The following is a 55,199-nucleotide window of genomic DNA, read 5'->3' on the forward strand; positions in this document are numbered from 1 at the left end:
TACGGAGCCAGGAACTGCAGTGCAGCCGATTCCGAAGCGCCAGCGGCGACGATGATGGTGTTGGCCAGGGCGCCGTTCTCTTCCAGCTTGCGTACGACGTTGGCGATGGTCGACTGCTTCTGGCCGACGGCCACGTAGACGCAGAAGATGCCGCTGTCTTTCTGGTTGATGATGGCATCGACCGCCATGGCGGTCTTACCGATCTGACGGTCACCGATGATCAGCTCACGCTGGCCACGGCCGACTGGAATCATGGCGTCGACGGACTTGTAGCCAGTCTGTACAGGCTGGTCTACCGACTTACGCCAGATCACGCCCGGAGCAACTTTCTCGACCGCGTCGGTCTCGGTGTTGTTCAGGGGGCCTTTGCCATCGATCGGATTACCCAGTGCGTCGACTACGCGCCCCAGCAGTTCCTTACCAACCGGAACTTCCAGGATGCGGCCGGTGCACTTGGCGCTCATGCCTTCGGCCAGGGTGGTGTACGCACCCAGTACAACGGCACCTACGGAGTCTTGCTCCAGGTTCAGTGCCATGCCGTAGACGCCGCCAGGGAACTCGATCATTTCGCCGTACATGACGTCGGCCAGACCGTGGATCCGCACGATACCGTCGGACACGCTGACTACGGTGCCTTCGTTACGGGCTTGCGAGGCCACATCGAGTTTCTCGATGCGACCCTTGATGATTTCGCTAATTTCGGAAGGATTGAGTTGCTGCATTGCTCTGCTGCCCCTTCAAACTCAAGATTTCAATGCTTCGGCCAGTTTCGCGATCTTGCCGCGAACCGAGCCATCGATTACCAGGTCGCCGGCGCGGATCACGACGCCACCAATCAGGCTGGCGTCCTCCGCAGCGTGCATTCGCACTTCCCGGCCGAGCCGAGCACTGAGAACCGTGGCGAGTTTGTCTTGCTGTTCTTGGTTCAATGCAAAGGCACTGGTCACTTCGACGTCTACCGATTTTTCCTGCTCGGCCTTGTACAGCTCGAACAGGGCGGCAATCTCCGGCAGAAGCTGGAGACGGCCGTTCTCGGCGATGACGTTGATGAAGTTCTGTGCCTTCTCATCAACCTTGTCGCCGCACACTTCGATGAAAGTGGCGGCCTTTTGTGCGCTCGTCAGTCGCGGGGCCTTGAGCAGGCGCTGCATGGTGTCATCTTGTGACACCGCAGCAGCCAGGCCGAGCATGGCTGACCAATTGGCCAGTTGCTGGTGGGCCTGAGCGTGCTCGAAGGCCGCCTTTGCGTAAGGTCGGGCCAACGTGGTCAGTTCTGCCATGATCGCCCTCGCTTAAATTTCAGCAGCCAGTTTATTGACCAGCTCTGCGTGCGCGTTTTGATCGATTGTGGAGCCCAGGATCTTCTCGGCGCCATTGACCGCCAGGCTGCCCACTTGGGCGCGCAGGGCGTCTTTGACACTGTTCAGTTCTTGCTCGATCTCGGCCTGAGCCTGAGCCTTCACGCGGTCAGCTTCGACGCGAGCCTGTTCACGGGCTTCGTCGACGATCTGATTGCCGCGCTTCTTGGCCTGCTCAATGATTTCAGCTGCCTGAGCCTTGGCTTCGCGCAGTTGATGACCCGCTTTTTCTTGGGCCAGCTCCAGGTCGCGAGCAGCTCGAGAGGCAGCATCCAATCCATCCGCGATCTTCTTCTGACGCTCGTGCAGAGCAGTGATGACCGGAGGCCATACATACTTCATGCAGAACAGTACGAAGATCGCGAACGCAATGCTCTGGCCAATCAAGGTTGCATTAATGTTCACGCCAACACCTCGCTGTTACGTTGTCCATCCCACCCATCAACTCGAAAAGTCGAGTGATCAGCCAGCGAGTTGACCAACGAAGGGGTTCGCGAAGGTGAAGAACAGAGCGATACCAACACCGATCATGGTTACGGCGTCGAGCAGACCGGCAACGATGAACATCTTGACTTGCAGCATTGGAACCATTTCTGGCTGGCGAGCAGCGCCTTCCAGGAATTTACCGCCCAGCAGGCCGAAGCCAATTGCAGTACCCAGAGCGCCCAGGCCGATCAGCAGAGCAACAGCGATAGCGGTAAGACCAACTACAGTTTCCATCTTTCCTCCCGACTTTTACGTCGTATTGGTTAGTTTTTAGATTGAAGCGTTGAAACGGAATCGTTTGTTACATCAGCCCTTGCGGGCACCCTCGCGCACGATGGCACGAGGGTCATCAGACGCGCCGCAAGGCGATCTTAATGGTTATCTTCGTGAGCCATCGACAGGTAGACGATGGTCAGCATCATGAAGATGAACGCTTGCAGGGTGATGATCAGGATGTGGAACACCGCCCATGCCCATTGCAGGACGACGCCCAGGCCGCTCAGCCACAGCAGGCCGGCGCCGAACATCACGGCAATCAGGATGAAGACCAGCTCGCCGGCGTACATGTTGCCGAACAGACGCAGTGCCAGGGAGATTGGCTTGGCGATCAGGGTCACGAACTCAAGCAGGAAGTTGACCGGGATCAGCAGGGCCTGAACGACGACGTTCTTGCTGCTGAACGGGTGCAGGGTCAGTTCGCCGATGAAGCCGCCCAGGCCCTTGATCTTGATGCTGTAGAACACGATCAGGGCAAACACCGACAGGGCCATGCCCAGGGTCGCGTTCGGGTCGGTGGTCGGTACGGCGCGGAAGAACAGATGCTCGTTGCCGGAGATCTTCGCTGCCAGGACCGGAATCCAGTCCACCGGTACCAGGTCGATGGCGTTCATCAGGAACACCCAGGCGAAGATGGTCAGGGCCAGGGGAGCGATCACGGCGCTACGGCCGTGGAAGCTGTCCTTCACGCTGCCATCGACGAACTCGACCAGGACTTCGACGAAGTTCTGCAGGGCACCTGGCTGGCCGGAAGTGGCCTTCTTGGCTGCCATACGGAAGATAAGCACGAAAATGATGCCCAGTGCGACCGACCAGCCGAGGGTATCGACGTGGAAAGCCCAAAAGCCCATTTCCTTTGCTTCTGCTGCGGTGTGGGCAAAGCCCCAGCTGCCATCAGCGAGCCGACCGAAGGTCAGGTTCTGCAGGTGGTGCTGGATATAGCCCGAAGCGGTTTCTGCTGCCATGGTTGCCTCAAACGCCCTAAGGTCTGGAAAGTCTTGTTCTCATCAGCAGGGGAGCGAACCAGTTGATCATCTGGACCAACATGAACACGCCGAATACAGCCAGCGGCGCCAAAGGCTTCACACCTGCGAACGTCAGCGCGAACAGCACTGCCGTCAAAATCAGTTTGCCCGCCTCGCCGGCATAGAAAGACCGGACGATGGCTTTGGCGGCTCGGGCCCCGGAAAACCGGAACGCCTTGTGAGCGAAATACAAATTGGGCAGCCAAGCTATCAGGCCCCCACACAGCCCCGAATATCCGGCTACGACTCCATTCCACTGCCACAGCGCCAAGGCAGCCACAGCAACGACAATCATTTGCGCCATCAAAACCGGGAATACCGCGAGGCGGTGGAACGGCAGGCGGTCTGGCTTGCGGGATTCCATCGCAACAGCTCCTCGGTCGGCGGTCGCCATCATCGTTAACTTGGCATAATTTGTGCCGACAAAATGCGCGCAGAGTATAGGGGCGCTTCAGCCCCTGTTCAACTCCGAGGAAGTGATTTCCGACTACACGCTAGCGGCCAATTGTTTCAACGAATGTGGGCAAGGACCCCTTGCAACTCGTCCAGCGAGTTGTAGCGGATCACCAGTTGACCCTTGCCTTTCTGGCCGTGACGGATCTGCACCGACGAGCCCAGACGCTCTGCGAGACGCTGTTCCAGTCGGCTGATATCGGGATCGACGCGCGGCGTTTCGGCCGCTGCCGGTTTGTCGGTCAGCCACTGGCGTACCAGGGCTTCGGTCTGGCGTACGGTGAGGCCTCGTGCGACAACGTGTCGCGCCCCTTCGACCTGACGATCTTCGGGCAGGCCGAGCAGCGCACGGGCATGACCCATTTCCAGATCGCCATGCGAAAGCATGGTCTTGATGGCTTCCGGCAGAGTGATCAGGCGCAGCAGGTTGGCCACGCTGACCCGCGACTTGCCGACCGCATCGGCGACCTCCTGCTGGGTGAGCTGGAATTCCTGCTGCAGGCGCTGCAGAGCCATCGCCTCTTCGACCGGATTGAGGTTCTCGCGCTGGATGTTCTCGATCAGCGCCATGGCGATGGCCGCTTCGTCAGGAACGTCGCGCACCATTGCCGGAATGGTTTCCACACCAGCCTGCTGGCTGGCTCGCCAACGCCGCTCACCGGCGATGATTTCGTAGCGACCATTGTCGATCGGACGGATCACGATCGGCTGCATGACGCCCTGCTTACGAATCGACAGCGCCAGCTCTTCCAGCGCCTGCGGATCCATGTCGCGCCGCGGCTGGTACTTGCCGCGCTGGATCTTGTCCAGCGGCACATGCTGCAGCTCGCGCTGGTCCAGCGTGCTGGCCTGCTCTTCCAGGGATGTGACGGTTGGCACGCTCGAACTGCTCAGCAGTGCGTCCAACCCGCGTCCGAGACCTCTTTTCTTGACGGCCATGGTTTCCTCAGGCTGGTTTGGCAGCTTGTGCACTGCGACGTTGACGACGGACCAGTTCACTGGCCAGGGCCAGGTAGGCCATCGCACCGCGTGAAGACTTGTCGTAGGTGAGCACCGGCATGCCGAAACTCGGCGCTTCGGCCAGGCGGATGTTGCGCGGAATCACCGTGTCGTAAAGCTGCTCGCCAAAATGTTCCTTGAGCTGCGCCGAGACGTCGTTGCTCAGGCTCAGCCGTGGGTCGTACATGGTGCGCAGCAGCCCCTCGATCTTCAACTGAGGGTTGAGCAGCTCACCGATGCGCTTGATGTTATCCACAAGGTCGCTCAGCCCTTCCAGAGCAAAGTATTCACACTGCATCGGAATGATCACCCCGTCGGCGGCGACCAGGGCATTGAGCGTGAGCATCGACAGCGACGGCGGGCAGTCGATGAGGATGAAGTCGTAGTTTTCACGGATCGGCGCCAAGGCGTTACGCAGACGGCTCTCTTTCATCTGCATTTCCAGCAGCACCACTTCCCCCGCCGTGAGGTCACGGTTGGCTGGCAGTAGCTGGTAGCCGCCGTGTTCGGAGAACTGCATGGCCTGTGGAAGATCACACTCGCCGATCAACAGGTCGTAGACCGAGTTGTCCAGGTTGTGTTTATCCACACCGCTACCCATGGTGGCGTTGCCCTGTGGATCGAGGTCGATCAGCAGCACGCGTCGCTTGGTGGCGACCAGCGATGCCGCGAGGTTGATGCAGGTGGTGGTCTTGCCCACACCGCCTTTCTGGTTCGCTATCGCGAATACCTTAGCCATTCTTGCTCGTGTTCCCAGTCATGCCGTGCGGCGCAGTATCAGCAGATGGCGTTGGCCTTGGCAACCCGGAACGGCCAGGGCCTGTGCGCTATCGAGACGAAAATCCGCTGGCAATGCTACCAGCTCATCGGCGGGATGCAGCCCTTTCATTGCCAGCCAGCGTGTATCGGTGTCACCCATGTGACGGGTCCAGCCGGTGAAGTCTTCCAGGCTGCTGAACGCACGGGAAATGATCCCGGTAAAGGGTTCGGCAGGTCGGTAGCTTTCCGCCCGGCTGTGGATAACTTCGAGGTTATCCAGCTTCAGTTCCAGTTTTACCTGGGTCTGGAAACGGCTCTTCTTACCGTTGCTGTCCAGCAGGGCCACGCGGGCCTGTGGAAACATGATCGCCAACGGGATACCGGGCATGCCGCCCCCGCTGCCGACATCCAGCCAGCGTGGACCGTCGATGAAGGGCACCACGCTGAGGCTGTCGAGCAGGTGGCGTGAAACCATCTCGTCCGGATTGCGCACCGCCGTCAGGTTGTATGCCTTGTTCCACTTGATCAACAGGCCCAGGTAATCAAGCAACTGGCGATGTTGTGTATCGCTCAGCGTGATCCCGAGTTCCCGGGCACCTGTGGACAATTCCTCGGCGTGTTGCGGTGTCACCATGGCACTCAAGCGCTTTGCTCCAACTCACGGCCTGCGCCGCGTTTTTTCAGGTGAATCATCAACAGGGAAATCGCCGCTGGCGTGACGCCGGGGATCCGCGACGCCTGGCCCAGAGTCTCGGGACGAGTTATCCCCAGCTTGGACTGGATTTCCTTGGAAAGCCCGGAAATCGTCGAGTAATCGATATCCGCCGGCAGCTGGGTGTCTTCACTGGCGCGCAGGCGGGCGATTTCATCCTGCTGACGCTCGATGTAGCCAGCGTACTTGGTCCTGATCTCGACCTGTTCGGCGGCCTGCGGATCGCTGCAGCCTTCGCCGGTCAGCTCGACCAGGCTGGCGTAGTCGATTTCCGGGCGGCTCAGCAGGTTGAGCAGGTTGTACTCATGAGACAGCGGTGTGCCGAAACGTTCGGCAATGGCATCGCCCTGTTCAGTACCGGGACGGACCCAGGTGCTTTTCAGGCGTTGCTCTTCACGCTCGATGTTTTCGCGTTTGGCACAGAACGCTGCCCAACGAGCATCATCGATCAGGCCCAGTTCGCGACCTTTTTCGGTAAGACGCAGATCGGCGTTGTCTTCACGCAGGATCAGGCGGTATTCGGCACGGGAAGTGAACATCCGGTACGGTTCCTGGGTACCCAGGGTAATCAGGTCATCCACCAGCACACCGATATACGCCTCGTCGCGACGCGGGCACCAGCTTTCCTTGCCCTGCGCGCGCAATGCGGCGTTGGTTCCGGCCAGCAATCCCTGGGCACCGGCTTCTTCGTAGCCGGTGGTACCGTTGATCTGTCCGGCGAAGAACAGGCCACCGATCACTTTGGTTTCCAGGCTGTACTTCAGGTCGCGCGGATCGAAGTAGTCGTATTCGATGGCATAGCCGGGTCGCACGATGTGAGCGTTTTCCATACCGCGGATCGAGCGCACCACCTGCAACTGCACGTCGAAAGGCAACGAAGTGGAAATGCCATTCGGATACAGCTCGTGGGTGGTCAGGCCTTCCGGCTCGATGAACACCTGATGGCTTTCCTTGTCGGCGAAACGATGGATCTTGTCTTCGATCGATGGGCAATAACGTGGCCCTACCCCTTCGATCACGCCCGAATACATCGGCGAACGATCAAGGTTGGACGCGATGATTTCGTGAGTACGGGCATTGGTGTGAGTAATCCAGCAACTCACCTGGCGCGGATGCTGCTCCTTGTTGCCCAGGAACGACATGACCGGGATCGGTGTATCACCCGGTTGCTCGCTCATCACCGAAAAGTCCACGGAGCGACCGTCGATACGCGGCGGTGTACCGGTTTTCAGGCGGCCAACCCGCAGGGGCAGTTCGCGCATGCGGTGAGCCAGGGCAATCGAGGGCGGATCACCCGCACGACCGCCGGAATAATTCTGCAGGCCGATATGGATGAGACCGCCGAGGAAGGTCCCCGTGGTCAGCACCACCGAATCGGCCATGAAACGCAGGCCCATCTGGGTGACCACGCCGCGTACCTGGTCTTGCTCAACGATCAGGTCATCTGCCGACTGCTGAAATATCCACAGGTTGGGCTGGTTTTCCAGGATTTCCCGAATGGCGGCCTTGTAGAGGGCGCGGTCAGCCTGTGCACGTGTCGCACGAACTGCCGGTCCCTTGCGGCTGTTGAGCACACGGAACTGAATGCCGGCCAGATCGGTAGCCGTGGCCATCGCACCGCCCAGTGCATCGATTTCCTTGACCAGGTGGCTTTTACCAATGCCACCGATCGCTGGGTTGCAGCTCATATGGCCAAGCGTATCGACGTTGTGCGTCAACAGGAGAGTCTTGACGCCCATGCGTGCCGAAGCCAGTGCCGCTTCGGTACCGGCATGACCGCCACCGATGACGATCACTTCAAAACGGGAAGGGAAATCCACCACGCACCTCGTGCCTGTTGTGGGTATGAAAAAGGGAAGACGGCAAGTATAGGGAATTCGGCCCCTCTAATGAAACCCATTGACCAAAAAATGAGCAGTCGTGCGCTGGGCTGGAGATCAAGAAAAATAAAAAAGAAAGAAATTTTATAAAACCTTGTTTTTGTTTTTTCTCTTAGGGCGGGCATCTTCTGTGGATAACCATCTACACGCCTTTGTTTTCGGTATGTACAGAAAATCATAAGGCTGTGGTCAGGAGGCGTAGAGCCTGTTGGGCGACAGCGATTAGCCTGTGGATTAATGTGGTGCTTTTCCACAGGCGGGTTTTTGTTCAGGTTTTGATGGGGGTTATCAACCTGGCTGAGGGACACTTATGCACAGGGCTCATTTTGTCTTGTATAACTCGTTGTCGACCGATGGCTACCCGGTTTGCAGTGCACAGCCTGCTGCGCCGTCTGCTTTCAGCGCGCAGCGGGTTGTGGATATCGGAGCCGAGAGATGGACAGGCGTGCACGCGGGCGCGCTCCAGGGATGGCAGGAAGGTATAGAGAAAGAGGGCCTGCAGCTTGATAAGGCAGGCTGTGGACAGCCACATTGCGCAGCGAAAGCGCGGCTCTTCTACTCTTTCGCGGCCAAATGGGTTAGACCGGGTAGGAGCGGCTTCAGCCGCGAAGTGACCGCATGTTCACAACAGATGCGGTGAGTTTTCTGACGCTTTTGTGGCTAAAGCCGCTCCTACCGGGCCACATGCCGCTTAAGCGAACAGTATTGGCTTCAGCCGCGAAGCGACCGCCTGTTCACAGCCGAGGCAATGAATGTTCAGGCCGAAACCGCTCATATGAAGCCAGAAAGCGCCTAGCTGCGCTTTAGGCCCCCTCCACAGTGCCGTTAAGCGCTATTTACCGATACAGAAGCTGGAGAAGATTCGACCCAGCAGGTCGTCGGGGCTGAATGCACCGGTGATTTCCCCCAGGGCCTGTTGGGCCAGGCGCAGGTCCTCAGCCAGCAGCTCGCCGGCGCCGGCCAGGGTCAGCTGTGAGCGGCCGTGCTCGAGGAAACCACTGGCCCGGTTAAGTGCCTCGATGTGGCGGCGTCGGGCGCTGAAGCTGCTTTCCGAGGTCTGTTGATAACCCATGCAGGCCTTCAGATGATCGCGCAGCAGTTCCAGCCCCTCGCCGCCCGCCTTGGCGCTCAGGCTGATAGTCACGTGGCCGTCGGGGCTGGTCTGTATGCCGATATGCTCGCCGCTCAGATCGGCCTTGTTGCGGATCAGCGTGACCTTGGCCGGGTCGGGGCGCTGCTCGAGGAACTCCGGCCACAGCGCGAATGGATCGCAAGCCTCGGGCGCCGTGGCGTCAACCACCAACAGAACACGATCCGCTTCGCCAATGGCCTTCAGTGCGCGTTGTACGCCGATCAGCTCGACCTGATCGAGGGTGTCGCGCAGGCCGGCAGTGTCGACCACGTGCAAGGGCATGCCATCGATGTGGATATGTTCGCGCAGTACGTCTCGTGTGGTGCCGGCGATATCGGTGACGATCGCCGCTTCGCGCCCGGCCAGGGCATTGAGCAGGCTGGATTTGCCGGCGTTGGGCCGCCCGGCGATGACCACGGTCATACCGTCACGCAGCAGCGCGCCCTGCCCTGCCTCGCGCAGTACTGTGGATAACATGTCGCGAACCTGATCGAGCTTGCCCAGCACGACACCATCGGCGAGGAAGTCGATTTCCTCTTCCGGGAAGTCGATGGCGGCCTCGACATACATACGCAGGCCGATCAACAGCTCGGTGAGGTTATCCACACGCTGGGAGAACGCGCCCTGCAGCGAGCGCAGGGCATTGCGAGCCGCTTGTGCCGAGCTGGCCTCGATAAGGTCGGCGATCGCCTCGGCCTGGGCCAGGTCGAGCTTGTCATTGAGGAACGCCCGTTCACTGAATTCACCCGGCCGTGCCAGGCGGCAACCCAGTTGTACACAGCGCTGCAGCAGCATATCGAGAACCACCGGCCCGCCGTGCCCTTGCAGCTCAAGTACATCTTCACCGGTAAAGGAGTTGGGGCTGGGGAAGAACAGCGCGATACCTTCGTCGAGCACCAGGCCCTGCTCGTCTTCGAACGGGCCGTAATGGGCGTAGCGCGGCTTGAGTTCGCGGCCCGTGATGGCTTGCGCAGCCTTGGCGGCCAGCGGGCCGGAAATACGCACGATGCCGACCCCTCCGCGTCCCTGAGCGGTGGCGATGGCAGCGATGGTTTCGCGCGGGGCGTTCATGGCGACTCCTGGAAAACGGACAGATAGCAAAACGCCCCGGTAAGGGGGCGTCTTGTGAAACAGGCTCAGGTTAGATCAAGAGACTTACTTCTTGATAGCCGTAGCCGCTTCGATCTTGCGAGTGATGTAGGCCTGCTGGAGGATCGACAGGGTGTTGTTGACTACCCAGTACAGCACCAGACCTGCCGGGAACCACAGGAAGAAGAAGGTGAAAATGATCGGCATCATCTTCATGACCTTGGCCTGCATCGGATCCGGAGGTGTTGGGTTCAGACGCTGCTGGATGAACATGGTCGCGCCCATGATGATCGGCAGGATAAAGAACGGATCCTTGATCGACAGGTCGGTAATCCACAGGATCCAAGGTGCCTGGCGCATTTCCACGCTTTCCAGCAGTACCCAGTACAGGGCCAGGAACACTGGCATCTGCACCAGGATCGGCAGACAGCCACCCAGCGGGTTGATCTTCTCTTTCTTGTACAGCTCCATCATCGCCTGGGACATCTTCTGGCGATCGTCACCATACTGCTCTTTCAGCGCGGTCAGCTTCGGTGCTACGGCACGCATGCGCGCCATGGACTTGTAGCTGGCAGCCGAGAGCGGGAAGAACAGACCCTTGATGATCATGGTCAGAACGATGATCGACCAGCCCCAGTTACCCAGTACGCTGTGGATATGTTGCAGCAGCCAGAAGATCGGCTGGGCAATGAACCACAACACGCCGTAGTCGACGGTCAGTTCCAGGCCTGGGGACAACTCTTTCAGCACGGCCTGGCTTTTCGGGCCGGCGTACAGCAGCGCGCCGGTTTCACCCTGGGCGCCAGGTGCCACGTTCAGCGCCGGGCTGGTGAAGCCGATGATGTAGTTGCCCTGGCTGTCCTTGCGGGTCTGCACGGCATTGCTGACATCATGGTTCGGGATCCAGGCGGTCACGAAGTAGTGCTGCAGCCAGGCAATCCAGCCGCCTTGCACGGTTTCACGCAGTTGGCCCTTGTCCATGTCCTTCATGGAGACCTTCTTGTAAGGCTCCGAAGGTGTCCACAGGGCCGCACCCAGGTAGGTGGCGGTACCCGTGGCGGTGGTGGACGATGGGTCAGAGCTGGCGTCGCGCTTGAGCTGGCCGAACAGGTTACCCGACCAGGTCTGGCCGCTCTGGTTATCCACAACGTAGCGAACGTCCAGGTCGTACAGGCCGCGCTTGAAGGTGAAGCGCTTGGTGTAGTTGACGCCGTTGTCCGAGTACTTCAGCTCTACGACCAGTTGGTTCTGACCGTCGGCCAGTTGATAACTTTTCTGTGTCGAAGTGTAAACCGGACGACCGGTGGACCGTGCATCGGGGCCGTTGGTCCCGGTCAGGCCGCTCTGGGCCAGGAAAACGCGTTCGCTGCCGTTATCGAACAGCTGGAACGGCACATCTGGTACGTCCTGGCGACGAGGGTACAGCGGCAGACGCAGTTGAACGACGTCACCGCCCACCGGGTCGATGGCCAGTTCCAGTACGTCGGTCTTGACCTTGATCAGGTCCTTGCTGACTGCAACCGGAGTTTCCACAGGCGCCGGTGCAGTGCCGGGCGCGGCGGGTACATCCGCATTGGCGGAAGTGTTGCCGGCGGCCGGTACGTCGGTCGCGGTGGTGGTAGCAGCAGCAGTCTGTTTCGGCAGGGCAGCCTGGCCGTAGTCTTCGTTCCATTTCAGAACGCCGACGTAGGTCACGATTGCCAGGGCGCCGATCAGGATCGTGCGTTTAATATCCATGATTACTCGGCCATCGAAGAAGAGCGGGATTGGGAAACGGGTGGAACCGGGTCATAACCGCCGGGGTTCCACGGATGACAGCGACCCAGGCGTCTCAGGGTCAGCCAGCCGCCGCGCAGAAGACCATGATTATCGATGGCTTCATAGGCGTAGCAGGAGCAACTGGGGTAGAAACGGCAGTGACTGGCCATCAGTGGACTGATGGCATAGCGGTAAAACTGGATCGGAACGAGGGCCAGTTTACGCATCTGGACTGTCCACCTCTGCAGATTCGGTTTTGCCTGTGGCAACGGGCCGGCTGCGCGCCAGACGCTTCCAGAGCTTGCCGAAGTGCTGGATCAGTTCCGGATTGTCCGGATCAGCCATGCCTTTACGCGCGACGATCACGATATCCCACCCTGCCAGGCTGTCCTGGTGAAGGCGAAACGATTCGCGAATCAGGCGTTTCAAGCGATTACGTTCAACAGAGAGCTTGACGCTCTTCTTTCCGATCACGAACCCCAGGCGGGGGTGATCCAGACTGTTGTCACGCGCCAGGATCAGGAGATTCTTCCCCGGGACCTTGGCGGTAGGAGAGTCAAAGACAGCCTTGAAATGTCGGGGAGTAAGCAGACGCTTTTCCCGACCGAAGTCCCGACTCACCACCTTTGCCGAATAAATCAGATGGCCAGACGCTTACGGCCTTTGGCACGACGACGCGACAGGACCTGACGGCCGTTCTTGGTGGCCATACGGGCGCGGAAACCGTGGGTGCGGGCGCGCTTGATAGTGCTGGGTTGGAAAGTACGTTTCATGGCGTGTTACCTGGTTTGTCCACTACAGGCCGGAATGGCCCCGTTTTAAGAGACCGGCGATTCTAGAGAAAGCAAGCGTACAGGTCAATTTCCAACCAGCTTTTCCTTCTATTCATTTCCTTGGGTATCAAGAGTTGCCAGCAGGCATCCGTCATCGCTTCCTGTTGACCGCTTCGCTATAGAAACAGAAAAGGACCTATATAAAGCTTTTCTGAAAAGCTTGTTAAGACTGTGTAGCGATCCATCTGTGGATAACCTCCATTAGCCCCTCTATTCCGGGCTGTATAGAGAATCATAACTCTGTCGAGAAACGGTGCTTTGGCTGTGCCGCACCCGCGTACAAGCTGTGCATGCAATAGATCTTTATCCACAGGCAGGTTACCCACAGGCTGGCACCCCGAGTTATGCAAAGAGCTGAGAGGCAGTTATCCACAAAGCTCACGGATGCCCGTCCGTCGCTTTGTTGAGTGAAAATCAAGCGATTTCTTCCCGCTTCTGGCACGCCTACATGTGGATAAGTCACTGAGTGATCGTTACAATGGCGGATGTTTTTTGCCTCAGCGGCTCTCAACTCAGGGGATATCCGTGTCAGTGGAACTTTGGCAGCAGTGCGTGGAGCTTTTGCGCGATGAGCTGCCTGCCCAGCAATTCAACACCTGGATCCGTCCGCTACAGGTCGAAGCCGAAGGCGGCGAGCTGCGCGTCTACGCACCGAATCGTTTCGTACTCGACTGGGTCAACGAGAAGTACCTGGGCCGCCTGCTCGAGCTGCTTGGCGAGCAGGGCCAGGGCATGGCGCCGGCGCTTTCCTTATTAATAGGCAGCCGACGCAGCTCGGCTCCGCGTGCGGCGCCGAACGCGCCTTTGCCGGCAGCGGCTGCTGCCGCCGCTTCTCAGCAGGCACAGGCACCGGTCGAAGCACCCGCCGCGCCGGCGAGTCCACCCAGTGCCGAGAGCTCGGCCGTTGCGACCAGCAGCCCAACGGTCACCGAGCAGACACTGGATGAGCCGTCGCGCGACAGCTTCGACCCGATGGCCGGTGCTGCCAGCCAGCAGGCTCCAGTGCGCACTGAACAACGCACGGTCCAGGTCGAAGGTGCGTTGAAACACACCAGCTACCTGAACCGCACCTTCACCTTCGAGAATTTCGTCGAAGGTAAGTCCAACCAGCTCGCGCGCGCTGCGGCCTGGCAGGTCGCAGACAATCCCAAGCATGGTTACAACCCGCTGTTCCTTTATGGTGGCGTTGGCTTGGGTAAGACCCACTTGATGCACGCTGTGGGTAACCACCTGCTGAAGAAGAATCCCAATGCCAAGGTGGTGTACCTGCATTCGGAACGCTTCGTCGCAGACATGGTCAAGGCCCTGCAGCTCAATGCGATCAACGAGTTCAAACGCTTCTACCGTTCAGTTGATGCACTGCTGATCGACGACATTCAGTTCTTCGCCCGCAAGGAGCGTTCGCAGGAGGAGTTTTTCCACACCTTCAACGCCTTGCTCGAAGGTGGTCAGCAGGTGATCCTCACCAGCGACCGCTACCCCAAGGAAATCGAAGGCCTGGAAGAGCGCCTGAAGTCCCGCTTCGGCTGGGGCCTCACCGTGGCGGTGGAGCCGCCGGAACTGGAAACCCGTGTCGCGATTCTGATGAAGAAGGCCGACCAGGCGAAGGTTGAACTGCCGCACGACGCGGCGTTCTTCATCGCCCAGCGTATTCGCTCCAACGTTCGTGAGCTGGAAGGTGCGCTCAAGCGGGTTATCGCCCACTCGCACTTCATGGGCCGGGACATCACCATCGAGCTGATCCGTGAGTCGCTCAAGGACCTGCTGGCCCTGCAGGACAAGCTGGTGAGTGTGGATAACATCCAGCGTACCGTGGCTGAGTACTACAAGATCAAGATCTCCGATCTGTTGTCCAAACGCCGCTCCCGTTCGGTCGCCCGTCCCCGCCAGGTGGCGATGGCTCTGTCCAAGGAGCTGACCAACCACAGCCTGCCGGAAATCGGCGATGTGTTTGGCGGACGTGACCACACCACCGTGTTACACGCCTGCCGCAAGATCAATGAGCTCAAGGAATCCGATGCGGATATCCGTGAGGATTACAAGAACCTGCTGCGCACGCTGACCACATGATGACGCCAGTGCAATTTTTCGAGGCAAGGGACTAGACCATGCATTTCACCATTCAACGCGAAGCCTTGTTGAAACCCCTGCAGCTGGTTGCCGGCGTGGTCGAACGCCGCCAGACCCTGCCGGTGCTTTCCAACGTGCTCCTGGTCGTCGAAGGCCAGCAACTGTCGCTCACCGGTACCGACCTTGAAGTAGAACTGGTTGGTCGTGTTCAGCTGGAGGAGCCTGCCGAGCCTGGCGAGATCACCGTTCCGGCACGTAAGCTGATGGACATCTGCAAGAGCCTGCCCAACGACGTGCTGATCGACGTCAAGGTCGAAGACAGCAAGTTGCTGGTCAAGGCCGGCCGTAGCCGTTTCACCTTGTCCACATTGCCCGCCAATGACTTCCCGGCTGTCGAGGAAGGTCCGGGCTCGCTGACCTTCGACCTGGTGCAAAGCAAGCTGCGTCGCCTGATCGAACGCACCAGCTTCGCCATGGCCCAGCAGGACGTGCGCTACTACCTCAACGGCATGCTGCTGGAAGTCAGCACCGGTGTGCTGCGTGCCGTGGCCACCGACGGTCACCGTCTGGCCATGTGCTCCATGGCAGCGGAGATCGGCCAGGCCGAGCGCCATCAGGTCATCGTGCCACGCAAGGGCATCCTCGAAATGGCCCGCCTTCTCACTGAACAGGACGGCATCGTCAGCATCGTCCTGGGTCAGCATCACATCCGTGCCACCACCGGCGAATTCACCTTCACCTCCAAGTTGGTCGACGGCAAGTTCCCGGACTACGAGCGCGTACTGCCCAAGGGCGGTGACAAGCTGGTGCTCGGTGATCGTCAGGCGCTGCGTGAAGCGTTCAGCCGCACCGCGATCCTTTCCAACGAGAAGTACCGCGGCATCCGTCTGCAACTGGCGGCCGGTCAGCTGAAGATCCAGGCCAACAACCCAGAGCAGGAAGAAGCCGAGGAAGAAATCAGCGTCGAGTACAACGGCAGCTCCCTGGAAATCGGTTTCAACGTCAGTTATCTGCTGGACGTGCTGGGGGTGATGACTACCGAGCAGGTGCGTCTGATCCTTTCCGACTCCAACAGCAGTGCACTGCTGCAGGAGTCCGATAACGATGACTCGGCCTACGTTGTCATGCCGATGCGTCTGTAACCTGCCCATAGCACGAACTGATGTCTCTCAGTCGCGTCTCGGTCACCGGGGTGCGCAATCTGCACCCGGTGACCTTTTCCCCCTCCCCGCGTATCAACATTCTTTACGGTGCCAATGGCAGTGGCAAAACCAGCGTGCTGGAAGCCATCCATCTGCTGGGCTTGGCGCGTTCGTTCCGCAGTACACGGCTGCTGCCAGTCATCCAGTATGAAAAGCCGGACTGCACCGTATTCGGCCAGGTGGAACTGGCTGAAGGGGGGCATAGTAACCTCGGTATCTCGCGGGATCGGCAAGGGGAATTCCAGATTCGTATCGACGGTCAGAATGCTCGCAGCACGGCCCAGTTGGCCGAGACCTTGCCGTTGCAGCTGATCAATCCGGACAGTTTCCGCCTGCTTGAAGGCGCCCCCAAGATTCGTCGGCAGTTTCTCGACTGGGGTGTGTTCCACGTGGAACCTCGCTTCATGGCCACTTGGCAGCGCTTGCAGAAAGCCCTGCGGCAGCGTAACTCGTGGCTGCGGCGTGGTACACTTGACGGCGCTTCGCAAGCGGCCTGGGACCGGGAATTATGCCTGGCCAGTAACGACATCGACGAGTTCCGACGAGCCTATATCAAGCTGCTCAAGCCGGTCTTCGAGAAGACCCTGAGCGAGCTGGTCGAGCTCGAAGGCCTGACCCTCAGCTACTACCGAGGCTGGGACAAGGAGAAAGAGCTGAGCGATGTGCTCGCCACCTCCCTGCCCCGCGATCAGCAGATGGGCCATACCCAAGCCGGACCTCAACGGGCGGATCTGCGTCTCAGGTTCGCCAGCCACAATGCCGCGGATATTCTTTCCCGTGGCCAGCAGAAGCTGGTTGTCTGTGCATTGCGAATCGCCCAGGGGCATTTGGTCAGTCAAGCGCGGCGTGGCCAATGCATTTACCTGGTGGACGATTTGCCGTCCGAACTGGATGAGTTGCATCGTCGAGCGCTGTGCCGCTTGCTTGAAGACTTACGCTGCCAGGTGTTCATCACCTGTGTAGACCACGAATTATTGAGCGAAGGCTGGCAAACGGAAACGCCAGTTGCCTTGTTCCACGTGGAACAAGGCCGTATCACCCAGACCCACGACCATCGGGAGTGATTGCATGAGCGAAAACCAAACGTACGACTCCTCCAGCATCAAGGTGTTGAAAGGACTGGATGCCGTACGCAAACGTCCCGGGATGTACATCGGCGATACGGACGATGGCAGCGGTCTGCACCACATGGTGTTCGAGGTCGTGGATAACTCGATCGACGAAGCGCTGGCAGGTCACTGCGACGACATCAGCGTGATCATTCATCCGGATGAATCCATCACTGTCCGCGACAACGGCCGCGGCATTCCGGTCGATGTACATAAAGAAGAAGGCGTTTCGGCAGCCGAGGTCATCATGACCGTGCTGCACGCCGGCGGTAAGTTCGACGACAACTCGTACAAGGTGTCCGGCGGTCTGCACGGTGTGGGTGTGTCCGTAGTGAACGCGCTGTCGGAGCAGCTGCAGTTGACCGTACGCCGCAGTGGCAAGATCTGGGAACAGACCTACGTCCACGGCGTTCCCCAAGAGCCGATGAAGATCGTCGGCGACAGCGAGACCACCGGTACGCAGATTCACTTCAAGCCATCGGCTGAGACCTTCAAGAACATCCACTTCAGCTGGGACATCCTGGCCAAGCGGATTCGTGAGCTGTCCTTCCTCAACTCCGGCGTCGGCATCCTCCTCAAGGACGAGCGCACCGGTAAGGAAGAGATGTTCAAGTACGAAGGGGGTCTGCGTGCCTTTGTCGAATACCTCAACACCAACAAGAGCACGGTGAACCAGGTCTTCCATTTCAACGTCCAGCGTGACGACGGCGTGGGTGTAGAAATCGCCCTGCAGTGGAACGACAGCTTCAACGAAAACCTGTTGTGCTTCACCAACAACATTCCGCAGCGCGATGGTGGTACGCATCTGGTGGGCTTCCGCTCTGCCCTGACGCGTAACCTGAACAACTACATCGAACAGGAAGGCCTGGCGAAGAAGCACAAGGTCACTACGACGGGTGACGATGCCCGTGAAGGCCTGACCGCGATCATCTCGGTGAAAGTGCCGGATCCGAAATTCAGCTCCCAGACCAAAGACAAGCTGGTGTCTTCTGAAGTGAAGACAGCGGTGGAGCAGGAAATGGGCAAGTACTTCTCCGACTTCCTGTTGGAGAACCCCAACGAAGCCAAGGCGGTCGTGGGCAAGATGCTCGACGCGGCACGTGCCCGTGAAGCAGCGCGCAAGGCTCGTGAAATGACCCGCCGCAAAGGCGCTCTGGATATTGCCGGCCTGCCGGGCAAACTGGCGGACTGCCAAGAGAAGGACCCTGCCCTCTCCGAACTGTACCTGGTGGAGGGTGACTCTGCGGGTGGCTCGGCCAAGCAAGGCCGTAACCGCAGAACCCAGGCGATCCTTCCGCTCAAGGGCAAGATCCTTAACGTCGAGAAAGCCCGTTTCGACAAGATGATCTCGTCTCAGGAAGTCGGCACGCTGATCACCGCACTGGGCTGCGGCATCGGTCGTGAAGAGTACAACATCGACAAGCTGCGCTATCACAACATCATCATCATGACCGATGCTGACGTCGACGGTTCGCACATCCGTACCCTGCTGTTGACCTTCTTCTTCCGTCAGCTGCCTGAGTTGATCGAGCGCGGTTATGTCTACATTGCCCAGCCGCCGCTGTACAAGGTCAAGAAAGGCAAGCAGGAGCAGTACATCAAGGACGACGAGGCCATGGAAGAGTACATGACCCAGTCGGCCCTGGAAGACGCCAGCCTGCACCTGAGCGAATCCGCTCCCGGCATTTCCGGTGAGTCCCTGGAACGCCTGGTGAATGAATTCCGCACTGTGATGAAGACCCTCAAGCGTCTGTCGCGTTTGTATCCACAGGAACTCACCGAGCACTTCGTATACCTGCCGGCGGTCAGCCTCGATCAGCTTTCCGACCATGAGGCCATGCAGGCCTGGTTGGCGCAGTTCGAAGCGCGTCTGCGTTCCAGCGAGAAGTCGGGTCTTGTGTACAAGGTCAGCCTGCGTGAAGACCGCGAGCGCAACATCTGGCTGCCGGAAGTCGAGTTGGTATCGCACGGTCTGTCGAGCTACGTCACCTTCAACCGTGACTTCTTCGGTAGCAACGACTACAAGACCGTCACCGCATTGGGCGCGCAGATCAGCTCCCTGCTCGATGAAGGTGCCTATGTACAACGTGGCGAACGCAAGAAATCGGTGACCGAGTTCAAGCAGGCCCTGGACTGGCTGATGACCGAAAGCACCAAGCGTCATACCATCCAGCGCTATAAAGGTCTGGGCGAGATGAACCCGGATCAGCTGTGGGAAACCACTATGGACCCGAGCGTACGCCGGATGCTGAAAGTGACCATCGAAGACGCCATTGCCGCTGACCAGATCTTCAACACCCTGATGGGTGATGCAGTCGAGCCACGGCGTGACTTCATCGAGAGCAATGCCTTGGCGGTGTCCAACCTGGACTTCTGACGCCCTGCGGGTCTCGCCCAGAGGCCCATCGGCTGTACGGAAATGACCGTTGTACAAGCCTGAAAGGCCGACCCGTTGATGGGTCGGCCTTTTTTATTTGACGTTCGCTCCATCGACGCCGCGCTACCCTCACCTCTCTATCCGCGGCTCAGCGCCTCGGGCATCAATACAGCGCATCAACACGACGTGATGAGCAACGCCCGGTCGCACGTCGAGAACCTGGATACGCACGGTCGATCAGGCTGATGGCCAAGCCTATGCCAGTACCTCGTCGTGCTGCTCAGGGGTTCGTCAGTCACATGGGCCAAGGCACAGCAAGCTGCATGTTCCACGTGAAACAGTGAACCCTCTTCTGTCACTGGGCAGCCTATTCGGCAGCCACAGCGGCTAGATCCGTAGCTGGAGTGTCGGACTCAACCTTCAGAGCGGCTGGTCATTGAACGTACCTGTCCCATGCGTAGATCCTGCGCTGAAGGTATACGACCGGCATAAAAAAACCGGCTTCAAGGGAAGCCGGTTCTAATCATGCAAAAAACTTATTCACGTTTTGAGGGTTTTCATTGCCTGCTGAAATAAGTAATGAAATCAGCAAGATAGATGGATTAAAAACGCATTGTTCAGAATTGGTGCACAGGTTATCCACAAATCAGGCAGGCACTTTTTCCTCGCCCGTCACCGGTGCAGCGGCGGAGCCCATGGCGCGCTGGGTCGCTTCGTTCCAGGCCTGTGCTCGGTCGTTGAGTTCAGCGATGGCGCGGGGGCCTGCACCCTCGGCGTACATCGGTTCACCGATTACCAACTCGATGGTGCCGGGGGTTTTGCCCCAGCCTTCACGCGGCCAGAATTTTCCGGCGTTGTGAGCGATCGGCAGTACCGGCAGGTTGGCGTTCACCGCCAGCGCGGCACCGCCACGGGAGAACTTGCCGATCTTGCCATAGGGCACGCGAGTACCCTCAGGAAAAATCAGTACCCAGACGCCATCCTTGAGCAGTTGATCGCCACGGCGGGCAATCTCTTTCAGGGCGGCCTTGGGGTTGTCACGGTCGATGGCGATGGGGCGCAGCATGGCCATGGCCCAACCAAAGAACGGCACGTACAGCAGTTCGCGCTTGAGCACCTGGCTCAAGGGCTCGAAATAGGCGGACAGGAAAAAGGTTTCCCAGGTGCTCTGGTGATTGGAAACGATCACACAGGGCGTCTTGGGAATGTTTTCCGCACCGGTGACCTTCACCTGAATGTTCAGGATGAGCCGCGTCAGCAGGATCGCGAAGCGGCACCAGTAGACGTTGATGAAACGGTAGCGCGCCTTGAAGCCGAGGAACGGCGCGACCAGGAAGCTCAGCATGCACCATACGAAGGCGCTGCTGCTCAGGCACAGATAGAAGAGGATGGTCCTGAGGGTTTTGATGATCGACATGCTGACTGGTACCTAAGGGCCTCTGCCCATCTTTGCATGTGCTTTGGAAGCGGCCGGGCCGGCCTCAGCGAGCACTGTTGTGGATAAGTTCTCTGGCCACGCTTGCCAGGTCGTCGAACACACGCGTGCCGGCCGGCATCCCACCCTCCAGTGTGCGGTGCCCCTTGCCGGTCAGCACCAACACGGGCTGCGCTTCGGCAGCCAGCGCCGCCTGCAGGTCGCCCTTGCTGTCACCCACGAACCATACGCCTTTGAGGTCTGCTGCGTAATGCCGGGCGATATCGTGCAACATGCCAGGCAAGGGCTTGCGGCACTCGCAACCGGCATCCGGGCCATGCGGGCAATAGACGATCAGGCCCACTTCCCCGCCTTGTGCCTGGACCAGGCTGCGCAGCTGCGCATGCATGGCGTCCAGAGTGGCGAGGTCGTAGTAACCCCGGGCAATGCCGGACTGGTTGGTGGCGACCGCCACCGTCCAGCCAGCCTTGCTCAGTGCCGCGATAGCCTCGATCGAACCGGGGATGGGCACCCACTCCTCTACCGACTTGATGTAGGCGTCGGAGTCATGGTTTATCACCCCGTCACGATCGAGAATCAGCAGTTTCACAGACGCTCCTCAACCCAGCAGCGAGATATCGGCCACACCCAGGAACAGGCCACGCAGGCGCGCCAGCAGCGCGTAGCGGTTGGCGCGTACGTTGGCGTCTTCGGCGTTGACCATCACCGCCTCGAAGAAGGCGTCCACCGGCTCGCGCAGGCTCGCCAGGCGGGCCAGCGACTCGCTGTACTTGCGCTCGGCGGCCAGTGGCTGCACGGCGTGGTCGGCCTGTTGGATGGCCGAGTACAGGGAGAACTCGTTGGCATTGTCGAAGTACTTGGGCTCGACGCTTTGGGCGATATTGCCTTCGGCCTTGCTCAGCAGGTTCGACACGCGCTTGTTCACGGCGGCCAGGGCAGCGGCCTGAGGCAGTTTGCGGAATGCCTGGACGGCTTGCACACGCTGGTCGAAATCCAGCGCCGAGCCTGGTTGCAGGGCGCGCACCGAGAGGTACACGGCCACTTCGATGCCTTCGTCTTCGTAGCGCGCACGCAGGCGGTCGAAGATGAACTCCAGCACCTGCTCGGCCAGACCGGCGGCCTTGACCTTGGCACCGAACTGGTTGACGGCGAATTTCACCGTCTCGATCAGGTCGAGGTCGAGCTGCTTCTCGATCAGGATACGCAGGATGCCCAGGGCTGCACGACGCAGTGCGTAAGGATCCTTGCTGCCGGTGGGCAGCATGCCGATGCCAAAGATACCCACCAGGGTGTCGAGCTTGTCGGCAATGGCCACAGCCGAACCGGTCAGGGTCGAAGGCAGCTCAGCGCCAGCGCCGCGCGGCATGTACTGCTCGTTCAGCGCCAGGGCCACGTCTTGTGCCTCGCCGTCGGCCTTGGCGTAGTAGTAACCGGCAATGCCCTGCATTTCCGGGAACTCGCCGACCATCTCGGTGGACAGGTCGCACTTGGACAGGATGCCGGCACGCGCGGCACGCTGGGCGTCACCGCCGATGCGCGGGGCGATGAAGGCGGCCAGCTTGGAAACCCGCTCGGCCTTGTCGAACACGCTACCCAACTGGGCCTGGAACACGACGTTCTTCAGCCGCTCGTTGAAGGTTTCGAGTTTCTGCTTCTTGTCTTGCTTGAAGAAGAACTCGGCGTCGGTCAGGCGTGGGCGCACGACCTTTTCGTTACCAGCGATGATCTGCGCCGGGTCCTTGCTCTCGATGTTGGCGACGGTGATGAAGCGTGGCAGCAGCTTGCCGTCGGCGTCCAGCAGGCAGAAGTACTTCTGGTTGTCCTGCATGGTGGTGATCAGGGCTTCCTGCGGTACATCCAGGAAGCGTTCCTCGAAGGAGCAGACCAGCGGCACGGGCCATTCAACCAGGCCGGTCACTTCGTCGAGCAGCGCTGGCGGCACGATGGCGGTGCCTTGCTGCTGGGCGGCCAGTTCTTCGACACGCTTGCTGATGATCAGCCGGCGCTCGTTGAAGTCGGCCAGCACACTGGCGGCGCGCAGATCGGTGACATAGCTGGTCGGCGAGCTGATACGCACGTCTTCAGGGTGATGGAAGCGGTGACCGCGGGAGTGACGGCCGGCCTTCTGGGCCAGGATGGTGCAATCGACGACCTGGTCACCGAACAGCATCACCAGCCACTGGGTCGGGCGCACGAACTCTTCCTTGCGCGCGGCCCAGCGCATGCGCTTGGCGATCGGCAGGTCGTTGAGCGAATCTTCGACGATGGTCGGCAGCAGCGAGGTGGTCGGCTTGCCCGGAATGTTCTGCACGTAGCGCAGTTTGGGGCCGCTCTGGTCGATTTCGGCCAGCTCCACACCGCATTTCTTGGCGAAGCCCAGGGCTGCCTGGGTCGGATTGCCTTCGGCGTCGAAGGCTGCCTGGCGTGGCGGACCGTCGAGGTTGACGCTGCGGTCCGGCTGCTGGGTGGCCAGGCCGGTGACCAGCACGGCCAGACGGCGTGGCGCCGCATAGACCTGGCTGGCGCTGTAGGTCAGGCCGGCGCTCTGCAGGCCTTTCTCGATACCGGCCAGGAAGGCGTCGGCCAGGGTGCTGAGGGTCTTGGGTGGCAGTTCTTCGGTGCCCAGTTCGACCAGAAAATCTTGAGCACTCATTGTGCAGCCTCCAGCTTGGCCAGTACTTCGTCGCGTAGATCAGGGGTTGCCATCGGGAAGCCCAGCTTGGCCCGCGATTGCAGGTAGGCCTGGGCCACGGCGCGGGCCAGGGTACGCACGCGCAGGATGTACTGCTGGCGTGCGGTGACCGAGATCGCCCGGCGCGCATCGAGCAGGTTGAAGGTGTGCGAGGCCTTGAGCACCATCTCGTAGCTTGGCAGCGGCAGCTCCAGGCCGATCAGGCGCTGGGCTTCGCCCTCGTAGAAATCGAACAGCTCGAACAGCTTGTCGACGCTGGCGTGTTCGAAGTTGTAGGTCGACTGCTCCACTTCGTTCTGGTGGAACACGTCGCCATAGGTCACGGTGCCGAACGGGCCGTCGGCCCAGACCAGGTCGTAGACCGAATCGACGCCCTGCTGGTACATGGCCAGGCGCTCCAGGCCATAGGTGATTTCGCCGGTCACCGGGTAGCACTCGATGCCACCGACCTGCTGGAAGTAGGTGAACTGCGAGACTTCCATGCCGTTGAGCCAGATTTCCCAGCCCAGGCCCCAGGCGCCCAGGGTTGGCGATTCCCAGTTGTCCTCGACGAAGCGCACGTCATGCACCAGCGGATCCAGGCCGATGTGTTTGAGCGAGCCCAGGTACAGCTCCTGGAAGTTGTCGGGGTTGGGCTTGAGCACCACCTGGAACTGGTAGTAGTGCTGCAGGCGGTTGGGGTTCTCGCCATAACGGCCGTCGGTGGGGCGGCGGCTTGGCTGGACATAGGCGGCGTTCCAGGTTTCCGGGCCTACGGCGCGCAGAAACGTGGCGGTGTGGAAAGTGCCGGCGCCTACTTCCATATCGTAGGGCTGAAGCACCACACAACCTTGATCGGCCCAGTATTGCTGGAGGGCGAGGATCAAGTCTTGGAAGGTACGCACGGCTGGCGTAGGCTGGCTCACAAAATTCACCTGTGCTGGGCTGTGATTCGAAAGAGCGGGAGTATACCCGATTCGGCCGCGCATCGACCCCGTGGGAGCCATATGACTCGCTGCTTTTGGTGCAATGACGATCCACTCTACATCGCCTATCACGACGAGGAATGGGGTGTCCCGTTGAGGGATGCGCAGAGGCTCTTCGAGTTGCTGTTGCTCGAAGGGTTCCAGGCCGGGCTGTCGTGGATCACCATCCTCAAGCGCCGGGCCCGCTACCGCGAAGTGCTGTTCGGCTTCGATGCCGAGCGCCTCGCGTGCCTCACCGATGACGAGATCGAGGCGCTCATGCAGGACGCCTCGATTATCCGCAACCGCCTCAAGCTCAACGCCGTGCGCACCAACGCGCGGGCCTGGCTGGCGCTGCCCGACCCGGTCGGCCTGCTCTGGTCGTTCGTCGGCGGTGAGCCGAAGATCAACCATTTCAAGGATCGCAGCGAAGTACCGGCGATCACCCCCGAGGCCCAGGCCATGAGCAAGTCCTTGAAGAAGGCCGGCTTCACCTTCGTCGGGCCGACCATCTGCTACGCCTTCATGCAGGCCAGCGGCATGGTCATGGATCACACCACCGACTGTGATCGCTATCCGCAGCTCAGCGCCTGACAGGTACAATGCCCGCCCTGAACATGAGGATGTGATTCGTGGAAAAATTCAAAGGCGCCCTGATGGTCGGGGCGTTGCGCCTGTTCGCCATGCTGCCCTGGCGCGCCGTACAGGCCACCGGCTCGGCCATCGGCTGGCTGATGTGGAAGCTGCCCAACCGTTCTCGCGAGGTGGTGCGCATCAACCTCGCCAAGTGCTTCCCGGAACTGAGCGAGGCTGAGCGCGAACGGCTGGTCGGGCGCAGCCTGATGGACATCGGCAAGACCCTCACCGAAAGCGCCTGCGCATGGATCTGGCCTGCGCAGAAATCCATCGACCTGGTGCGCGAGGTCGAAGGCCTCGAAGTGCTGCAGCAGGCGCTGGCCTCGGGCAAGGGCGTGGTCGGCATTACCAGCCACCTGGGTAACTGGGAAGTGCTCAACCACTTCTACTGCAGCCAGTGCAAACCGATCATTTTCTATCGCCCGCCCAAGCTCAAGGCGGTGGATGAACTGCTGCGCAAGCAGCGCGTGCAACTGGGCAATCGCGTGGCGCCGTCGACCAAGGAAGGCATCCTCAGCGTCATCAAGGAAGTGCGCAAGGGCGGCCAGGTAGGCATTCCTGCCGATCCCGAGCCGGCCGAGTCGGCAGGTATCTTCGTGCCCTTCTGCGGCACCGTGGCGCTGACCAGCAAGTTCGTGCCCAACATGCTCGCCGGCGGCAAGGCGGTCGGTGTATTCCTGCACGCCATCCGCCTGCCCGACGGCTCGGGCTACAAGGTGATACTGGAAGCCGCCCCCGAAGCCATGTACAGCACCGACACCGAAACCTCGGCGGCCGCGATGAGCCAGGTGGTGGAAAAGTACGTGCGTGCCAACCCCAGCCAGTACATGTGGAGCATGAAACGCTTCAAGAAACGCCCGCCGGGAGAGGCGCGCTGGTATTGATTCACCCGTTGGCCTGTCGAGTGCTGCAGGCCGGCACTATGGGTGTTCGCCGCTTCTTTTAAGGCTGGATGGGGCGCACACCTCTCCTAGTACGAAGAGAAGACCGACGGACCCCGCCAAGGCGAGTGAAAGCGTTGACGAGAGGGCTGCCTGGAGAAGATCAGCAGAGAAAACCGCCCCGAACATGGCGCAGAACGGAAAGATCGAAGCACCGTTCAGAAGAGCCATTACCAGATCACCCGTTCTGACTCTGCGCCTGTGGGCCCACTGCTGAAAAGCGTTGACGCCTACGCATGCCACCGCCAGCAATAGCGTTATCGCCTCGAACGCCAAGGTGTAGCTGTAAACGCTGAGCATTCAGGCGACCGCCGTCGCCTTCAGCAATGCCAGCGCACCGCCCGCACCCACAACGCCGGCAACGATCTCACCGGAGAGGTCAACGGCCAGGAAGGCATTGGCGGCAGCCACGCCCAGCAACGCACCGGAAAGCACCAGCCGCATCGTCTTGAAACCTGTCTTCATGGCAGTACCTGCTTACCAACGGGAAAACTGCCGTGAACCTTAACAGGTCAGGTGACCCGGACGTCTCTGCTCTTTTCGTGCGAAATTTCCGGCTTTGAGGCCTCATTGCCCATACGGTCAGAAAAAGCTCAGCCCTACCTGAAACAGCCGCTCTGCATCGCGGATGTACTTCTTGTCCACCAGGAACATGATGACGTGGTCGCCTGACTCGATCACCGTGCTGTCGTGGGCGATGAGCACTTCTTCGTCGCGGATGATCGCGCCGATGGTGGTGCCGTTGGGCAGGTTGATGTCCTTGATGGCGCGACCGATCACCTTGCTGGAGCGGGCGTCGCCATGGGCGACCAGCTCGATGGCTTCGGCCGCACCGCGGCGCAGCGAGTGCACGCTGACCACGTCGCCGCGGCGCACGTGGGCCAGCAGGGTGCCGATGGTCGCCAGTTGCGGGCTGACGGCGATGTCGATCTCGCCGCCTTGCACCAGGTCGACATAGGCCGGGTTGTTGATCAGGGTCATGACCTTGCGCGCACCCATGCGCTTGGCCAGCAGCGAAGACATGATGTTGGCTTCGTCGTCGTTGGTCAGGGCCAGGAACAGGTCGGTGTCGCCGATGTTCTCTTCCATCAGCAGGTCGCGGTCGGACGAACTGCCCTGCAGCACTACGGTACTGTCGAGGTTCTCCGACAGGTAGCGACAGCGCGCCGGGTTCATCTCGATGATCTTCACCTGGTAGCGGCTCTCGATGGCCTCAGCCAGGCGTTCGCCGATGTTGCCACCGCCGGCGATGACGATGCGCTTGTAGTTTTCATCGAGCCGCCGCATCTCGCCCATGACCTGGCGAATGTGCGCCTTGGCAGCGATGAAGAATACTTCGTCGTCGGCCTCGATCACCGTGTCGCCCTTGGGCAGAATCGGCCGGTCGCGGCGGAAGATCGCTGCGACGCGGGTGTCGACGTTGGGCATGTGCGCCTTGAGCTGGCGCAGTTGCTGGCCCACCAGCGGCCCGCCGTAGTAGGCGCGGGTGGCCACCAGCTGTGCCTTGCCTTCGCCGAAGTCGATGACCTGCAGCGCACCGGGCAGTTCGATCAGGCGCTTGATGTAGTGGGTGACCACCTGCTCGGGGCTGATCAGTACGTCGACCGGGATGGCTTCGTTGTCGAACAGCTCGGCGCGGGTCAGGTAGGCAGACTCACGCACCCGGGCGATCTTGGTCGGGGTGTGGAAAAGCGTGTAGGCCACCTGGCAGGCAACCATATTGGCCTCGTCGCTGTTGGTCACCGCCACCAGCATGTCGGCATCGTCGGCGCCGGCCTGGCGCAGCACGGTAGGAAACGAGCCCTTGCCCTGCACGGTGCGGATGTCCAGACGGTCGCCCAGGTCGCGCAGACGGTCGCCGTCGGTGTCGACCACGGTAATGTCGTTGGCTTCGCTGGCCAGGTGTTCGGCCAGCGTACCGCCGACCTGCCCTGCGCCGAGGATGATGATCTTCAACCCTGTACTCCTGAAAATCCGGATCGGCCTTGGCCGCCTCGGGAAGGCATCCAAGCCGTTGTTACGCGGCGGGCGCGCGACTGGCGGCGATCTTGATCAGTTTGGCGTAGTAGAAACCGTCGTGCCCACCTTCCTGGGCCAGCAACTGGCGACCGTGCGGCTGGCGGATACCGGCGGCCGGGCCGCCCTGCTGGCCGGCGATGTCCAGTTCACGGGCGCCTGGCGTACGCGCCAGGAATGCCTCGATCACCTCGGTGTTCTCGGTCGGCAGCGTCGAGCAGGTGGCATATAGCAGAATGCCGCCGACTTCCAGGGTCGGCCACAGTGCATCAAGCAGCTCGCCCTGCAGGCTGGCTAGGGCCGGGATGTCCTCGGCCTGGCGGGCCAGCTTGATGTCCGGGTGACGGCGGATCACCCCGGTGGCCGAGCATGGCGCGTCGAGCAGGATGCGCTGGAACGGCTTGCCGTCCCACCACTGCGCGGTATCCCGGCCATCGGCGGCGATCAGCTCGGCCTGCAGGCCCAGGCGTTCGAGGTTCTCGCGCACGCGCACCAGGCGCTTGGCTTCCAGGTCCACGCCCAGCACACCGGCCAGCCCGGGCTGCACTTCGAGCAGGTGGCAGGTCTTGCCGCCTGGCGCGCAACAGGCGTCCAGCACACGCTGGCCTGGCGCAAGGTCGAGCAACTCGGCCGCCAGCTGCGCGGCCTCGTCCTGCACGCTGATCCAGCCTTCGGCGAAGCCCGGCAGTTCGCGCACATCCTGGGCTTCGGCCAGGAGGATGCCGTCCTGGCTGAACGTGCAGGCGCTGGCTGCGATACCCGCCTCGTTCAGCAACCCCAGGTAGGCGTCACGCGAGTGGTGGCGGCGGTTGACCCGCAGGATCATCGGCGGGTGGGCATTGTTGGCCGCGCAGATGGCCTCCCAATGCTCCGGCCAGGCGGCCTTGAGGGCCTTCTGCAGCCAGCGCGGATGGGCGGTGCGCACCACCGGGTCGTGCTCCAGCTCGCTCAGCAGCGCTTCGCCTTCGCGCTGGGCGCGGCGCAGCACAGCGTTGAGCAGGCCCTTGGCCCAGGGCTTCTTGAGCTTGTCGGCGCAGCCGACGGTTTCGCCGATGGCGGCATGCGCCGGAATACGGCTGTAGAACAACTGGTACAGGCCGATCAGCAGCAGTGCCTCGACGTCGGCATCGGCCGCCTTGAAGGGCTTCTGCAACAGCTTGGCAGCCAAGGCGGCGAGCCGCGGTTGCCAGCGCGCGGCACCGAACGCCAGTTCCTGGGTCAGGCCGCGGTCGCGTGGCTCGACCTTTTCCAACTGCCCTGGCAACGAGCCATTCAGCGAGGCCTTGCCGCTCAATACGGCGGCCAGCGCCCGGGCGGCGGCGAGACGCGGATTCATTGGCCCAGCACCGTACCGGTGGCGAACTTGTCGCGGCGGCTGTTGAACAGGTCGGCGAAGTTCAGCGGTTTGCCGCCGGGCAGTTGCAGGCGGGTCAGGCGCAGGGCCTGTTCACCACAGGCGACCAGCAGGCCGTCCTTGCTGGCCTCGAGGATGGTGCCAGGTTCGCCCCGCCCTTCGGCCAGTTGCGCACCGAGTACCTTGAGCGCCTCTGCGCCCAGGGTGCTGTGGCAGATCGGCCAGGGGTTGAAGGCGCGGATCAGGCGCTCCAGCTCGACAGCCGGGCGGCTCCAGTCCAGGCGCGCTTCGTCCTTGTTGAGCTTGTGGGCGTAGGTGGCCAGGGCGTCGTCCTGGACTTCACCTTGCAGCGAACCGTCGGCCAGGCCGGCGATGGCTTCCAGTACGGCGGAAGGGCCCAGTTCGGCGAGGCGGTCGTGCAGGCTGCCGCCAGTGTCGGTGGCGCTGATCGGCGTGACCGCCTTGAGCAGCATCGGGCCGGTGTCCAGCCCGGCTTCCATGCGCATCACCGTCACCCCGCTCTCGGCGTCGCCGGCCTGCACCGCGCGCTGGATCGGCGCCGCACCGCGCCAGCGCGGCAGCAGCGAGGCATGGCTGTTGATGCAACCCAGGCGCGGGATGTCCAGCACCACCTGCGGCAGGATCAGGCCATAGGCGACCACCACCATCAGGTCGGGCTTGAGGGCGGCCAGTTCGGCCTGGGCATCGGCGTCGCGCAGGGTTGGCGGCTGCAACACCGGCAGATCGTGCTGTACGGCCAGTTGCTTGACCGGGCTGGGCATGAGCTTTTGCCCACGCCCGGCCGGGCGATCTGGCTGGGTGTACACGGCGACGATCTGGTAGGGGCTGTCCAGCAGGGCCTTGAGGTGTTCAGCGGCGAATTCGGGGGTGCCGGCGAAAACGATGCGCAGTGGCTCGGTCATGGGCTTCTCGGTCGATAAAAAACAAAAGGCCCCTTCGCGGGCCTTTGCTTGCAGCGGAATCAGGCTTTCTGCTTGTGCTGCTTTTCCAGTTTCTTCTTGATGCGGTCGCGCTTGAGCGTGGACAGGTAGTCGACGAACAGCTTGCCGTTGAGGTGATCGCACTCATGCTGGATGCACACCGCCAGCAGACCTTCGGCGATCAGCTCGTAGGGCTGGCCGTCGCGGTCCAGGGCCTTGACCCGGACGCGCAGCGGGCGGTCGACGTTCTCGTAGAAACCGGGCACCGACAGGCAGCCTTCCTGGTACTGGCCCATGTCCTCGCTCAGGGTTTCCAGCTCCGGGTTGATGAAGACCCGAGGCTCGCTGCGGTCTTCGCTGAGGTCCATGACCACTACGCGCTTGTGCACGTTGACCTGGGTGGCCGCCAGCCCGATGCCCGGTGCTTCGTACATGGTTTCGAACATGTCGTCGACCAGCTGGCGGAGGGCGTCGTCCACGACCGTCACCGGCTTGGCGATGGTGCGCAGGCGCGGATCGGGAAATTCGAGAATGTCTAAGATGGCCATATACGTAAGTGCTGCACTGATAGGGTAAAGTCAGGACCTTCGCCTGGCGCGCCGCGCTGTCTGCACGCTGGGCCTGACACGAAGCTGTAGGACGATTCGAAAGCGGCTGTAGGCGGGCGCCCAAGTGCGAGTTGCAAGCCGTTTTCCGGTCAAGCGATGCCACATGATAAAGGGATTCACCGAATGAGGAAAACACTACTCGCCCTGCTGCTGTTGACGGCCAGTGGCCTGGTGCAGGCGCAAGTGCAGCTCAGGGAGGGCCATCCGCAACGCTACACCGTGGTCGCCGGCGACACGCTCTGGGACATTTCCGGCAAGTTCCTGCGTGAGCCTTGGCGCTGGAAGGAAATCTGGCGCGCCAACCCGTCGGTCAAGGACCCGGACCTGATCTACCCCGGCGACACCCTGACCCTGAGCTACGTCGACGGCCAGCCCCAGGTGGTGCTCAGCCGCGGCGAGTCGCGGGGCACCGTGAAGCTTTCTCCGCATGTACGCAGCACACCCACCGTGGAAGCCATTCCGAGCATCCCGCTGGGCGCCATCAACGCCTTTCTGATCAGCAACCGTATCGTCGAGAACGCCGAGCAGTTCCAGGACGCACCCTATGTGGTGGCCGGCAATGCCGAGCGGGTGCTCAGCGGTCGAGGCGACCGGATCTACGTGCGCGGCCAGCTGGACGCTGCGCACACCATGTACGGCATCTTCCGTCAGGGCAAGATCTACACCGACCCGCAAAGCGGCGAAGTGTTGGGCATCAACGCCGACGATATCGGCGGTGGCGAGGTAGTGGCCAGCGAGGGCGACGTGTCCACCCTGGTGCTGCAGCGCTCGACCCAGGAGGTGCGCCTGGGCGACCGCCTGTTCGCCAGCGAGGAGCGGCCGATCACCTCGACCTTCCTGCCGGCGGCGCCTGCCGCGCCCATCGATGGCCTGATTCTCGATGTACCGCGCGGTGTCACGCAGATCGGCGTGAACGACGTGGTCACGCTGAACAAGGGCCGCCGCGACGGTCTGCAGGAGGGCAGCGTGCTGGCCATCTACAAGACCGGCGAGCACGTCCGCGACCGCGTGACCGGCGAGCAGGTGAAGATTCCCGACGAGCGGGCTGGCATGCTGATGGTGTTCCGCACTTATGAAAAGCTCAGTTACGGCTTGGTCCTGCATGCCAATCGCTCGCTGGCGATCATGGACAAGGTCCGTAACCCCTGACGCGATGTAAAGGCCAGTGCGGGTGAACACGGACCGTTCACTTATCACAGCGTTGTCAACAGAGTTATCCACAGGTTGTCATGGCTCTGGCTGACCTCGCCGATCAAGGATGATCCGCATGCCATTGCTCGAAAATCATTCGATTTCACCCGCCGAACTGGAAGCGCGGTTGCGTCTGCACCGCCTTCCTGAACTCGGTCCCGCCCGTTTCAAGCGTCTCATCGAAGCCTTCGGTTCGGCCAGTGCGGCCCTCAGTGCACCGGCCAGCGCCTGGCGTGCCTTGCAGCTTTCCACCGTCAGCGCCGAGTCACGGCGCGACCCTTCGGTGCGTGACGGCGCCAGTGCTGCGCTGGCCTGGTTGGAGCGTCCGGGCCAGCATTTACTGGCGTGGGACAGCCCTGGCTACCCTGCCCTGCTGGCGGAAATCGCCGACCCACCGCCGCTGTTGTTCATCCTCGGCGACCCGGCATTGCTCGAGCGGCCCCAGCTGGCGATGGTCGGCAGCCGCCGCGCTTCCAGGCCGGCCTTGCAGACGGCCGGGGCCTTTGCGCGCAGTCTGGCGGCGGCAGGTCTGGTGATTACCAGCGGCCTGGCACTGGGTGTCGACGGTGCGGCTCATGAGGGCGCTCTGGAGGCTGGCGGGGCGACCATTGGCGTGCTGGGCACGGGGTTGGAAAATTTTTATCCACAGCGGCATCTGGCGCTGGCCAGACGCATGGCTGAGCAAGGCAGCGCGGTGATTTCCGAGTTTCCGCTGGATACTGCGGCGCAGTCGAACAACTTTCCGCGTCGTAACCGGATCATCAGCGGGCTGTCGCTGGCGGTGCTGGTGGTGGAGGCCAGCGTGCGCAGCGGCTCGCTGATCACTGCCCGCCTGGCGGCCGAGCAAGGGCGTGAGGTGTATGCCATGCCCGGCTCCATCCACCACCCGGGGGCACGGGGTTGTCACCAATTGATTCGCGACGGCGCGACCCTGGTAGAAAGTGTCGAGCATATCCTCGAAGGGCTGCGCCATTGGCAAGGTGTCGCCCCTGCTGCGGCTGCCGTCACCACGCCCCGGCCGGTGCGTTCCCGCCATCCCCTGCTGGCCTTGTTGCAGGCCGCGCCACAAGGCACCGAGGCCCTTGCCGAGCACCTGGGCTGGCCGCTGTCGAGGGTCCTGGGCGAGCTGACCGAACTGGAGCTGCAAGGCCGGGTCAGTTGCGAAGGCGGACGATGGTTCGCTTCCGGCGACTGGGGTTAAACTGCCGCGCATTATTGAGTGGAGAGACAGCATGGTGAGCAGTTGGCGCGTGCAACAAGCCGCCCGGGAAGTTCGGGCCGGTGCGGTGATTGCCTATCCAACCGAGGCGGTATGGGGGCTGGGTTGCGACCCGTGGGATGAAGAGGCGGTGTATCGCCTGCTGGCGATCAAGTCGCGGCCGGTGCACAAGGGGTTGATCCTGGTCGCTGACAACATCCGCCAGTTCGATTTCCTGTTCGAGGACTTTCCCGAGCTGTGGATCGACCGCATGGCCAGTACCTGGCCGGGGCCGAACACCTGGCTGGTGCCCCACCAGGACCTGCTGCCCGAATGGATCACCGGTGAGCACGATACCGTAGCCCTGCGGGTGACCGACCATCCGGTGGTGCGCGAGCTGTGCGCGCTGGTCGGGCCGTTGATTTCCACTTCCGCCAACCCCGCCGGCCGGCCTGCGGCGCGCTCGCGGCTGCGGGTGGAGCAGTACTTCCGGGGTGAAGTCGACCTGGTGCTTGGTGGCAGCCTGGGTGGGCGCCGCAACCCCAGTGTGATCCGCGACGTGGCCACCGGGCAGGTGGTTCGCCCGGGCTGATCCCCGGCAAAGGTGCCGGCCAGGGTCATCCCCCGGCCGGGACCGGGTTCAAGGCACCAGGATGGTCGAGCCGGTGGTGCGCCGCGCAGCCAGTTCGGTCTGCGCCTGGGCGGCGTCCTGGAGCGCGTACTGCTGCAGGTCGTTGACCTTGATCTTGCCGCTGACCAGCATGTCGAACAGCTCGTCGGCCATGGCCTGCAGGTTCTGTGGGTTGTTGGCGTAGCTGCCGAGGGTCGGGCGGGTCACGTACAGCGAACCCTTCTGCGCCAGCAGGCCCAGGTGCACACCGGTCACCGGCCCCGAGGCGTTGCCGAAGCTGACCAGCAGGCCGCGAGGCGCCACGCAGTCCAGCGAGGTCAGCCAGGTGTCCTTGCCCACGCTGTCGTAGACCACCGGGCACTTACGTCCTTCGGTCAGTTCCAGCACGCGCCTGGCCACGTCCTCATGGCTGTAGTCGATGGTTTCCCAGGCGCCCAGGGCCTTGGCATGCGCGGCCTTTTCCGCCGAGCTGACGGTGCCGATCAGGTTGGCGCCCAGCGCCCTGGCCCACTGGCAGGCCAGCGAACCGACACCGCCGGCGGCGGCGTGGAACAGGAAGGTTTCATTGGGCTTGATCTGGTAGGTCTGGCGCAGCAGGTACTGCACGGTCAGGCCCTTGAGCAGCACGGCGGCGGCCTGCCCGAAGCTCACTGCATCGGGTAGCTTCACCAGGTTGGTTTCCGGCAGCACGTGGAATTCGCCGTAGCCCCCCAGCGGGCCGGTGGCGTAGGCCACGCGATCGCCAACGCTGAAGCGGCTCACTTCACTGCCCACTGCCTCGACCACCCCGGCACCCTCGTTGCCCAGCCCGCTGGGCAGTTCGGCGGGGTACAGGCCGCTGCGGAAATAGGTGTCGATGAAGTTCAGGCCGATCGCATGATTGCGCACCCGCACTTCCTGCGGACCTGGCTCGGCGGGGTCGAAGTCGACGTATTCGAGGACTTCAGGACCACCTGTCTTGCTGAACTGGATACGTTTTGCCATGTGCTCTCTCCATGATTGCTGTATCGACATCAGGCCTGTATCGGACCCTTTCGCATCCGTTACGTCAACTGCGAAGGCGTTGCAGGCGATGTTATGCTAGCCGCCCATTTGCCTGCAGCCCTTCCAATCCGGGCTCCGGAGCGTTTCGAGGAAGCCGCATGAATAGCCGTACCGAAGCTGTCAAAGCCTACCTGCTCGACCTGCAGGACCGTATCTGCGCCGCCCTGGAGCAGGAAGACGGTGCCGCCCGGTTCATCGAGGACGCCTGGACCCGCCAGGCCGGTGGCGGTGGCCGCACCCGGGTCATCGAGAACGGCACCCTGATCGAGAAAGGCGGGGTCAACTTCTCCCATGTGTTCGGCAGCAGCCTGCCGCCGTCGGCCAGCGCTCATCGTCCGGAACTGGCCGGGCGCGGCTTCCAGGCCCTGGGCGTGTCGCTGGTCATTCATCCGCACAATCCCCACGTGCCCACCTCGCATGCCAACGTGCGCTTCTTCATTGCCGAGAAAGAAGGCGAAGAGCCGGTCTGGTGGTTCGGCGGCGGTTTCGACCTGACCCCCTACTACGCTGTCGAAGAAGACTGCATCCACTGGCACCGGGTCGCCGAGCAGGCCTGCGCGCCATTCGGCGCCGATGTCTACCCGCGCTACAAGGCCTGGTGCGACAGCTACTTCCACCTCAAGCACCGCAACGAGCCGCGCGGCATCGGCGGGCTGTTCTTCGACGACCTCAACCAGTGGGACTTCGACACCAGTTTCGCCTTCATGCGTGCCATCGGCGATGCCTACCTGGAGGCCTACCTGCCCATCGTGCGGCGCCGCAAGGCGGCGGCCTACACGGTGCAGCAGCGCGAGTTCCAGGAGTTCCGCCGGGGCCGCTACGTCGAGTTCAACCTGGTCTACGACCGCGGCACGCTGTTCGGCCTGCAGTCGGGCGGGCGTACCGAATCCATCCTCATGTCGCTGCCGCCGCAGGTGCGCTGGGGTTATGACTGGAAAGCCGCGCCGGGCAGCGAAGAGGCGCGCCTGACCGACTACTTCCTGCAGGACCGCGACTGGCTGGGCCTCGCGGCCACCGATTGATTTCAGGACCACACATGGACCACTACGTTGTATTCGGCAACCCCATCGGCCACAGCAAGTCGCCGCTGATCCACAGCCTGTTCGCCGAGCAGACCGGCCAGGCCCTGGACTACCGCACCGCGCTGGCGCCGCTGGACGACTTTGCGGCCTTCGCCCGGGCATTCTTCGCGACGGGCCGTGGCGCCAACGTGACGGTGCCGTTCAAGGAGCAGGCCTTCGCCCTGGCCGATCGGCTGACCGAACGCGCGCGGCGTGCCGGGGCGGTGAATACCCTGGCCCGACAGGCCGACGGCACGCTGCTGGGCGACAACACCGACGGTGCCGGGCTGGTCCGCGACCTCACCGTCAATGCCGGCCTGAGCCTGCGCGGCAAGCGCATCCTGGTGCTGGGCGCCGGTGGCGCAGTGCGCGGTGCACTGGAACCGCTGCTCGCCGAAGGCCCGGCGGTGGTGACCATTGCCAACCGTACCCTGGAAAAGGCCGAACAACTGGTGCAGGAGTTCGCCGACCTCGGCCCGCTGTCGGCCAGCGGTTTCGACTGGCTGGAAGAGCCGGTAGAGGTGATCATCAACGCCACCTCGGCGAGTCTGTCCGGCGAGCGCCCGCCCATCGCCGCGAGCCTGATCCAGCCAGGAATGACTTTCTGCTACGACATGATGTACGCCAAGGAGCCCACTACCTTCTGCCGCTGGGCCGCCGAGCAGGGCGCGCTGCAGGCGATGGACGGCCTGGGCATGCTGGTCGAGCAGGCCGCCGAAGCCTTCGAGCTGTGGCGCGGTGTGCGCCCGGACTCGGCGCCGGTACTGGCCGAACTGCGCCGCCAGCTGGCGGCAGGCTGAGCCGCCGCATCAGCCCTCGAAGCGCACTGGGCAGTGCTCAACGCCTTCGAGCTTCTGCAGTTCTTCGATCACATGGGGGCGCGCATGGCGCAGGATCAGCGTGCGGCCCTGCTGCGCCAGCCGACGCGCTTCCTGATGCAGCATCTCCACGCCGGAGTAGTCGATGAAGTTGATGTGCTGCGCTTCGATCACTACCTGGCGGCCTGTGGCGCGCTGCAGGCGCGTCTGCAGGTAGTGGCTGGCGCCGAAGAAGATCGAACCGCCAAAGCGCAAAACCTCCTGGTCGCCGTCGTGCCATTGCTGGATGCGCGGCCGCGAGGTGCGCTTGAGGTAGAAGAACAGCGAGGCCAGCACGCCCGCGTAGATCGCCGTTTGCAGCTCCAGCAGCAGGGTGGCCACGCAGGTCAGCAGCATGACGAAGAACTCCGCACGGCTGACCCTGAACAGCGCAGCGATACCCTTGCGATCCACCAGGCCCCAGCAGATCAGCAGGATCGAGGCGGCCATGGCGGGCAGCGGAATGTGCGCGATCAGCGTGGCGCCGGCGATGGCGAACAGCGCCACCCACAGCGCGGAGAACACCCCGGCCAGCGGTGAGCGGGCGCCGGCTTCGTAGCTGAGCGCGGCGCGGGTGAAGGAGCCCGCCGAGAGGTACCCGGAAAACAGCGCTCCGACCATGTTCGACAGGCCCTGGGCGCGCACCTCCTGGTTGGCGTCGAGCAGCTGTTGCGAACGGGCCGACAGCGAGCGGGCGATCGACAGGCTGTTGACCAGCCCGAGCATACCCACCGCCACCGCAGTGGGCAGCAGGCGAATGATCATTTCTCCATCCAGTGGCAGCGGGCTGAAAGGCGGCAGATGCCCGGCGAATGCCGTGACCCGTTTTACATGGCCGAACAGCGACGGCCACAGCCACACCAGCAGGCTGCTGCCCAGCAAGGCGATGAGCAGCGCCGGCCAGCGCGGCGCCAGAATCTTCAGGGCGATGCCCAGGCCCAGCGTGAGCAACCCCAGTGCCAGGGAGGCGATGTCCAATTGGCTGGCATGCCCGAGCAGGGCCTTGACGCTGTCCAGCGCGGTGTTCTGGCTGGGCAGGTCGAGTCCCATCAGGTTGGGCATTTGCCCCAGGGCGATGACCACCGCTGCCCCGAGGGTGAAGCCGACCACCACCGAATGAGACACGAAATTGACCAGCGCACCGAAGCGCACCAGCCCCAGCAGCCATTGGAAGACGCCAGCGATGAAGGTCAGCAGCAGAATCAGGGTGATGTAGTCCTGGCTGCCGGGCACTGCCAGCGGGCTGACGCTGGCGTACAGCACCACCGAAATGGCCGCCGTGGGGCCGCAGATCAGGTGCCACGACGACCCCCACAGGCAGGCGATCAGCACCGGCACGATGGCCGCGTACAGACCGTACTCCGGCGGCAGGCCGGCGATCAGGGCATAGGCGATGGATTGCGGCAGCGCCAGGATGGCCCCGCTCAGACCCACCAGCGCGTCGCTGCCGACGCTACGGCGGGTCTGGTATGGCAGCCAGGCGAGAAACGGCAGATAGCGATGCAGTTTGAGCCGACCCATCGGTCCCCCAGTTTGGACAGGTTGCCGCCAGGGTATACCGCCGGGCGCTCGCTTGCAGCCGGCAGGGCCTTTGAACTGCTCTGTGCCCCAGCGCTTCTACCCGTTACAGCTTGGTCTTCAGCGCCGCCAGGCCATCCTGGCCATCCAGGGTCTTGACCCCGTCCAGCCACTTTTCCAGCACCGCCGGGTTGGCCTTGATCCACGCCCGGGCGGCATCCTGGTTGCTGAGTTTCTCGTTGACCACCGTGGCCATGATGCTGTTCTCCATGTCCAGGGTGAACCTCAGGTTGCCGAACAGCCGCGCCGCATTCGGGCAGGCCTCGGCGTAGCCCTTGCGGGTCAGGGTATGCACGGTGCCGCTGCTGCCGAAGTACTTCTCACCGCCCTTGAGGTAATGCATGCCCTTTATCTGCACGTTCATCGGGTGCGGCGTCCAGCCTAGGAACACCACGAAGGCCTTGCGCTTCACGTTGCGGTTGACCTCGGCGAGCATCGCCTGCTCGCTGGACTCCACCAGCTTCCAGCCGCCCAGCCCGAAGTCGTTGTTCTTGATGATCTCCTGCAGCGACAGGTTGGCCGGCGCACCGGCACCGATACCGTAGATCTTGCTGCCGAACTTGTCGGCGAAGCGCTGCAGATCAGCGAAGTCGTGGATCCCGGCGTCCCACACGTAGTCCGGAACGGCCAGGGTGAACTCGGTGCCCTCCAGGTTGGTGGCCAGCGAGGTCACGTCGCCGCTGGCCACGAACTTGTCATGAAAACCCTGCTGGGCCGGCATCCAGTTGCCCAGGAACACGTCCAGCTGGCCGTCCTTCAACCCGCCGTAGGCGATCGGCACCGCCAGGGTATCGACCTTCTGGCTGTAGCCCAGGCCATCGAGCAGCAAACCGGCGATGGCGTTGGTGGCGGCGATATCGCTCCAGCCGGGGTCGGCCATGCGCACGGTCTTGCAGCTCTGTTCGTCGGCCTGGGCGGACAGGCCGGCCAGGGTCATCACACTGGCCATCAGCATCGCGGGTAAGGTTTTCATGGCGTTGCCCTTTGTGGGTTATGGGTGTTGGCAGCGGAATGGAAAAACCGTCAGGGTCTGGGAAAGCGCGCGCGGCGCTCCAGGTCGTCGAGGTCGATGTGGTTGCGCATGAACTGCTGGCTGGCGTCGACCCAGGGCTGGTGGTCCCAGCTCTTCAGTTTGCCGGTGGCCAGGGCCTTGCCCACCAGGCGTCGGCGACGCTGGCTGGCAAGCACCTGCTGGTGAATGCGCGGTATGTCCCAGCGTGCCCGGGCCTCGGCCAGGAAGGCCTCGAACAGGGCGCGATGCGCCGCCGAGCCGCTCAGTTCCTCGCGCTCCTGCGGGTCATTGGCCACGTCGAACAGCAGGCAGGGGTCTTGCTCGGAGTAGATGAATTTGTAGCGGCCGCGGCGAATCATCATCAGCGGGCTGGTGGTACCTTCGGCCATGTACTCGCCGAACACCTCGTCATGCCCGCCCTCGCCGCGCAGGTGCGGCAGCAGCGAGCGGCCATCCAGCGGCAGGCGTGCGTCGACCTGGCCGCCGGCCAGTTCCACCAGGGTCGGCAGCAGGTCGGCGGTGGACACCGCTTCGCGCACGCGCCGTGCGGCGAACTGCCTGGGGGCGTGCACCAGCAAAGGCACCCGGGCGGCCATCTCGAACCAGTGCATCTTGTACCAGAGGCCGCGCTCGCCGAGCATGTCGCCGTGGTCGCCGGAGAACACGATCAGCGTGTCGTCGGCCAGGCCGGTGTCTTCGAGGGTCTGCAGCAACTGGCCGATGTTGTGGTCGATGTAACTGCAGGCGCCGAAGTAGGCGCGCCGAGCATCGCGGATCTTGTCCAGCGGCAACGGCTTGTCCCACAGGTCGTAGACCTTCAACAAGCGCTGCGAGTGCGGATCCAGGGCGTCCTGGTCGGCATGCGCCACCGGCATGGGAATCTCATCGTCGCGGTACAGGTCCCAGAACGCCTTGGGAATGGTGTACGGGTCGTGTGGGTGGGTCATCGACACGGTCAGGCAGAACGGCGCCTCGCCGCCTTCGCGAACATGATCGAACAGGTACTGGCGGGCCTTGAACAGCACTTCCTCGTCGAAATCCAGCTGGTTGGTGCGCACGCAGGGGCCGGCCTGCAGCACCGACGACATGTTGTGGTACCAGCTGGGTCGTACGTCCGGTTCGTCCCAGTTCACCGCCCAGCCGTAGTCGGCCGGGTAGATGTCGCTGGTCAGCCGCTCTTCGTAACCGTGCAGCTGGTCCGGCCCGCAGAAATGCATCTTGCCCGCCAGGGCGGTGCGGTAGCCGAGGTTGCGCAGGTAGTGCGCATAGGTGGGTATATCGGCCGGGAAATCCGCCGCGTTGTCGTAGGCGCCGATCTGGCTCGGCAACTGGCCGCTGACCAGGGTGAAGCGCGACGGCGCGCACAACGGGCTGTTGCAGTACGCCGCATCGAACACCACCGCCTGCTCGGCCAGGCGGCTGAGGTGTGGCAGGCGAATGGGCGACGGGCCGTGTAGGGGCAGGATGGGGGCGGCCATCTGGTCGGCCATGATGAAGAGGATGTTCGGTTGTTTCATCGCAGCGGCATCCCATTGCAGGTTTTTATGCAAAAGTGTTGCATCGCAGGATGAAGACGCCGGTTTTCCCGGTAAAGCCCATGTCTGGCAATGCCTAGGATAAGTACAGCTTATGTTTGAGAGTCTCGGCGAATTGTCTCTGGATCTGCTGCGCGTATTCGAGGCTGCCGGACGACTGCGCAGTTTCACGGCGGCGGCGAGTGAGCTGGGCACCACCCAGCCGGCCATCAGCCAGCAGATCAGGCGCCTGGAGGACCGGCTGGCGACTCGGCTGTTCGACCGGGTCTACCGTGGCATCGTGTTGACCGAAGCCGGTGAGCAGTTGCTCGGCCACGTGCAGACCGGGCTGCAGGCCATGGACCAGGGCCTGGCCAATATCACCCGGCGCGCCCAGCACGAGGTGCTGCAGGTGGCCACGGACTTCGCCTTCGCGGCCTACTGGCTGATGCCGCGCCTGCATCGCTTCCACCAGCTCAACCCGGATGTGGACGTCAGCCTGGTTACCGGTGAACGCAGCCAGACCATGCTGCGGCCCGACATCGACGTCGCGGTGCTGTTCGGCGACGGTCGTTTTCGCCAGGGCGAGAGCCACTGGCTGTTCAGCGAAGAGGTGTTCCCGGTGTGCAGCCCCGGCCTGCTGGCTGGCCGCCCCCTGCCCTTGCCGCCCGATGCCTTGTGCGACCTGCCGCTGCTGCATTTGCGCAGCGAGGGCAGCCCGCGCTGGTTCGACTGGGCCGGGGTGTTCCGCGCCCTCGGTATTGCCCAGGCGCCGGCGCCCGGCCAGTTGCGCTTCGACAACTACACCCTGCTGATCCAGGCCGCGATTGGCGGTCAGGGGGTGGCGCTGGGCTGGCGACACCTGGTCGACGACCTGCTGGAGCAGGGCCTGCTGTGCCGGCCGCTGGACGCCGTGGTGCAGTCGGCCTCGGGCTATTACGTGGTGCTGCCGCCACGCAAACGTCGCCAGCAGCTGGTCGAGCAGTTCGTCGAGTGGCTGGCGAACGAGCAGGCGCGCAGCCGCGGTGCATCACCACAGCGACCTTTACCACCGTTGGCGGTATGAGCTGTTGATGAAGCCCTACAAAGACTGCAGCGGCTTCTGACAGATACTTGTACGGCGTCGATGCAAGACTGCGCGCTTTTCTCGCATAAGGACATCGCGATGCAGCCGCTGATCACCCCCACCCAGGCCTTCTACAGGAAGTGGCTGAAAAGACTCTGGCTACCTGGCGCCTTGCTGGTCGGCTCGCCGATCCTGTTCAACAGCATGTTCTTCTACAACGAAGCCGGCTACATGACCCACGTGCGCACCATTTTCGGCGACGAGAAGATCGTCGATGACGTGGGCTACGCCACGCGCTGGTTCGGTCGGGCCACGGTGTGGAAGAAAGCCATCAGCGTGCAATCGGTGCTGGCGCTGGACAAGCTCGACGAAAACCCCGAAAACGACGCGTTGGGTGCAACCATCGAGACCTTTCCCATCGTGTTCCTCGGCAACGTCGACGCCAAGGTCGAATCTGCCGCGCGGTTTCGCCTGCCCAGCGGCGAGGCCTTCCTGACCATCGCCCAGGAATACCGCAACCCGGACAACTTCATCCGCAGCGCGCTGTTGCCGGCGATCAAGGAAACCCTGCAGGCCACGGCCTCACTGATGACTGCCGACGACTACTACGCCGGGGCGCGCAGCGAGTTCGCCGCCGAATTCGAAAACCAGCTCAAGGACGGGCTGTACCTCATCAAGCGCAAGGAAGTGCGCCGCGTCCAAGGCCGCCTGCCCGACCAGACGGCGATTCTGCAGGCCGGCACCGAACAGGGGCAGTTCGGCCACAACTCCGGCAGCCAGTACATCACCGAGAAGGTCACCGACGACAAGAACGTGCCGATCCGCAAACAGCAGCAGTTCCGCCGCTTCGGCGTGGAGGTGGTCGAGGCGCGGATCACCAACATCGACCCCAACCCGCAGTACCGTGAACGCATGCTCAAGGTCCAGCATGCCCTGGCCGAGCTGGCAGTGGCGCGGCAGAACCGCCTCAAGGAGGAAGAAGAGAAACGCCTGGTCACCGCCCGTGGCGAAAAGGAAGTCGAGGCCAAGCGCCAGGAAACCCTGCGTGACCAGATCGCCCGCACCACCCAGGCGGAAACCGAGAAGCAGCTGGCAGTGATCAGTGCCGAGCGCGAACGCAGCCGCGCCGAGATCGAGAAGCAGACCGCCGAGCTGCTGCGCGAAAAGGCCGTGACCACCGCCGCTGCCACGCGTATCACCGCCGATGCCGAAGCACACGCTCGCGAGGCCGCGCTGAAGGCGGACGGCGCCTTGCAGTCCAAGCTGGATGCGTTGGTCGAGATCAACCGCGCCTGGGCCCAGGCAGCGGCGCAGGCCCCGGTGCCCGGTGTGATGATGGGCGCTGCCGGCTCTGGGGCGGTCGGCCGTCAGGATGAGCTGAGCCAGCTGATGGGCGTGCTGGCCGCCAAGGCGGCCAAGGACATGGCCCTTGACCTGAAACCGGGCGGCTGAGCCGGCCACCAGGTTTGCGAGGGCGGCGCCCGGCATGGGATAACACGCCTTTTTTCAGGGCCGCTTGTTGGAGCAATCCCATGCCATCAATTCAGGGCTACCACGCCCACGTCTACTTCGATGCCCAGACCCTCGACCAGGCCCGCGCCCTGTGCGAAGCCGCCACGGCGCGTTTCGATATCCAGATGGGGCGGGTCCATCAACGCCTGGTCGGCCCACACCCTGAATGGAGCTGCCAGTTGGCTTTTTCCCACAAGGACTTTGCCGATATCGTGCTGTGGCTGGCGTTGAACCGTAAGGAGCTGGTGGTATTCCTGCACCCGCTGACCGGCGACGACCTGGCCGACCATACCGCCCATGCGATCTGGATGGGGGCGGTACGGCCGTTGAACCTGGAAGCCTTTGCACGCTGATGCCGTGCAGCCGGTAGGCGCGGCGTTAGCCGCGCCAAATCTCGCCCCCCTTCCCGACTGAGGCCGGCCTTGCCCGTAACGCCGCCCCTCAAGGCGGCTCAGTTCAGCACGCCATCCAGAATGGCGTAGACAATCCCGGTGCCCACGGCGATCAGCACCACGTCGGTGCCCAGGCGGCGCCATTCATAACCTTCGTAATGCGGCAGGTGCTGCAAGGCGCGGCGGTCCAGGCGCTTGCCGTAGCCGGGTGGCAGCGGCTTGCCCCTGGCCACGATGATGCCCGGCGGCAGCGGCTGGCCCCGGCCGATCACGTCACGGTATTGCACGATGGTCTGGCGTACCGGGCCGAAATCCTGCGGTGGACGGTGTCCGCCCCGCTCGCCCTGAGGCCCTTGCCCTGCGGGACCGTTACCGTGGCCGCGCCCCGGGTTGTCGCCCGGCCCCTGTTGAGGCCCGCCCCGTTCGTTCTGCCCCGGCCCACGCCCGTCGGGCGGTGCGGCCTGCAGCAGCGAACTGGCGCTGATCATCAGGATTCCCAAGCCGGCGACGACGCGGTTTGGCAGTTTCATGGGCAGGCTCCTCGGTATCAGGCAATGAAAAAGGGGCTCGGACCGCTGGTCCGAACCCCTTGAGTCTTGTCCTGTAGAGTCACCCGCGCCCGGCGAAATTCCTCTGTATCAGGATCTTTACACCCGCGCGCCGCGCACGCCTTCGGCCAGCGCTGCGCACAGGCTCAGCACGCCGTCGACGGCCTGTTCGGGCGAGCCGGCCTTAGCGATCTGATCGACCAGTGCCGAGCCGACCACCACCCCGTCGGCCAGGCGCGCGATGGCGGCGGCCTGTTCAGGAGTGCGGATGCCGAAGCCGACGCTGATCGGCAGCGAGGTGTGCCGACGCAGACGCTCGATGGCCTCGGTGACGTGCTCGGTGGTCGCCGAACCGGCACCGGTGACACCGGCAACCGACACGTAGTAGACGAACCCGGAGCTGCGCTCCAGCACTCGTGGCAGGCGCGCATCGTCGGTGGTCGGGGTGGTCAGGCGGATGAAGTCGATGCCCGAGGCCTGCGCCGGGGTGGCCAGCTCGCCGTCGTGCTCCGGTGGCAGGTCGACGATGATCAGGCCATCGACCCCGGCTTCCTTGGCCTGGGCGACGAAGGCGTCGACGCCGAAGCGGTGGATCGGGTTGTAGTAACCCATCAGCACGATGGGCGTGGTGCTGTCGTCGGCACGGAACTCGCGGACCATCTGCAGGGTTTTCGCCAGGGTCTGGCCAGCGTCCAGCGCACGCAGGGTGGCCAGCTGGATGGCCACGCCGTCGGCCATCGGGTCGGTGAACGGCATGCCCAGTTCGATCACGTCGGCACCGGCAGCCGGCAGGCCCTTGAGAATCTTCAGCGAGGTGTCGTAGCCGGGGTCTCCGGCGGTGATGAAGGTCACCAGGGCGGCACGGCCTTCGGCCTTGAGCTGGGCAAAACGGTGTTCGAGACGGCTCATGCCTGCTTCTCCTGGTTCTTTTCGGCCTCGGCCATATGGGTCATCACGGTTTGCATGTCTTTGTCGCCACGGCCCGAGAAGCACACCACCATCAGGTGGTCCTTGCCCAGGGTCGGCGCGCGGCGGATGGCTTCAGCCAGGGCGTGAGCGGTTTCCAGCGCCGGGATGATGCCTTCCAGGCGGCAGCACTGGTGGAAGGCGTCCAGGGCCTGGTCGTCGGTGATGCTCACGTACTCGACGCGCTTCACTTCGTGCAACCAGGCGTGTTCCGGGCCGATGCCGGGGTAGTCGAGACCCGCGGAAATCGAGTGGGCGTCGGCGATCTGGCCGTCGTCGTTCTGCAGCAGGTAGGTACGGTTGCCGTGCAGCACGCCCGGCACGCCACCGTTGAGGCTGGCCGCGTGCTTGTCGGTGTCGACGCCATGGCCACCGGCCTCGACGCCGATGATCTGCACGCTGGCGTCATCCAGGAACGGGTGGAACAGGCCCATGGCGTTGGAGCCGCCGCCAACGCAGGCGACCAGGCTGTCGGGCAGGCGGCCTTCCTTCTCGAGCATCTGCTCCTTGGCTTCCTTGCCGATCACCGACTGGAAGTCACGGACCATGGCTGGGTAAGGATGCGGGCCGGCTACGGTGCCGATCAGGTAGAAGGTGTTGTCGACGTTGGTGACCCAGTCGCGCAGCGCCTCGTTCATGGCGTCCTTGAGGGTGCCGGTGCCGGAGGTCACCGGAACGATCTCGGCGCCCAGCAGCTTCATGCGGAACACGTTGGCCTGCTGGCGCTCGATATCGGTGGCGCCCATGTAGATCACGCAGGGCAGGCCGAAGCGTGCAGCAACGGTGGCGGTGGCCACGCCGTGCATGCCGGCACCGGTTTCGGCGATCAGGCGGGTCTTGCCCATGCGCTTGGCCAGCAGCACCTGGCCGATGCAGTTGTTGATCTTGTGCGCGCCGGTGTGGTTCAGCTCTTCACGCTTGAAGAAGATCCGTGCGCCGCCCAGGGCATCGCTCAGGCGTTCGGCGTAGTACAGCGGGTTGGGCCGGCCCACGTAGTCGCGCTGGAAGTAGGCCAGTTGCTCGGCGAACGCCGGGTCGGCCTTGGCGGCTTCATACTCGCGGTTCAGGTCGAGGACCAGGGGCATCAGGGTTTCGGCGACGTAGCGGCCGCCGAACGAACCGAACAGGCCGTTGGCGTCGGGACCGTTGCGCAGTGGGGTCTGGGTCATGAACTACTCCGGGTTGCACAGGGCAAATGAATTGAGCCGTGGCGGCAATGGACACACTCTAACCAGCGCAGGCCCGCCTGAAAACCGATAAGATCGCCGCAACCTGTCAGGAAAACTCAACTGTCCATGAACCGAGATCTTCCTCCGTTGAATGCCTTGCGCGCCTTCGAGGCGGTGGCCCGCCTGGGCAGCGTCAGCCAGGCGGCGGAACAGCTGCATGTCACCCATGGTGCGGTAAGTCGGCAGCTGAAGGTGCTCGAAGAGCACCTGGGCGTCAGCCTGTTCAGCAAGGAGGGCCGAGGCCTGAAACTCACAGATGCCGGGGTGCGGCTGCGTGACGTCAGTGGGGAAGCCTTCGACCGCCTGCGCCAGGTGTGCGCGGAGCTGAACCAGGGTGGCAGCGATGCGCCCTTCGTGCTGGGCTGCTCCGGCAGCCTGCTGGCGCGCTGGTTCATTCCGCGTCTCGGGCGCCTGAACGCCGAGCTGCCAGACCTGCGCCTGCACCTCTCCGCGGGCGAAGGTGATCTTGATCCGCGACGGCCCGGGCTGGATGCCTTGCTGGTGTTCGCCGAGCCGCCGTGGCCGGCCGACATGCAGGTGCTGGAGCTGGCGGCCGAGCGCATCGGGCCGGTGCTCAGCCCGCGTTCGGCGCGCTACGAGACGCTGCGGGATGCGCCGGCCCGGGCCTTGTTGAACGAGCCACTGCTGCATACCGCTTCAAGGCCGCAAGCCTGGCCGGCCTGGGCGCAACAGCAGGGTATCGATCCGCAGGCACTGCGTTTCGGGCAGGGATTCGAGCATTTGTATTACTTGCTGGAGGCGGCCGTGGCAGGCCTGGGTGTGGCGATTGCGCCAGAGCCGCTGGTCAGCGATGACCTGCGCGCCGGACGCCTGGCCTCGCCCTGGGGTTTTACGCAAACCCCGGCGCGGCTGGCCTTGTGGCTGCCTCGCCGGGCCGCTGACGGGCGTGCCCGTCAACTGGCCCAATGGCTCAGGAATGAGCTGCGAGGAAGCGGCTGATCAGTTGCCGCGTTTGCACAGCAGGTAGGCGGCCAGCAGGCCGATGGCGCCAACTGCGACGCCGGCGGTGGTCCAGGGATGTTCCTGGGCGTAGTCGCGGGTGGCGATGGCGTTTTCACGGGTCTTGACCTTCACGTCGGCGTACACGTCGCCCAGGTCGCTGAGCAGGCCACGGGAATGGCCCAAGGCGCGCTCGGCACTGGCCTTGAGGCTCTTGAGGGTCTTGTGCGACTCCTCGGAGGCGTCGGCTTTCAGGCTTTCCAGCGACTTGAGCAAGCTTTCGATCTCTGCTTCCACACTTTGCAGCGAAGCCTTGCGGAGTGAAGAACTGGCCATGGTATTTCTCCTGCAGTGGTGAGTAGGGTGTGTTTTTTCCGACTGCAAGGGTTTTGAAAAGTGCAGAGCAATTTGCCGGCTGAACTTTTGTGCGGCTTTTCCACACAGAAACAGGGAGCGCCAGCAGCCCGCGCTCAGCCATTTCACAAGGAGAACTGCCATGAGTGATCACCGCACCTACAAGAAGATCGAGCTGGTCGGCTCGTCTACCACCTCTGTCGAAGACGCCATCAACAACGCCATCGCCGAAGCCAGCAAGTCCCTGACCCACCTGGAATGGTTCGAAGTCACCGAGACCCGCGGGCATATCGAAAACGGCAAGGTGGCGCACTTCCAGGTGACCCTCAAGGTGGGCTTTCGTATCGCCAATAGCTGACACGCGTCACATTCCGGGTGGGCCGCTATGAACCTTCGAGCTGGCTCACTGCCATAGCCTGCGCTACTCATAGTCGGGGCGGCTTCATCGCGAGGTGCCCCTGAACCAGCCGAATCAGGAGGATGTGCTCATGAAGCGATTCATGTTGGCGGTAGGTTTGTTGAGCCTGGCAGGCACTGCCATGGCCGCAGGCAAGCCCTGCGAGGAATTGAAAGCGGAAATCGACGCCAAGCTGCAGGCCAAGGGCGTGTCGTCCTACACGCTGGACGTGGTGGACAAAGGCTCGATTGCGGATCAGAAAGTGGTCGGCATGTGTGAAGGCGGCAGCAAGGCAATCGTCTACAAGCGTGGGTGATTCAAGTCCACGCCGTTGTTGACCGCTACCTGCGCGACAGGTCGCTCCTGCACCGCCTTGCAGCGGTAGGGGCGAACCTGCCCGGCAGGCGGTTCAGCCCTTGGCCGCTTCGGCCAGAATCTCGAACGACCTCAAGCGGTCGTCATGCTCGAACAGGTCGCAGGTGAAGATCAGTTCGTCGGCGTCGGTCTGTTCCAGCAGCACGTCCAGCTTGGCGCGGACCTTCTCCGGCCCGCCGATCACCGCCAGCCCCAGAAAGCTCATCACCGCTTCGCGTTCATGCGGCAGCCACAGGCCGTCCATGCTCGGCACCGGTGGGCGCTGCACCAGGCTATGGCCACGTATCAACGCCAGGATTCGCCGGTAGACGGAGGTGGCCAGGTATTCGGCCTGCTCGTCGCTGTCGGCCGCCACCAGCGGTACACCCAGCATCACATAGGGCTTGTCGAGCACTTCCGAAGGCTGGAAGTGGTTGCGATACACGCGGATCGCCTCGTGCATGTAGCGCGGCGCGAAGTGCGAGGCGAAGGCGTAGGGCAAGCCACGCATGCCGGCCAGCTGTGCGCTGAACAGGCTCGAACCCAGCAGCCACACCGGTACCTGGGTGCCATGGCCGGGCACGGCGATCACTTTCTGCTCGGGGCTGCGCGGGCCGAGGTAGGCCATCAGCTCGGCCACGTCATCGGGAAAATCGTCGGCACTGCCGGAGCGTTCGCGACGCAGCGCACGGGCGGTCATCTGGTCGGAGCCCGGGGCACGGCCCAGGCCCAGGTCGATGCGTCCGGGATACAGGCTGGCCAGGGTGCCGAACTGTTCGGCGATCACCAGCGGTGCGTGGTTGGGCAGCATCACCCCGCCGGAGCCCACGCGAATGGTTGAGGTGCCGCCCGCAAGGTAGGCCAGCAGCACCGAGGTCGCGGAGCTGGCGATGCCGTCCATGTTGTGGTGCTCGGCGACCCAGAAGCGGTTGAAGCCGAGCTTTTCGACATGTCGGGCCAGGTCCAGCGAGCGATGCAGGGCATCGGCCGGACCCTTGTCCTCACGGACGGGCACTAGGTCGAGGGTGGAAATCTTGATGTCGGACAGGCGTTTCATAAGCCACGCGAGCTCCTGTGCAGAGGTAGGCAGGCGCAAAGGCCTGGAGTAGGAACAGCAGTAAGGGCCGTAAAGGCCGTTTTCAATGCCTGGACGTGAAATTTCCTACTTTGGTAGTAGGAATTAAGCCTTTGAACTTTCTTCCGGCGGCTATCCTCAGAATCCCTGTTGCTGCACGAAACATTCACTCGTTCGCAAGGAGACACCATGAGCATCGTCAAGAAAGCTTCCGCCCATTGGCAAGGCGACCTGAAGAAAGGGACTGGCCACATCTCCACTGAAACCGGTGTGCTGCGCGAAGCCCCTTATGGTTTCAACGCACGCTTCGAAGGCGGCAAGGGCACCAACCCTGAAGAACTGATCGGCGCGGCACACGCCGGCTGCTTCTCCATGGCGCTGTCGATGATCCTCGGCGAAGCCGGCCTGACCGCCGAAAGCATCGACACCGAAGCCCAAGTGACGCTGAACAAGCAGCCCGACGGCTTTGCCATCACTGACATTCACCTGGTGCTCAAGGCCAAGGTGCCGGGCGCCAGCGAAGATCAGTTCCATGAACTGACCCAGAAGGCCAAGGAAGGCTGCCCGGTCTCCAAGGTGCTCAACGCCAACATCACCCTGGAAGCCACCCTGCTCTGACGCGCTGGCGCGGCGGCCTGCCAGTGGCGGGTCGCCCGCCGACGAACCGGATGGCGATCTGCCCTGTCCAACGGGTATCGGCACCTATGTGCGTGCCCCGTCAGGAAGGACCGACAATGAAACATCTGCTCTTCGCCCTCAGCCTATCCCTGCTGGCCGGTACCGCGCTGGCGGCGCCGAAGTCCTGCGATGAACTCAAGGACGAGATCGAAGCCAGGATCCAGGCCAACAACGTCAACTCCTACACCCTGGAAATCGTCAGCAACGATGAAGTCAAGGACCCCAACATGGTGGTCGGCAGTTGCGACAACGGTACCCGCAAGATCATCTACCAGAAGAACGACCGCTGAAGAATCACCGGCTACAGGCACTGCATGTCTGACAGCCTGGCCACTTCCTGGCGCTTGGCGTCGTACAGCCAGGCGTCCACGTCGTTGGCCAGCGAGCGGACTTCGAGGCGGTAGCGCTCCCCCGCCTCGAAGTGGTCGTAGCTCAGGCGGATGAAGCAGGTGATCTCGGTGTAGTCGTCGGCAAACATGCCCAGGGCCATGCCTGCGCGATATTCGTAGTCGAAACGCACCTGCAGTTCATGACGACCGGGTGATACCTGGAAGTAGCGACCGTCTTCGGTGCGCTGACGGTCGAGCTTGTCGGCCATCACCAGCTTGCCCGTGGTGGTGGTGAGGTCGACCCAGGCCATGGCCGGGTCATGCATGGGCAAGGGACCTGCGCATCCAGCCAGGATGCCGACGGCGATAAGCGGTAGTATGGGGCGCATGGCAGGCTCCGCATGAAGGTGTTGCGATGATAGTGGCGGCGCTTCTCGCTGTCCTGCCTGGCATGTTTTCTCTGTGCAGAGCCGTGTATGCCAGCACTCGATGTTTCCCGCCTTTGGCGCGCCGTACCGCTACTGTTGGCAACGTGGCTGGGCGGATGTTCCAGTTTCTCCTATTACAGCCAACTGGCCAGCGGACAGCTGCAACTGCTCGCCGCCCGCGAGCCGGTGGCCGACATCTTGGCCGACCCGGCCCGCGATGCGGCACTGCGCAAGCGCCTGGCGCTGGCCCAGCAGGCGCGGGACTTCGCCACCGCGCAGCTGCACTTGCCCGATAACCGCAGCTACCGGCTGTATGCCGACATCGGGCGGCCCTACGTGGTGTACAACGTTTTCGCCACCGATGAGTTCTCCCTAGACCCACTGACCCACTGCTTCCCGATTGCCGGCTGCGTGGCCTATCGCGGCTATTACAGCCTCGGCGGCGCACGTGGCGAAGCGGCCCTGCAGCGCCAGGCCGGCAAGGATGTCTTCGTCGCCGGCATCGAGGCCTATTCGACCCTGGGCTGGTTTGCCGACCCGATCCTCAACACCATGCTGGGCTGGGGCGACGAACGCCTGGCGACGCTGATCTTCCACGAGCTGGCGCACCAGCGCTTCTACGTGAAAGACGACACCGCGTTCAACGAGTCCTACGCCAGCTTCGTCGAGCAGGAAGGCACCCGCCAATGGCGTGCTGCGCGGGGCCTGCCGCCGCAGGACGACAGCCGCAGCGCCCAGCGCGACGCCCTGACGCGGCTGGTGCTCGACACCCGGCAACGCTTGCGCACGCTGTATGCGCAGCCGTTGCCCGCCAGCGAGATGCGCGCCCGCAAGGCCGCGGAGTTCGAGCGCTTGCGGCACGAGTACCGACAACTGCGCGACCGCCAGTGGCCGGGCGACAAACGCTTCGATGCCTGGATCGACGCGCCCCTGAATAACGCCAAGCTGCTGCCCTTCGGCCTTTACGATCAGTGGGTGCCGGCCTTCGCCGCCGTGTTCCGCCAGGTCGGCGGTGACTGGTCGCGCTTCTATGTCGAAGTCGAGCGCCTTGGCAAACTGCCCGCACCCGCGCGCACCCAGGCCTTGCAGGACCTGATGCCCCGGTGAATGGCCTCGATCAGCGCTGGAAAGCCTGGTGCAGTTCGGCGACGCTGTTGAAGTGGAAATCTGGCGCTTCGGCGTGCAGTTCCTCGGCGCTGCCGAAGCCATAGCCCACCGCCGCAACCTGCAGGCCATTGCGTCGCCCGCCGATGAGGTCATGCTTGCGGTCGCCGATCATCAGGGTCTGTGCCGGGTCGAGGCGTTCCTGGTCGAGCAGGTGGGCAATCAGCTCGACCTTGTCGGTGCGGGTGCCGTCCAGCTCGCTGCCGTAGATCACCTTGAAGTGCCGGGCGAAATCGAAATGCCGGGCGATCTCGCGAGCGAACTCCCAAGGCTTGGAGGTCGCGACGTACAGCGTGCGGCCCTGCCCTGCCAGGCTTTCCAGCAGGTGTGGAATACCGTCGAACACCTGGTTCTCGTACAGGCCGGTGACCCGGAAGCGTTCGCGGTAGAAATTCACCGCCTCCCAGGCCCGCGCCTCGTCCATGGCATAGAACTGCATGAAGGCCTGCAGCAGCGGCGGGCCGATGAAGTGTTCCAGGCGGGTGATGTCCGGCTCATCGATACCCAGCTTCGCCAGGGCGAACTGGATCGAGCGGGTGATGCCCAGGCGTGGGTCGGTCAGGGTGCCGTCGAGGTCGAAAAGAATGTTCTGCTGATGCATGAAAACGGGCTCGTTGCGGTGGGGCCGGCTGACGCCGGCCAGGGGGGCAGTCAAGGCTGGTCGAAACCTTCGGCCAGGTGCTGGTCCTTGAGTTTCACGTAGTTGGCGGCGCTGTAGGGGAAGAAGGCGATTTCCTTTTCGGTGAGCGGGCGCACCTGTTTCACCGGGCGACCCACGTACAGAAAGCCGCGCTCCAGCACCTTGCCGGGTGGGACCAGGCTGCCGGCACCGATGATCACTTCGTCCTCGACCACCGCGCCATCCATCACGGTAGTGCCCATGCCGACCAGAATGCGGTTGCCGAGGGTGCAGCCATGCAGCATGCACTTGTGGCCGATGGTCACTTCGTCGCCGATCAGCAGCGGGAAACCCTCGGGGTTGAACGGACCGGCATGGGTGATGTGCAGCACGCTGCCGTCTTGCACGCTGGTGCGTGCGCCGATACGGATGCGGTGCATGTCGCCGCGCACCACGGTCAGCGGCCAGACCGAGCTGTCGTCGCCGATCTGTACATCGCCGATGACGATGGCCGAGCTGTCGACGAAAGCCCGTTCGCCAAGGCCCGGGGTGTGGTTCTGGAATCTGCGAAGGGCCACGATAGCCTCCCTGTTTGCCGGTGATAGAGCGTTTCGGTGCTGCGTGTGCGGGCGATTGTAATTAAGATGGCCGAGTGTTTCTTCACAGCCAAGGTGCAAAACCGTGAGCGCGAACAACCCGCTTCTGCAACCCTACGACCTGCCTCCCTTCTCGGCGATCCGTGCCGAACACGTCAAGCCGGCCATCGACCAGATCCTCGCCGACAACCGTGCCGCCATCGCCAGCCTCCTGGCCGAACAGGGCAAGCAGCCGGACTGGGCCGGGCTGGTGCTGGCGATGGACGAGCTCAACGACCGCCTGGGCGCCGCCTGGAGCCCGGTCAGCCACCTCAATGCGGTGTGTAACAGTGCCGAGCTGCGTGAAGCCTACGAGTCCTGCCTGCCAGCACTGAGTGCCTATTCCACCGAAATGGGCCAGAACCGCGAGCTGTTCCAGGCCTATGAGGCCTTGGCCGCCAGCCCGGCCGCTGCCGGTTTCGACATCGGCCAGAAGACCCTCCTCGAACACGCCCTGCGCGATTTCCGCCTGTCGGGCATCGACCTGCCGCCCGAGCAGCAGAAGCGCTACGCCGAAGTGCAGAGCAAGCTGTCGGAACTGGGCAGCCAGTTTTCCAACCAGCTGCTCGACGCCACTCAGGCCTGGACCAAACTGGTCACCGATGAAGCGGCGCTGGATGGCCTGACCGAGTCGGCCAAGCAACAGATGGCCGCTGCCGCCAAGGCCCGTGACCTGGACGGCTGGCTGATCACCCTGGAATTCCCCAGCTACTACGCGGTGATGACCTACGCCCACGACCGCGCCCTGCGTGAAGAGGTCTACACCGCCTACTGCACCCGCGCCTCCGACCAGGGGCCGAACGCCGGGCAGAATGACAACGGTCCGGTGATGCAGCAGATTCTCGATCTGCGCCAGGAACTGGCCGGCCTGCTGGGCTTCGCCAACTTCGCCGAACTGAGCCTGGCGACCAAGATGGCCGAGTCCAGCGACCAGGTGCTGAGCTTCCTGCGTGACCTGGCCGCCCGCAGCAAACCGTTCGCCGCCCAGGACCTGGAACAGCTAAAGGCCTTCGCCGCCGAACAGGGCTGCCCGGACCTGCAGAGCTGGGACACCGGCTACTACGGCGAGAAATTGCGCGAGCAGCGCTACAGCGTGTCGCAGGAAATCCTGCGTGCCTACTTCCCGATCGACAAGGTACTCGGCGGCCTGTTAGCCATCGTCCAGCGCCTGTATGGCATCGAGATCAACGAGCTGAAGGGGTTCGACACCTGGCACCCGGACGTGCGCCTGTTCGAGATCAAGGAGAACGGCCAGCACGTCGGGCGCTTCTTCTTCGACCTGTATGCCCGCGCCAACAAGCGTGGCGGCGCCTGGATGGACG

The 55,199-nt window shown here is 62.9% G+C and carries 57 protein-coding genes (2 of these 57 cut by a window edge); 21 read left to right on the forward strand and 36 right to left on the reverse strand.

Translation table 11 applies throughout. From position 1 onward, the window contains the following. The 15 genes from atpA to rpmH all read right to left on the reverse strand — a co-directional run. A protein-coding gene (atpA, locus tag QZ497_RS05460) for a F0F1 ATP synthase subunit alpha (RefSeq protein WP_295471892.1) crosses the window boundary here: on the reverse strand, positions 1-722 show its 5' end (the start). It extends 823 nt beyond the left edge of the window; 722 of the gene's 1,545 nt are visible here — the first part of the coding sequence; its start codon is at positions 720-722; the stop codon falls past the left edge of the window. A 21-nt stretch (positions 723-743) separates the two neighbouring features. Next, positions 744-1,280, reverse strand: a complete 537-nt coding sequence (locus QZ497_RS05465; RefSeq protein WP_295471895.1) for a F0F1 ATP synthase subunit delta — start codon at positions 1,278-1,280, stop codon at positions 744-746. Positions 1,281-1,292: 12 nt separating this feature from the next. Continuing rightward, on the reverse strand, positions 1,293-1,763 hold the full coding sequence (locus tag QZ497_RS05470; protein WP_295471897.1) for a F0F1 ATP synthase subunit B: 471 nt from the start codon (positions 1,761-1,763) through the stop codon (positions 1,293-1,295). 57 nt (positions 1,764-1,820) lie between these two features. Further along, on the reverse strand, positions 1,821-2,078 hold the full coding sequence (gene atpE, locus QZ497_RS05475) for a F0F1 ATP synthase subunit C (RefSeq protein ID WP_002555987.1): 258 nt from the start codon (positions 2,076-2,078) through the stop codon (positions 1,821-1,823). A gap of 137 nt (positions 2,079-2,215) precedes the next feature. Then, on the reverse strand, positions 2,216-3,085 hold the full coding sequence (gene atpB, locus QZ497_RS05480) for a F0F1 ATP synthase subunit A (protein ID WP_295471951.1): 870 nt from the start codon (positions 3,083-3,085) through the stop codon (positions 2,216-2,218). Positions 3,086-3,101: 16 nt separating this feature from the next. Next, positions 3,102-3,509: a F0F1 ATP synthase subunit I gene (locus QZ497_RS05485; RefSeq protein WP_295471953.1), complete on the reverse strand. Its 408-nt coding sequence runs from the start codon at positions 3,507-3,509 to the stop codon at positions 3,102-3,104. 146 nt (positions 3,510-3,655) lie between these two features. Next, positions 3,656-4,537, reverse strand: coding sequence for a ParB/RepB/Spo0J family partition protein (locus QZ497_RS05490; RefSeq protein WP_295471955.1), 882 nt, complete (start codon positions 4,535-4,537; stop codon positions 3,656-3,658). 7 nt (positions 4,538-4,544) lie between these two features. Further along, positions 4,545-5,336: a ParA family protein gene (locus QZ497_RS05495; protein WP_295471957.1), complete on the reverse strand. Its 792-nt coding sequence runs from the start codon at positions 5,334-5,336 to the stop codon at positions 4,545-4,547. Positions 5,337-5,354: 18 nt separating this feature from the next. Further along, entirely contained in the window at positions 5,355-5,999 is a 645-nt protein-coding gene (gene rsmG, locus QZ497_RS05500) for a 16S rRNA (guanine(527)-N(7))-methyltransferase RsmG (RefSeq protein WP_295471959.1), read from the reverse strand. Next, positions 5,996-7,888, reverse strand: a complete 1,893-nt coding sequence (gene mnmG / locus QZ497_RS05505) for a tRNA uridine-5-carboxymethylaminomethyl(34) synthesis enzyme MnmG (RefSeq protein WP_295471961.1) — start codon at positions 7,886-7,888, stop codon at positions 5,996-5,998. Before mnmG ends, rsmG begins: the two co-directional genes overlap by 4 nt. Before the next feature lie 892 nt (positions 7,889-8,780). Continuing rightward, on the reverse strand, positions 8,781-10,151 hold the full coding sequence (mnmE, locus tag QZ497_RS05510) for a tRNA uridine-5-carboxymethylaminomethyl(34) synthesis GTPase MnmE (protein ID WP_295471963.1): 1,371 nt from the start codon (positions 10,149-10,151) through the stop codon (positions 8,781-8,783). A gap of 84 nt (positions 10,152-10,235) precedes the next feature. Then, positions 10,236-11,906: a membrane protein insertase YidC gene (gene yidC / locus QZ497_RS05515; RefSeq protein WP_295471966.1), complete on the reverse strand. Its 1,671-nt coding sequence runs from the start codon at positions 11,904-11,906 to the stop codon at positions 10,236-10,238. A 2-nt stretch (positions 11,907-11,908) separates the two neighbouring features. Then, positions 11,909-12,154 carry a membrane protein insertion efficiency factor YidD gene (gene yidD, locus QZ497_RS05520; RefSeq protein ID WP_295471968.1) on the reverse strand — a complete coding sequence of 82 codons (246 nt, stop codon included), beginning with the start codon at positions 12,152-12,154 and terminating at the stop codon, positions 11,909-11,911. After that, positions 12,147-12,548: a ribonuclease P protein component gene (gene rnpA, locus QZ497_RS05525; RefSeq protein WP_295471971.1), complete on the reverse strand. Its 402-nt coding sequence runs from the start codon at positions 12,546-12,548 to the stop codon at positions 12,147-12,149. Before rnpA ends, yidD begins: the two co-directional genes overlap by 8 nt. Before the next feature lie 17 nt (positions 12,549-12,565). Continuing rightward, positions 12,566-12,700 carry a 50S ribosomal protein L34 gene (gene rpmH / locus QZ497_RS05530; RefSeq protein WP_295471972.1) on the reverse strand — a complete coding sequence of 45 codons (135 nt, stop codon included), beginning with the start codon at positions 12,698-12,700 and terminating at the stop codon, positions 12,566-12,568. A gap of 585 nt (positions 12,701-13,285) precedes the next feature. Between rpmH and dnaA the strand changes: the two genes are divergently transcribed. From dnaA to gyrB, 4 genes are read left to right on the forward strand one after another with little or no spacing between them, the layout of a single operon-like run. Further along, on the forward strand, positions 13,286-14,830 hold the full coding sequence (gene dnaA, locus QZ497_RS05535; protein WP_295471974.1) for a chromosomal replication initiator protein DnaA: 1,545 nt from the start codon (positions 13,286-13,288) through the stop codon (positions 14,828-14,830). A 38-nt stretch (positions 14,831-14,868) separates the two neighbouring features. Next, on the forward strand, positions 14,869-15,972 hold the full coding sequence (dnaN, locus tag QZ497_RS05540) for a DNA polymerase III subunit beta (protein ID WP_295471976.1): 1,104 nt from the start codon (positions 14,869-14,871) through the stop codon (positions 15,970-15,972). Between the two features lie 20 nt (positions 15,973-15,992). Next, positions 15,993-17,096 carry a DNA replication/repair protein RecF gene (recF, locus tag QZ497_RS05545; RefSeq protein ID WP_295471978.1) on the forward strand — a complete coding sequence of 368 codons (1,104 nt, stop codon included), beginning with the start codon at positions 15,993-15,995 and terminating at the stop codon, positions 17,094-17,096. Positions 17,097-17,100: 4 nt separating this feature from the next. Continuing rightward, positions 17,101-19,518, forward strand: coding sequence for a DNA topoisomerase (ATP-hydrolyzing) subunit B (gene gyrB, locus QZ497_RS05550; RefSeq protein WP_295471979.1), 2,418 nt, complete (start codon positions 17,101-17,103; stop codon positions 19,516-19,518). A 646-nt stretch (positions 19,519-20,164) separates the two neighbouring features. On the opposite strand, the gene QZ497_RS05555 is transcribed toward gyrB, so the two are convergent. The 4 genes from QZ497_RS05555 to glyQ form a co-directional block, all read right to left on the reverse strand. Further along, positions 20,165-20,935 (reverse strand): 1-acyl-sn-glycerol-3-phosphate acyltransferase, encoded by a 771-nt coding sequence (locus QZ497_RS05555; protein ID WP_295471981.1) that lies wholly within the window; start codon positions 20,933-20,935, stop codon positions 20,165-20,167. A 64-nt stretch (positions 20,936-20,999) separates the two neighbouring features. Further along, entirely contained in the window at positions 21,000-21,542 is a 543-nt protein-coding gene (gmhB, locus tag QZ497_RS05560) for a D-glycero-beta-D-manno-heptose 1,7-bisphosphate 7-phosphatase (RefSeq protein ID WP_295471983.1), read from the reverse strand. A 9-nt stretch (positions 21,543-21,551) separates the two neighbouring features. Continuing rightward, positions 21,552-23,606 (reverse strand): glycine--tRNA ligase subunit beta, encoded by a 2,055-nt coding sequence (glyS, locus tag QZ497_RS05565; RefSeq protein ID WP_295471986.1) that lies wholly within the window; start codon positions 23,604-23,606, stop codon positions 21,552-21,554. Next, positions 23,603-24,550, reverse strand: a complete 948-nt coding sequence (glyQ, locus tag QZ497_RS05570; RefSeq protein ID WP_295471988.1) for a glycine--tRNA ligase subunit alpha — start codon at positions 24,548-24,550, stop codon at positions 23,603-23,605. The genes glyS and glyQ overlap by 4 nt, the downstream gene beginning before the upstream one ends. 81 nt (positions 24,551-24,631) lie before the next feature. Here glyQ and QZ497_RS05575 point away from each other — a divergent pair, with 81 nt between their 5' ends. Together QZ497_RS05575 and QZ497_RS05580 are read left to right on the forward strand one after the other, a co-directional pair. Next, on the forward strand, positions 24,632-25,183 hold the full coding sequence (locus tag QZ497_RS05575) for a DNA-3-methyladenine glycosylase I (RefSeq protein ID WP_295471990.1): 552 nt from the start codon (positions 24,632-24,634) through the stop codon (positions 25,181-25,183). Positions 25,184-25,221: 38 nt separating this feature from the next. Continuing rightward, positions 25,222-26,109, forward strand: coding sequence for a lysophospholipid acyltransferase (locus QZ497_RS05580; protein ID WP_295471992.1), 888 nt, complete (start codon positions 25,222-25,224; stop codon positions 26,107-26,109). Between the two features lie 357 nt (positions 26,110-26,466). On the opposite strand, the gene QZ497_RS05585 is transcribed toward QZ497_RS05580, so the two are convergent. The 5 genes from QZ497_RS05585 to def form a co-directional block, all read right to left on the reverse strand. Beyond that, a complete protein-coding gene (locus tag QZ497_RS05585) occupies positions 26,467-26,631 on the reverse strand; it encodes a hypothetical protein (protein WP_295471994.1) in 165 nt (54 codons plus the stop codon). 117 nt (positions 26,632-26,748) lie between these two features. Beyond that, entirely contained in the window at positions 26,749-28,122 is a 1,374-nt protein-coding gene (gene trkA, locus QZ497_RS05590) for a Trk system potassium transporter TrkA (protein WP_295471996.1), read from the reverse strand. Positions 28,123-28,183: 61 nt separating this feature from the next. Further along, complete coding sequence (rsmB, locus tag QZ497_RS05595; RefSeq protein ID WP_295471998.1) at positions 28,184-29,518, reverse strand: 16S rRNA (cytosine(967)-C(5))-methyltransferase RsmB; 1,335 nt, start codon at positions 29,516-29,518, stop codon at positions 28,184-28,186. Then, positions 29,515-30,459 carry a methionyl-tRNA formyltransferase gene (fmt, locus tag QZ497_RS05600; RefSeq protein WP_295472000.1) on the reverse strand — a complete coding sequence of 315 codons (945 nt, stop codon included), beginning with the start codon at positions 30,457-30,459 and terminating at the stop codon, positions 29,515-29,517. Before fmt ends, rsmB begins: the two co-directional genes overlap by 4 nt. A gap of 59 nt (positions 30,460-30,518) precedes the next feature. Next, positions 30,519-31,025 (reverse strand): peptide deformylase, encoded by a 507-nt coding sequence (gene def / locus QZ497_RS05605; RefSeq protein WP_295472001.1) that lies wholly within the window; start codon positions 31,023-31,025, stop codon positions 30,519-30,521. 183 nt (positions 31,026-31,208) lie between these two features. Here def and QZ497_RS05610 point away from each other — a divergent pair, with 183 nt between their 5' ends. From QZ497_RS05610 to QZ497_RS05620, 3 genes are all read left to right on the forward strand, one after another. Continuing rightward, positions 31,209-32,234, forward strand: a complete 1,026-nt coding sequence (locus QZ497_RS05610) for a LysM peptidoglycan-binding domain-containing protein (protein ID WP_295472002.1) — start codon at positions 31,209-31,211, stop codon at positions 32,232-32,234. Positions 32,235-32,352: 118 nt separating this feature from the next. After that, a complete protein-coding gene (gene dprA, locus QZ497_RS05615; protein WP_295472003.1) occupies positions 32,353-33,477 on the forward strand; it encodes a DNA-processing protein DprA in 1,125 nt (374 codons plus the stop codon). 31 nt (positions 33,478-33,508) lie between these two features. After that, the gene (locus QZ497_RS05620) at positions 33,509-34,066 is read left to right on the forward strand and encodes an L-threonylcarbamoyladenylate synthase (RefSeq protein WP_295472004.1); all 558 of its coding nucleotides are present in this window, start codon (positions 33,509-33,511) and stop codon (positions 34,064-34,066) included. A gap of 48 nt (positions 34,067-34,114) precedes the next feature. On the opposite strand, the gene QZ497_RS05625 is transcribed toward QZ497_RS05620, so the two are convergent. After that, entirely contained in the window at positions 34,115-35,089 is a 975-nt protein-coding gene (locus QZ497_RS05625) for an NADPH:quinone reductase (RefSeq protein ID WP_295472006.1), read from the reverse strand. Positions 35,090-35,247: 158 nt separating this feature from the next. On the opposite strand from QZ497_RS05625, the gene hemF reads away from it, so the two are divergent. Further along, the gene (gene hemF / locus QZ497_RS05630) at positions 35,248-36,171 is read left to right on the forward strand and encodes an oxygen-dependent coproporphyrinogen oxidase (protein ID WP_295472008.1); all 924 of its coding nucleotides are present in this window, start codon (positions 35,248-35,250) and stop codon (positions 36,169-36,171) included. 14 nt (positions 36,172-36,185) lie between these two features. Further along, positions 36,186-37,010, forward strand: a complete 825-nt coding sequence (aroE, locus tag QZ497_RS05635; protein ID WP_295472010.1) for a shikimate dehydrogenase — start codon at positions 36,186-36,188, stop codon at positions 37,008-37,010. Between the two features lie 9 nt (positions 37,011-37,019). Here the strand turns inward: aroE and QZ497_RS05640 are convergent, their stop codons facing one another. The 3 genes from QZ497_RS05640 to betC all read right to left on the reverse strand — a co-directional run bounded on the left by QZ497_RS05640 (position 37,020) and on the right by betC (position 41,174). Then, positions 37,020-38,588: a SulP family inorganic anion transporter gene (locus QZ497_RS05640; protein ID WP_295472012.1), complete on the reverse strand. Its 1,569-nt coding sequence runs from the start codon at positions 38,586-38,588 to the stop codon at positions 37,020-37,022. A 103-nt stretch (positions 38,589-38,691) separates the two neighbouring features. After that, positions 38,692-39,618 carry a choline ABC transporter substrate-binding protein gene (locus QZ497_RS05645; RefSeq protein ID WP_295472014.1) on the reverse strand — a complete coding sequence of 309 codons (927 nt, stop codon included), beginning with the start codon at positions 39,616-39,618 and terminating at the stop codon, positions 38,692-38,694. 50 nt (positions 39,619-39,668) lie between these two features. Then, positions 39,669-41,174: a choline-sulfatase gene (gene betC / locus QZ497_RS05650; protein WP_295472015.1), complete on the reverse strand. Its 1,506-nt coding sequence runs from the start codon at positions 41,172-41,174 to the stop codon at positions 39,669-39,671. A 112-nt stretch (positions 41,175-41,286) separates the two neighbouring features. Between betC and QZ497_RS05655 the strand changes: the two genes are divergently transcribed. From QZ497_RS05655 to QZ497_RS05665, 3 genes are all read left to right on the forward strand, one after another. Continuing rightward, the gene (locus QZ497_RS05655; RefSeq protein WP_295472017.1) at positions 41,287-42,237 is read left to right on the forward strand and encodes a LysR family transcriptional regulator; all 951 of its coding nucleotides are present in this window, start codon (positions 41,287-41,289) and stop codon (positions 42,235-42,237) included. A gap of 99 nt (positions 42,238-42,336) precedes the next feature. Continuing rightward, complete coding sequence (locus tag QZ497_RS05660; RefSeq protein ID WP_295472019.1) at positions 42,337-43,689, forward strand: SPFH domain-containing protein; 1,353 nt, start codon at positions 42,337-42,339, stop codon at positions 43,687-43,689. A gap of 80 nt (positions 43,690-43,769) precedes the next feature. Beyond that, positions 43,770-44,102: a DOPA 4,5-dioxygenase family protein gene (locus tag QZ497_RS05665; protein WP_295472021.1), complete on the forward strand. Its 333-nt coding sequence runs from the start codon at positions 43,770-43,772 to the stop codon at positions 44,100-44,102. 98 nt (positions 44,103-44,200) lie between these two features. Here QZ497_RS05665 and QZ497_RS05670 read toward each other — a convergent pair whose 3' ends face one another. The 3 genes from QZ497_RS05670 to trpB form a co-directional block, all read right to left on the reverse strand. Beyond that, positions 44,201-44,671, reverse strand: coding sequence for an anti-virulence regulator CigR family protein (locus QZ497_RS05670; protein ID WP_295472023.1), 471 nt, complete (start codon positions 44,669-44,671; stop codon positions 44,201-44,203). A 117-nt stretch (positions 44,672-44,788) separates the two neighbouring features. Further along, on the reverse strand, positions 44,789-45,598 hold the full coding sequence (trpA, locus tag QZ497_RS05675) for a tryptophan synthase subunit alpha (RefSeq protein ID WP_295472025.1): 810 nt from the start codon (positions 45,596-45,598) through the stop codon (positions 44,789-44,791). Next, the gene (gene trpB / locus QZ497_RS05680) at positions 45,595-46,824 is read right to left on the reverse strand and encodes a tryptophan synthase subunit beta (protein ID WP_295472027.1); all 1,230 of its coding nucleotides are present in this window, start codon (positions 46,822-46,824) and stop codon (positions 45,595-45,597) included. The genes trpA and trpB overlap by 4 nt, the downstream gene beginning before the upstream one ends. A gap of 126 nt (positions 46,825-46,950) precedes the next feature. Between trpB and QZ497_RS05685 the strand changes: the two genes are divergently transcribed. Next, positions 46,951-47,844: a LysR family transcriptional regulator gene (locus QZ497_RS05685; protein ID WP_295472029.1), complete on the forward strand. Its 894-nt coding sequence runs from the start codon at positions 46,951-46,953 to the stop codon at positions 47,842-47,844. On the opposite strand, the gene QZ497_RS05690 is transcribed toward QZ497_RS05685, so the two are convergent. Continuing rightward, positions 47,845-48,180, reverse strand: a complete 336-nt coding sequence (locus QZ497_RS05690; RefSeq protein ID WP_295472031.1) for a DUF883 family protein — start codon at positions 48,178-48,180, stop codon at positions 47,845-47,847. A 160-nt stretch (positions 48,181-48,340) separates the two neighbouring features. On the opposite strand from QZ497_RS05690, the gene QZ497_RS05695 reads away from it, so the two are divergent. Both QZ497_RS05695 and QZ497_RS05700 read left to right on the forward strand, forming a co-directional pair. Next, the gene (locus QZ497_RS05695; RefSeq protein WP_295472033.1) at positions 48,341-48,556 is read left to right on the forward strand and encodes a dodecin; all 216 of its coding nucleotides are present in this window, start codon (positions 48,341-48,343) and stop codon (positions 48,554-48,556) included. 130 nt (positions 48,557-48,686) lie between these two features. Continuing rightward, a complete protein-coding gene (locus QZ497_RS05700; RefSeq protein WP_295472035.1) occupies positions 48,687-48,911 on the forward strand; it encodes a DUF1161 domain-containing protein in 225 nt (74 codons plus the stop codon). Between the two features lie 93 nt (positions 48,912-49,004). Here QZ497_RS05700 and QZ497_RS05705 read toward each other — a convergent pair whose 3' ends face one another. Further along, the gene (locus QZ497_RS05705) at positions 49,005-50,006 is read right to left on the reverse strand and encodes an LLM class flavin-dependent oxidoreductase (RefSeq protein ID WP_295472037.1); all 1,002 of its coding nucleotides are present in this window, start codon (positions 50,004-50,006) and stop codon (positions 49,005-49,007) included. Between the two features lie 207 nt (positions 50,007-50,213). Between QZ497_RS05705 and QZ497_RS05710 the strand changes: the two genes are divergently transcribed. Together QZ497_RS05710 and QZ497_RS05715 are read left to right on the forward strand one after the other, a co-directional pair. Next, positions 50,214-50,642, forward strand: a complete 429-nt coding sequence (locus QZ497_RS05710; RefSeq protein ID WP_295472039.1) for an OsmC family protein — start codon at positions 50,214-50,216, stop codon at positions 50,640-50,642. A gap of 116 nt (positions 50,643-50,758) precedes the next feature. After that, a complete protein-coding gene (locus QZ497_RS05715) occupies positions 50,759-50,992 on the forward strand; it encodes a DUF1161 domain-containing protein (RefSeq protein WP_295472041.1) in 234 nt (77 codons plus the stop codon). Positions 50,993-51,003: 11 nt separating this feature from the next. Here QZ497_RS05715 and QZ497_RS05720 read toward each other — a convergent pair whose 3' ends face one another. Then, entirely contained in the window at positions 51,004-51,420 is a 417-nt protein-coding gene (locus QZ497_RS05720) for a hypothetical protein (RefSeq protein WP_295472043.1), read from the reverse strand. Positions 51,421-51,507: 87 nt separating this feature from the next. Between QZ497_RS05720 and QZ497_RS05725 the strand changes: the two genes are divergently transcribed. Beyond that, complete coding sequence (locus QZ497_RS05725; protein ID WP_295472044.1) at positions 51,508-52,566, forward strand: aminopeptidase; 1,059 nt, start codon at positions 51,508-51,510, stop codon at positions 52,564-52,566. Between the two features lie 10 nt (positions 52,567-52,576). On the opposite strand, the gene QZ497_RS05730 is transcribed toward QZ497_RS05725, so the two are convergent. After that, entirely contained in the window at positions 52,577-53,224 is a 648-nt protein-coding gene (locus QZ497_RS05730) for an HAD family hydrolase (protein ID WP_295472046.1), read from the reverse strand. 50 nt (positions 53,225-53,274) lie between these two features. Further along, positions 53,275-53,820 (reverse strand): gamma carbonic anhydrase family protein, encoded by a 546-nt coding sequence (locus tag QZ497_RS05735; RefSeq protein WP_295472048.1) that lies wholly within the window; start codon positions 53,818-53,820, stop codon positions 53,275-53,277. 103 nt (positions 53,821-53,923) lie between these two features. Here QZ497_RS05735 and prlC point away from each other — a divergent pair, with 103 nt between their 5' ends. Continuing rightward, on the forward strand, positions 53,924-55,199 hold the 5' portion of the coding sequence (gene prlC, locus QZ497_RS05740; protein ID WP_295472050.1) for an oligopeptidase A. It continues 773 nt past the right edge of the window; 1,276 of the gene's 2,049 nt are visible here — the first part of the coding sequence; the start codon lies at positions 53,924-53,926; its stop codon lies beyond the right edge, outside the window.

Origin of the sequence: uncultured Pseudomonas sp., assembly GCF_913777995.1 — a bacterium.
Lineage (GTDB): Bacteria > Pseudomonadota > Gammaproteobacteria > Pseudomonadales > Pseudomonadaceae > Aquipseudomonas.

Excerpts from the sequence above, each read along its gene's own strand:
- QZ497_RS05575 (WP_295471990.1), top strand. The coding sequence starts at position 24,632 with ATGACTCGCTGCTTTTGGTGCAATGACGATCCACTCTACATCGCCTAT.
- dprA (WP_295472003.1), top strand. The coding sequence starts at position 32,353 with ATGCCATTGCTCGAAAATCATTCGATTTCACCCGCCGAACTGGAAGCG.
- recF (WP_295471978.1), top strand. The coding sequence starts at position 15,993 with ATGTCTCTCAGTCGCGTCTCGGTCACCGGGGTGCGCAATCTGCACCCG.
- QZ497_RS05715 (WP_295472041.1), top strand. The coding sequence starts at position 50,759 with ATGAAACATCTGCTCTTCGCCCTCAGCCTATCCCTGCTGGCCGGTACC.
- QZ497_RS05720 (WP_295472043.1), bottom strand. The coding sequence starts at position 51,420 with ATGCGCCCCATACTACCGCTTATCGCCGTCGGCATCCTGGCTGGATGC.
- QZ497_RS05485 (WP_295471953.1), bottom strand. The coding sequence starts at position 3,509 with ATGGAATCCCGCAAGCCAGACCGCCTGCCGTTCCACCGCCTCGCGGTA.
- atpE (WP_002555987.1), bottom strand. The coding sequence starts at position 2,078 with ATGGAAACTGTAGTTGGTCTTACCGCTATCGCTGTTGCTCTGCTGATC.
- trpA (WP_295472025.1), bottom strand. The coding sequence starts at position 45,598 with ATGAGCCGTCTCGAACACCGTTTTGCCCAGCTCAAGGCCGAAGGCCGT.
- QZ497_RS05690 (WP_295472031.1), bottom strand. The coding sequence starts at position 48,180 with ATGGCCAGTTCTTCACTCCGCAAGGCTTCGCTGCAAAGTGTGGAAGCA.
- QZ497_RS05610 (WP_295472002.1), top strand. The coding sequence starts at position 31,209 with ATGAGGAAAACACTACTCGCCCTGCTGCTGTTGACGGCCAGTGGCCTG.
- def (WP_295472001.1), bottom strand. The coding sequence starts at position 31,025 with ATGGCCATCTTAGACATTCTCGAATTTCCCGATCCGCGCCTGCGCACC.
- rpmH (WP_295471972.1), bottom strand. The coding sequence starts at position 12,700 with ATGAAACGTACTTTCCAACCCAGCACTATCAAGCGCGCCCGCACCCAC.
- trpB (WP_295472027.1), bottom strand. The coding sequence starts at position 46,824 with ATGACCCAGACCCCACTGCGCAACGGTCCCGACGCCAACGGCCTGTTC.
- rsmB (WP_295471998.1), bottom strand. The coding sequence starts at position 29,518 with ATGAATCCGCGTCTCGCCGCCGCCCGGGCGCTGGCCGCCGTATTGAGC.
- QZ497_RS05695 (WP_295472033.1), top strand. The coding sequence starts at position 48,341 with ATGAGTGATCACCGCACCTACAAGAAGATCGAGCTGGTCGGCTCGTCT.
- QZ497_RS05660 (WP_295472019.1), top strand. The coding sequence starts at position 42,337 with ATGCAGCCGCTGATCACCCCCACCCAGGCCTTCTACAGGAAGTGGCTG.
- betC (WP_295472015.1), bottom strand. The coding sequence starts at position 41,174 with ATGAAACAACCGAACATCCTCTTCATCATGGCCGACCAGATGGCCGCC.
- QZ497_RS05685 (WP_295472029.1), top strand. The coding sequence starts at position 46,951 with ATGAACCGAGATCTTCCTCCGTTGAATGCCTTGCGCGCCTTCGAGGCG.
- yidC (WP_295471966.1), bottom strand. The coding sequence starts at position 11,906 with ATGGATATTAAACGCACGATCCTGATCGGCGCCCTGGCAATCGTGACC.
- QZ497_RS05555 (WP_295471981.1), bottom strand. The coding sequence starts at position 20,935 with ATGTCGATCATCAAAACCCTCAGGACCATCCTCTTCTATCTGTGCCTG.
- dnaN (WP_295471976.1), top strand. The coding sequence starts at position 14,869 with ATGCATTTCACCATTCAACGCGAAGCCTTGTTGAAACCCCTGCAGCTG.
- QZ497_RS05585 (WP_295471994.1), bottom strand. The coding sequence starts at position 26,631 with ATGAAGACAGGTTTCAAGACGATGCGGCTGGTGCTTTCCGGTGCGTTG.
- QZ497_RS05645 (WP_295472014.1), bottom strand. The coding sequence starts at position 39,618 with ATGAAAACCTTACCCGCGATGCTGATGGCCAGTGTGATGACCCTGGCC.
- gyrB (WP_295471979.1), top strand. The coding sequence starts at position 17,101 with ATGAGCGAAAACCAAACGTACGACTCCTCCAGCATCAAGGTGTTGAAA.
- QZ497_RS05620 (WP_295472004.1), top strand. The coding sequence starts at position 33,509 with ATGGTGAGCAGTTGGCGCGTGCAACAAGCCGCCCGGGAAGTTCGGGCC.
- QZ497_RS05670 (WP_295472023.1), bottom strand. The coding sequence starts at position 44,671 with ATGAAACTGCCAAACCGCGTCGTCGCCGGCTTGGGAATCCTGATGATC.
- QZ497_RS05705 (WP_295472037.1), bottom strand. The coding sequence starts at position 50,006 with ATGAAACGCCTGTCCGACATCAAGATTTCCACCCTCGACCTAGTGCCC.
- QZ497_RS05710 (WP_295472039.1), top strand. The coding sequence starts at position 50,214 with ATGAGCATCGTCAAGAAAGCTTCCGCCCATTGGCAAGGCGACCTGAAG.
- QZ497_RS05730 (WP_295472046.1), bottom strand. The coding sequence starts at position 53,224 with ATGCATCAGCAGAACATTCTTTTCGACCTCGACGGCACCCTGACCGAC.
- QZ497_RS05495 (WP_295471957.1), bottom strand. The coding sequence starts at position 5,336 with ATGGCTAAGGTATTCGCGATAGCGAACCAGAAAGGCGGTGTGGGCAAG.
- aroE (WP_295472010.1), top strand. The coding sequence starts at position 36,186 with ATGGACCACTACGTTGTATTCGGCAACCCCATCGGCCACAGCAAGTCG.
- fmt (WP_295472000.1), bottom strand. The coding sequence starts at position 30,459 with ATGACCGAGCCACTGCGCATCGTTTTCGCCGGCACCCCCGAATTCGCC.
- yidD (WP_295471968.1), bottom strand. The coding sequence starts at position 12,154 with ATGCGTAAACTGGCCCTCGTTCCGATCCAGTTTTACCGCTATGCCATC.
- QZ497_RS05490 (WP_295471955.1), bottom strand. The coding sequence starts at position 4,537 with ATGGCCGTCAAGAAAAGAGGTCTCGGACGCGGGTTGGACGCACTGCTG.
- atpB (WP_295471951.1), bottom strand. The coding sequence starts at position 3,085 with ATGGCAGCAGAAACCGCTTCGGGCTATATCCAGCACCACCTGCAGAAC.
- QZ497_RS05465 (WP_295471895.1), bottom strand. The coding sequence starts at position 1,280 with ATGGCAGAACTGACCACGTTGGCCCGACCTTACGCAAAGGCGGCCTTC.
- QZ497_RS05700 (WP_295472035.1), top strand. The coding sequence starts at position 48,687 with ATGAAGCGATTCATGTTGGCGGTAGGTTTGTTGAGCCTGGCAGGCACT.
- QZ497_RS05655 (WP_295472017.1), top strand. The coding sequence starts at position 41,287 with ATGTTTGAGAGTCTCGGCGAATTGTCTCTGGATCTGCTGCGCGTATTC.
- QZ497_RS05665 (WP_295472021.1), top strand. The coding sequence starts at position 43,770 with ATGCCATCAATTCAGGGCTACCACGCCCACGTCTACTTCGATGCCCAG.
- mnmE (WP_295471963.1), bottom strand. The coding sequence starts at position 10,151 with ATGAACGCCCCGCGCGAAACCATCGCTGCCATCGCCACCGCTCAGGGA.
- QZ497_RS05725 (WP_295472044.1), top strand. The coding sequence starts at position 51,508 with ATGCCAGCACTCGATGTTTCCCGCCTTTGGCGCGCCGTACCGCTACTG.
- hemF (WP_295472008.1), top strand. The coding sequence starts at position 35,248 with ATGAATAGCCGTACCGAAGCTGTCAAAGCCTACCTGCTCGACCTGCAG.
- QZ497_RS05640 (WP_295472012.1), bottom strand. The coding sequence starts at position 38,588 with ATGGGTCGGCTCAAACTGCATCGCTATCTGCCGTTTCTCGCCTGGCTG.
- glyS (WP_295471986.1), bottom strand. The coding sequence starts at position 23,606 with ATGAGTGCTCAAGATTTTCTGGTCGAACTGGGCACCGAAGAACTGCCA.
- QZ497_RS05625 (WP_295472006.1), bottom strand. The coding sequence starts at position 35,089 with ATGGCAAAACGTATCCAGTTCAGCAAGACAGGTGGTCCTGAAGTCCTC.